This window comes from Dyella jiangningensis (genome assembly GCF_003264855.1).
In the GTDB taxonomy this organism is placed as follows: Bacteria; Pseudomonadota; Gammaproteobacteria; order Xanthomonadales; family Rhodanobacteraceae; genus Dyella; species Dyella jiangningensis_C.
The window spans coordinates 1,027,000-1,080,766 of sequence record NZ_NFZS01000004.1 but is presented as its reverse complement, the minus strand read 5'-3'; the positions used below and the strand labels follow the sequence as shown (position 1 = coordinate 1,080,766).

The following is a 53,767-nucleotide window of genomic DNA, read 5'->3' as shown; positions in this document are numbered from 1 at the left end:
CGTTGGCCGCCTTGATCATGATCTGCAGATCCTGGCGGACGTTCTCGTCCTTCTCGGTCGCCAGCATCTTCTCCAGCTTGCCCTTGGCCTCGACCAGGGCGGCGCGGGTACGCGCATCGACGTCGGGCTTGAGGTCCACCACCTTGTCGTCGTAGCCCGGTACGCCGATCTGCGAGGCGAACTCCGGGTTGAAGCGGGCGAGCACATCGAGCAGCACCTTGGCATCGGTGTTGCTGCGCTCGATCCAGGTGGGCGTCTTGGTCTCGGCGGCGTGTGCCGATCCGGCGGCCACCAGCGACACCGCCATGGCAAGGGCAAGGCGTTTGGACATGGGTCTTTCCCTGATGATGTGGTCGCACGAGCCTATAGGGGCCGGTGCGCCCAATGCCATGTGCCGAAGGTTGCGGTAGCGCGATGCCGGTCGCGCCTTCAACCGACCAGCCAGGCGAAGCCGAACAGGCCGATCATCATGAACGAGAGCACCAGCTTCACCAGCGTGCCGAGCAGCAGGCCGATCCAGGTGGCGGCGCCGACATGGGCCGAACGCAGCACGCTGGTGCCTGAGAGCAGCTCGCCCAGCAAGGCGCCTATGAACGGGCCGAGCAGCAGGCCTGCCAGCCCGAAGAACATGCCCACCACCGTGCCGAGGGCGGCGCCGCTGAGAGCGAGCTTGCTGGCACCCACCCGTTTGGCCCCCAAGGTGGCGGATACGAAATCCACGATGACGCCGAGAGCACCCACGGCGCCGATGATCACCAGCCACCACAGGCCCAGGTGCCGATAGTCATCCAGGGCCGCGGCCAGCCAGATGCCGCCGAAGATCATCGGGATGCCCGGCAGCGCCGGCAGGATGTTGCCCACCAGTCCACCCACGATCAGCAGCGCGGCAAGCACGTAGAGCGCGATCTCCAAACCGACCTCCTCGGTGATGGCGAGCTTGCAGCATATCGGCTGGAACGTGGCCTCCGATACCGCGACGCGTTGGGTTGAATCGGCGACAATCACGGTCACGGCGCAGCGGCGCGCCGTAGGCGGATACATAGTGGATACCTCGGGCGACACCCTGTTGAAGGCCGACGAGCTCGGCCGCATCGAAATGGTCGAACGCAACGGCGTGCGCGTGATCCGGCGCGACATCGCGGCGGCACGCTGGTGGGCGCGTGCATTCGCGCGTCGTGCGGCGGCGCGCGAGGCGCGGGCGCTCGCGAAGCTCGATGGCATCGATGGCGTCCCCGTCTTGCTGGGTTGGGACGGCCGCGAACTCCTGCGTGGCTATATCGCCGGCGCGCCGATGCAACAGGCGCAGCCGCGAGACCGCGCCTATTACCGCGACGCACTGCGCCTGCTGGCGGTGCTGCATCGCCGGGGCATCGTGCACAACGATCTGGCCAAGGAGCCGAACTGGCTGGTGCGCACGGATGGACGCCCCGCACTGGTGGACTTCCAGATCGCCTGGACCCGCGGCCGTCGCGGCGCGCTGTTCCGCTTGCTCGCGCGCGAGGATCTGCGTCACCTGCTCAAGCACAAACGCACCTACTGCCCCGAGGCGTTGAGTGCACGCCAGCGCACGATCCTCGATACGCCGGCGCCGCATTCGCGGCTGTGGCGTGCGACCGGCAAGCGTCTCTACAAGCTCATTGCGCGTCGCGTGTTCGGGTATTGGGACAATGAAGGGCAAGGCCGCGTACGCGACTGAAGGAACGAAGTTGTAGGAGCGCACCCAGTGCGCGACCGCAGACTCGCCGGATCACCTCGATCGAACGGTAGTCGCCCGATCGGCTCATCGTCTCATCGCGTGTTCGGTATTGGGACAACGAGGGCCAAGGTCGCGTGCGCGACTGAAGGCGCGACGCCTCCGCATTGTAGGAGTGCACCCAGTGCGCGACCGCAGAGCACCGGATCACCTCGATCGAACGGTTGTCGCCCGATCGGCGTCATCGTCTCATCGCTTCGTCGGCTTTTCGCGCACTGGGTGCGCTCCTACACAAAGCGCGACGAAGGCGTGATGTTACTTCTCGACAAACGCACGCTCGATCACGTAATCGCCCGGCTCACGCGTACGCGGCGACACCTGGAAACCACGCTCGTCGAGCAGCACGCAGGTGTCGTTCAACATCGACGGACTGCCACACAGCATCACGCGGTCGGTGGCCGGGTCGAGCGGCGGCAGGCCGATGGCGGTGCTCATCGAGCCGTTGACGATGTTGTCGGTGATGCGGCCGCGGTTGCGGAACGGCTCGCGCGTCACAGTCGGGTAGTAGATCAGCTTCTCGCGGACCAGCTCGCCCAGGTATTCTTGCTGCGGCAGCTCGTTTTCCAGGTAGTCCTGGTAGGCGAGGTCGTTGATGTTGCGCACCCCGTGCGCAATCACGATCTTCTCGAAACGCTCATAGGTTTCCGGATCGCGCACCAGGCTGAGGAACGGCGCGAGGCCCGTGCCCGTGCCCAGCAGGTACAGGTGCTTGCCCGGCTTGAGGTCGTTGAGCACCAGCGTGCCGGTGGGCTTGCGGCTGACGATGATCGGATCACCGGGCTTCAGGTGCTGCAGACGCGAGGTCAGCGGGCCGTTCGGCACCTTGATGCTGAAGAACTCCAGGTGCTCCTCGTAGTTCGCGCTGGCGATCGAGTAGGCGCGCATCAGCGGGCGGCCATCGACCTCCAGGCCGATCATCACGAACTGGCCGCTGTCGAAGCGGAAGCCAGGGTCGCGCGTCGTGCGGAAACTGAAGAGGCTGTCGTTCCAGTGGTGCACGTCGATCACGTGCTCCGTCGCCAATGCCACCATTGCCGGGTACCGTCGTAGAAATGAGAAAGCTGCGGACAGCAGCGCCAGCCAGAGGCCGGCGCCGGGACTCGTGTGGGGAGGGCGATAAGTCGCTGCGCCTGACGAGTGCTGCCTTGGTGCAGCGTATGGGCGTGCATTATGCCATCGGGCGCCGTGCCGTTCATGATCGGGTCCCGACCGCGTTCTGGTGTCGGCTTGGGGCCGGGATCCTGCGCTGGCGCGGCGTTGAGCGGCTTTGTGCATGAGCGAAAGGCCGGCCGCACTCGCGAGGGGAGAATCGCTGCGGCATCATGTCGCGAGAGGCGGCATGCTTGGGGAAGGGCGACAGCGTAGCGGCCCGCCGCCGACATCAGGGGAAAGGACATGACGCAGGGAACGGACGCGCCGGCCACACAGGGGCAGGCAGCGCAAAAGCATCTGGAGCGGCTGGTGATGTTGTCCGATGGCATCTTCGCCATCGCGATCACCCTTTCGGCGATCGAGATACGGCCCGAGGAGGGCGAAGGCCTGACGTTGTGGCAGGCATGGGCGCCGTCCCTGCTGGTGTATTTCCTCAGCTTCTTCCTGATCGGCGTGATCTGGATGGCCCATCGACTCATCGTGTCCCATCTGCGCGACATCGATGGGCCGGGGACCATCATCAACATGGTGCTGTTGAGCCTGGTGGCGCTGATGCCCGTGGTGGTGCGCTTTGCGTTGACCCATTCCTCGGAGCAGGGCTCGTATCTCGTCTACGCGCTGGCCTTCGCGGTCCTTTATGCCGGCCTGGCTGCGCTGTGGGGCTACGTCGCCTTCAAGGCCAGGTTGACCACGCATATTTCCGCCGCAGCCACGCGCGAACTGCTCTACAAGCTCTGCTTCGCGGTGGCCTTTTTCGCCACCGTGGCGGCCTACCAGCTCGGCTCGCTCGTCGGCACGGCGATCTGTGCGCTGGTGGCCGTGCCGCTGAGGTGGCTGGCCTGGCGCCAGGGGCAGCCGTCCGCGGCCTCCTGAGCCAGCCGGTACAATAGGGGTATGTCAGCCCCCGCCGAATCCCCCCGCCAGCCGCTGCAAAAGGACGACTGGCGCCTCACCGTCGCGCCCATGATGGACTGGACGGACCGCCACTGCCGGTATTTCCACCGGCTGCTGTCGCCTCATGCCCGCCTGTACACCGAGATGGTGACCAGCGCCGCACTGGTGCGCGGCAAGCAGTTGCGCCTGCTGGAACACAGCCAGCAGGAGCACCCGGTGGCGCTGCAGCTGGGCGGCAGCGAGCCGGAGGAGCTGGCCATTGCCGCCCGGTACGGTGCCGACGCCGGCTACGACGAAATCAACCTCAACGTGGGTTGCCCGTCCGACCGCGTGCAGTCGGGGCGCTTCGGCGCCTGCCTGATGCGCGAGCCAGCGCTGGTGGGTGATTGCGTGAAGGCCATGCGCGAGGCGGTCGCCATACCCGTCACCGTGAAGTGCCGCATTGGCGTGGACGATCAGGACGACTACGCCGATCTGCAGCAATTCACCGAAACCATGATCAGTGCCGGCGTCGAAGTGCTGGTGGTGCATGCGCGCAAAGCCTGGCTGCAGGGGCTCAGCCCCAAGGAAAACCGCGAGATTCCGCCGCTCAACTACGAGCGCGTATATCGCCTCAAGCGCGAGTTCCCGGACCTGGTCATCGTGATCAACGGCGGCATCACCACAGCGGACGAAGTGCAGGCGCATCTCGCCCAGGTCGACGGCGTGATGCTGGGTCGCGCGGCGTATCACGACCCCTACGTGCTCGCGAAGGTCGAGGCCGCGCTTTACGGCGAGCCCATGCCGACGCGCGAGGATGTGCTGCTGCGGCTGCGTCCCTACGTTGAGGCCGAGCTGGCCCGCGGCACCGCGCTCAAGCACATCAGTCGCCACATCCTGGGGCTTTACCAGGGCGAACCGGGGGCCCGCGGATTCCGCCGCCGGCTCAGCGAGGGCGCCCATTTGCCCGGTGCCGGCTGGTCATTGATTGAGCAAGCCATCGCGCAACCCCGGGTGGCGGCGTGACGCCGTCCGGTTATCCGGTCAATATTCAGCCCCGATTCCATAGTCTGAACGACGATGCGTTTCCGCCCCGCGGAATGATTTGGGTCTGTTTAACGAAATGAAAACAATTCTTCGCCCCCTGGTATTGCTGCTGTTGCTGTCGGCCGGTCCGGCCGTCTGGGCAGCGCAATCGGCCGAGCCGGCGCTGTCGCTGGAGCAGGCCGTGGTCCAGGTGCAGAAGGAGACGGGCGGCAAGGTGTTGTCGGCCAGTACCGTGCGGCGCGGACGCAGCTCCTTCGAACATCGTGTCAAGGTACTCACGCCGGAAGGGCACGTACGCGTGGTGACCGTAACGACGGAAGCGGCCAAGGCCGGTTCCGGTGATTCGACCAAGAACCCGTCCAGTGACGGCGAGAGCAACAAGGAGAAACACTGATGCGCATCCTTTTGGTTGAGGACGAGGCGCCGCTGCGCGAAACGCTCGCTGCCCGCCTGAAGCGCGATGGTTTTGCCGTCGATGCAGCTCAGGACGGTGAGGAAGGCATGTACCTCGGTCGCGAGGTGCCGTTCGACCTGGCGATCATCGACTTGGGGTTGCCCAAGATGTCGGGCATGGACCTGATCCGGTCGCTGCGCGAGGCCGGTCAGCGCTATCCCATCCTGATCCTCACCGCCCGCGGCGGCTGGCAGGACAAGGTGGAGGGCCTCAAGCATGGCGCCGACGATTACCTCGTCAAGCCGTTCCACGTCGAGGAGCTGCTGGCCCGCATCAATGCGCTGGTGCGCCGTGCGAGCGGCTGGTCCAAGCCGGTGCTGGCCTGCGGCCCGATCAAGCTGGACACCACCGCGCAGACGGTGACCGTGGAAGGCAAGCCGGTCGACCTCACCAGCTACGAGTACAAGGTGCTGGAATACCTGATGCTGCATGCGGGCGAGCTGGTCTCCAAGGCCGACCTCACCGAGCACATCTACCAGCAGGATTTCGATCGCGACTCCAACGTGCTGGAGGTCTTCATCGGCCGTCTGCGCAGGAAGCTCGATCCGGAAGGCAACCTCAAGCCCATCGAGACGGTACGTGGACGCGGATACCGCTTTGCCATCCCACGCAGCGAAAGCGACGACGAATGATCCGCCACCGCCGCGCCGCCCGTTTTCACTGGCGGCGCGCGCGGCTCTGGCCACGGGCTTTGTGCTGGCAGCCTTTCTTGGCGTGGTCGGCCTCACCCTCACGCGTACCGCAGCCGACAGCGCACTGAAGGGACTGCAGGACCGCCTGCAGAACTTCGTCGTGGCTTATCTCGCAGGCACCGAAGTCGGCCGTTCCGGCAAGGTGCTGCTGCCTGACACGCCACCTGATCCGAGCTTTTCGCGGCCGGGCTCGGGGCTTTATGCCGTCGCCATCGGCGACAACGGTTTCCGCTGGGAGTCGCCGTCGGCCATCGGTCGCGACTTCGGTTTCCTGCATCCGCTCGAGCCGGGGCAGGGGCAGTTCGTCGGCCCGGTCGAAACGCGCATGGGCCGCCTGTACTACTACGTCTACGGCGTCGCGCTCGACACCTCCGAGAAAAAATCGGTGCACCTCACCTTCATGGTGGCGCAGACCGAAGACCAGCTCGAAGGCCGCAACGCGGTGTTCCGGCGCAGCCTGATCTTCTGGCTGTCGTCGCTGGGCGTGATGTTGATCCTGCTGCAGATGCTGCTGCTGCGCTGGAGCCTTACCCCGCTGCGCAAGGTGGCCAACGAGATGTCACGCGTGGAGCGCGGCGATCGCGATCACCTGGGCGACCAGTATCCGGCCGAACTCATGGGACTCACCCAGCGCATCAACGCCTTCATCGACAGCGAACGCGAACAGCGCGTGCGCACGCGCAATACGCTGGCCGATCTTGCGCACAGCCTGAAGACGCCGCTCGCCGTGGTGCGTTCCAGCCTGGAAAGCGCCAGCGGAGAATCAGGCCTGCGCGACACCGTGCTCGAGCAGGTGCGCAAGATGGACGAGCTGGTGGCGTACCAGCTGGCGCGCGCGGCCACGTCCGGCCGACAGACGTTCGCCACCACCGCGATTCCCATCGCCGGTCACGCCGAAGACCTCGTGCAGAGTCTGGAAAAGGTGTACGCGGCCAAGAACGTGTTGTGCGAATTCGACATCGACGACAACGCCGCGTTCTACGGCGAGCAGGGCGACCTGCTCGAATTGATGGGCAACCTGCTGGAGAACGCCTTCAAGTGGGCGCGCCATCGCGTGCTGCTGGTGGTGAAGATGCGCCCGGTGGCGGGTCGTCCACGCCCCGGCCTGTGGCTGAGCGTGGAAGACGATGGCCCGGGCATTGACGACGACAAGATCGAGAGCGTGCTGCAGCGTGGCGTGCGTGGCGACGAACGCGTGCAGGGCCATGGCATTGGTCTCTCCATCGTGCAGGACGTCATCCGCGCCTATGGCGGCGAATTGCAGGTCGATCGTTCGCCGGAATTCAATGGCGCTCGTTTCAGCGTGAAGTTGCCGCCGGGCTGAGGCTTTCGCTTTTTTGTAGGAGCGCACCCAGTGCGCGATAAGCGTTACGGCGTTACTGCTCCGTAGGCTTTTCGCGCACTGGGTGCGCTCCTACAGGAAAAAAGCCTGGTTTCAACCCGGCGCTGGCGAGGGCCCGTAATACGCCGTCAGCAACGCCGCCACCGCCGCATCCGCCCTTCGCAGCACGCCCGGCTGCGACCAGTGCAACTCGCTCACCACGGCAAAGAATTCATCCGCGCTTTCCGCCGCATACGGATCGATCAGCGTGTCGCGGCCTCGCGCCACGTCGTTGGAAAGATGATCGAACGCGCGCTGGAACGCCACGATCCATTGGCGCCGCGGAATCTGCGGTGGCAGCGGCGGCACGCCGTCGGATGCGCCATCGAGCATGTCGAGCTTGTGCGCGATTTCGTGCACGACCACGTTGAAGCCATCCCACGGTTGTTCGAGATCCAACTGCACGTCGGCAAGCGACAACACCAGCGGGCCGCGCTCCCACGCTTCGCCGATCAGCACGTCATCGCTTTCGGTGACCACGCCGCTGTGATCGTCGTGGTGGCTGCGCCGCACCTTGAATTCGCCCGGATAGACCAGGATCTCACGCCATCCGCGAAGGGCATGCGGGCCGTGGCGCAACAAGGGCAGGCAGGCCTGCATGGCGATCAGCAACTGCAGCGACGGCGTCAGCTCCGCACCGGCCAACGCGTGGAAGCGCTTGCGCGCGAGAAATACCGCGGCAAGCTGGCGCAACTCATCCTGGCGCGCGCGATCCAGCCGCCGCGCCAACGGGCAGGCAGCCACGGCGTCACGCCACGAGGCTTCGGAGATCGGAGGAGGAGTCAGGTAGGCGCGGACGCGCCGCCACCAGGAGTCCGGCACGGGCCTGGGGCTTTACTGGATGGAACCGGGCAACAACGACTGCCAGCCGAGTGTGGCGCGGCGGTTGCTGCGCGCCGGCGAGACCGGATTCGGGCCTGGGCAGCTGTCGCTGCTCGAGGACGAGGAGGAGCCGGACGACACCGGGGCTTCACGCGACAGGCCCAGCGCATCGCCGCCGCTGCTGGCGCCCGCGCCTTCGTGGTTGCTGGAACTGTTGTCGAGCGAACGCTGCATCGTGGACAAATCCTGGCCGTCAGCGTCCATGGCCGACGCGACACCGAGGCCGCCGACGCATAGAGCGCATCCGATCAAGAACTTCCCGATAGCCACGGCGGCTCAACCCCTTGATCCGCAATCCAAGATCCCGATGCTGGCAGAAACGGGGGGCTGATGCCAGTGCCCTGAAACGGTACGAAAAATGCCGCGAATCCCAGAAGTCATGGGACGCAGGCGTGGCCATGGCCTGCGGCTCTGTCGCAGGGCAAGTTAGAATTCTCCGATGCGTCGTCTCTTCTTCTTGTCCCTTCTTGTCTGTCGTGCCGTGGCCCGTGGCGCGTCGGATATGGGCGCGCGGTAATGCAGGCGCAGGAGCTGCTCATGGCGCTGGCTGAAGGAAGCACAATTTCCGGTGCCCAGCTGGCCGAGCGCGCCGGCGTCACCCGCGCGGCGATCTGGAAGCAGGTGGAATCGCTGCGCGCTCGCGGCGTGCCGGTGCAATCGCAGGGTACGGCGGGCTATCGCCTGCCATGGCCGCTGCAACTGCTGGACGTGTCGGCGATCCGGGCGGCGCTGTCGCCATCCACGCGTGCGTCGCTGGGCGAGCTGGAATTGCACTGGGAGATCGACTCAACCTCCAGTGAGATCCAGCGCCGCGCGACCACGCTGCCTGACCTGAGCGTGATCCTCGCCGAGACGCAGAGCGCTGGCCGTGGGCGTCGCGGACGCAGCTGGTTGTCGCCGCCGGGCCTCAACATCTATCTGTCCTGCCTCAAGCGATTCGATGCGGGCTTCGCCTCGTTGTCGGGTCTGTCGCTGGCGGTGGGCGTCATCGTGATGCGTACGCTGGCGACGCTGGGCATTGAGGGCGCCGGTCTCAAATGGCCGAACGACGTGCTGAGCGATGCCGGCAAGCTGGCGGGCATCCTGGTGGAGCTGAGTGGCGAGTACCAGGGGCCGTGCGCCGCGATCATCGGTGTCGGCCTCAACGTGCGGCTCACGCCGGTGTTGCGTGAGCAGGCCGGCCAGCCGGTGAACGATCTGGTCGGTCTCGCCGGTGGCGTGGCGCCGGATCGCAACCGCGTCGCCGCTGCCTTGATCGGTGCGCTGGTGGAAGGGCTGGGGCAGTTTGAGCGCAAAGGCTTTGGCGCATTCGTCGACGAGTACGCCGCGCACGACCTGCTGCATGCCAAGGCGTTGCGCGTGCAGGGCGCCCAGGGTTCGATGGACGGCGTGGGCGCCGGCGTCGATGCGCGCGGCGCGTTGCTGCTGCAGACCGCCGAGGGCGTGCACAGCATCGACAGCGCCGACGTTTCGGTGCGTCGCACATGAGGCTGCTGCTGGATCTGGGCAATACGCGCCTGAAGTGGGCGCTGCGCGAAGGCGCCGGCTGGCATGCGCATGGCGCGGTGGCATGGAACGAAGACGTCGTGCTCTCACTGCACGAGGCCTGGCGCAGCCTGCCGGTACCTGGCGATGTGTTCGGCGCTTCCGTGGTCGATACGGGACGCGAGGCGCAAGTGGCGGCGGTCGTCGCCGCGTGTTTCGCGCGCGACATCGAATGGCTGCGCACGCCGGCCCAGGCGTGCGGCATTCGCAATGCCTACCCCGAGCCGGCGCGTCTTGGCGTGGATCGTTTCCTCGCGATGGTGGCGGCCCACGCCGACGAGCCCATCGCCTGCGTGCTTGCCGGTTTGGGCACGGCATTAACGCTCGACGCACTGACGGCCGATGGCCAGCATCTGGGTGGCTTGATCGCGCCGGGACCGCAGCTGATGCAGCAGTCCTTGCTCGGAGCCACCACGCGCGTGCAGGTGGAACGGCCGGGGCAGGTGCTGGACGTGGCGGACAACACGCCCGACGCGGTGGCCTCCGGATGCTGGCAGGCGACGGCCGCCTTGATCGAGCGCTTCGTTTCGCACATGGCCGCCTCGCTGGGCGGCTCGCCGGTGCTTATCCTCGGTGGTGGCGACGCGGAGGCCGTGCTGCCTCTGCTCGCCGTGCCCGCGCGGCTCAGCAACGACAGCGTATTGCGTGGTCTGGCTGTGTGGTCGGATGCACATTCCCCCGTGGCGCCGGCTCTCTAGAATGCCGGCTCTGGTCGTTTGCATGACGGATCCAAGATGTTCCTGCGCCTGCTGTTCGTTCTGCTGATCGCACTCAATATCGCGGTAGGCGCGTGGCTGTTGCTCGGCCAGGACGACGTGCACGGGCGCAGCGCCACCGATGCGGGCGTGCCCGAACTGCATCTGCTCAGCGAACGGCCGGCACCGCCCGCGTCTGCGGCTTCCGCCGTGCCCGGCGCGCCTGCTTCCGTGGCCGACGCGCCGGCAGCGTCCACGGCATCGACTCCACCGGCCCCGACGCCGACGCCAGTGACGCCGCCACGGCAGACGTCCTACACCTGCATGGCACTGGGCCCGTTCGCCACCCAGGTGGACATGCGCACTGCCCGCAGCGCTCTCAGCAACCAGGCGGCGCGCATGCGTTCGCGCCAGGAGCAGACCACGCAGACCACCGGCTGGTGGGTTTATCTGCCCGGCGGCGGCAGTCGCGAACGGGCCCTGGAACTGGGGCGCCGTCTCAGCGCCGCGAACGTGGGCGAATACTTCATCGTGAGCAGTGGCGATCAGTCCAACACGATCTCGCTCGGCCTGTTCAAGGATCCGGCCAATGCCCGCCGTCGCCGCGACCAGGTCGTGTCGGCCGGCTTTCCCGCCCAGATGAGCGAGCGCACGGAAAGCGTTCCCGAGTACTGGCTGGACGTGGTGATCGCCGACAACGGCCGTGCCGACTGGCGCAGCCGCGTGCACGGCGTGGGCTCGCACAGCACCGGCTGTTTTTGAGTCGCGGCGGCAGCCTGCTAGACTCCCCCTCCCATGCCGGTATAGCTCAGTTGGTAGAGCAACTGATTTGTAATCAGTAGGTCGCGGGTTCGACTCCTGCTGCCGGCACCAAAAGGTCATTCCGTGCGGTTCCATCAAATACCGCAAAAGCCCGAAAGCCCGCATAAGAGCGGGCTTTTTTGTGCCGATAGGTTCCATGTCATCCCGTTGAAGCCGGCGGTAAGTGACGGTAACTTTGGCGGTAGTTAGCTTTACCGTCATGGGTGTTACCGTCATGCCGCTTACCGATACGTCGATCCGGAAAACCAAGGCATCCGACAAGCCATTGAAACTCTCGGATGGTGCGGGCCTCTACCTGCTGCTCAACCCGAACGGGTCTCGCTGGTGGCGCTTCGACTATCGCAATGGCGGCAAGCGCAAGACGCTGAGCATGGGTACCTATCCGGATACCGGACTGGCTGACGCCCGAGAGAAGCGCAACGAGGCGCGGCGACTACTGGCGGCCGGCGTTGATCCTGGCGAACACCGGAAGGCCACTAAGGCGGCTGGCGCTGAGCGAGCCGCCAACAGCTTCGCGGTCATTGCCGAGGAGTGGCTGGCAAAGCAGGCCGGCCGGATGGCACCGGCTACGCTCGAGAAAGCCCGCTGGACCTTTGATGACCTGGTGTTCCCTTGGATGGGTGATCGGCCAATTGCCGATATCGACCCACCCGAGGTGTTGAGGTTGCTACGCCGGATCGAGGATCGGGGCGCCCACGAGACGGCTCACCGAACGAAGCAGCGTTGTGGCCAGGTCTTTCGCTATGCCATCGCAACCCATCGTGCCAGCCGTGACCCTACTGCGGACCTACGTGGCGCGCTGACGCCAGCCAAAACCACGCATCGCGCCGCGGTGACAGACCCTCTCAAGGTGGGCGAGCTGCTGCGTGCCATCGATGGTTACGCCGGTAGCTTTGTAGTGCGTTGCGCCTTGAAGCTGGCCCCGCTGGTTTTTGCGCGGCCTGGTGAACTGCGGCAAGCAGAGTGGTCGGAGGTCGACATGGAGGCGGCACTGTGGCGCATCCCTGCAGGAAAAATGAAGGTGCGCGAGGAGCACGCCATCCCACTATCGCCACAGGCCGTGGCCGTGCTGCGAGAGCTGAAACCACTGACGGGCAATGGCCGATTCGTGTTTCCCAGTGAGCGTAGCCGCCAGCGGCCGATGTCCGATGGGACCGTCAACGCAGCTCTGCGCAGAATGGGCTTCGACAAGGACACCATGACCGGCCATGGCTTCCGTGCAATGGCGTCAACCCGTCTCAACGAAATGGGATGGGCACCGGACGTGATCGAGCGCCAACTCGCACACGCCGAGCGAAACAAGGTGCGCGCCGCCTATAACCGCGCCCAATACATGGATGAACGCAAACGCATGATGCAGGCTTGGGCGGACTATCTAGACGGGCTCAGGGTAGCGGTCATCCCTGCGGTGCCGGCTGCGTCAAACCGTCTCCTGACGGCAGATACACTGCGCCGGTGAAGCTGGCGCAGTGTATCTGCTGTGGGTCGAATTCACGCAAGCTGCTGATATTTGGTCATTTTTATGAACAATGCGGGTGCTCGGCTGCATTATTCATCGGGGCATCATTTGGCTAAAGTTATTCTTGAACCGAGCGATGTATATACAGGTAAGCCTCTGGGCTATTGCGGAACATTCGGGTTTGTATATACATTGACGAGCATCACGTACAGGGACGTTCGAGATGGGCATCATCATCTCTGCAAAAGTGCAGCAGAAGCTGACTGACAAACACAGCGTCAGTCGGAAGGAGGTCGAAGAGGCCTTCGCGAATCGAACTGGCAAAATTCTTTATGACACTCGAGAAGAGCACCGCACGGATCCGCCGACCGTGTGGTTCGTTGCCTTCACCAATCATCGGCGCCTGCTGAAAGTTTGCTTCATCCCGAAGGAGGATGGGCTCCATATTCGTACCGCCTACAGCGCCAATGCTGAGGAGCTCGCGATCTACCGAGCTAAAGGGCAACCAAGTGACTTTTGAGGGAATGACCATGAACGCCAAGTCCAAAGCAGCCGAACAGCACGACCCGTGGGAATCGGGGGAGCTCGGTCGCAGCATGGACCACGCGGAAGTCATCAGCGATGACCTCTGTAGGGCTATCGACAGCTCGCTCAACCTGCATCCGGTATCCATTCGCCTGGAGCGTTCGCTCATTCAGAACTTGAAGTTCATAGCGGAATGTCGGGGCGTGGCCTATCAGCCGTTGATTCGCGACATGTTGAACCGTTTCGCTGTGAGCGAGATCAAGCAGATCATGAGTGAAAAGCTCGAGGAAGCAGAGCGTCGTGCGAAAGCGGCAGGCTCTGATCAAGGGCCTGTCGCCGAATATCTGGAAAGAGAGCGCAAGACGGCTTGAGTGCGCACTCACAGCCCCGCTTCGGCGGGGCTTTTTTTGTTTGCAACCTGCGGCTGGCGCAACAGCGAAAGGGCGCCGCGCTAGCCGGCGATCGCTGCCTTCATCGCTATCTCGGCGAGTGTCTTGATCGCGTCCAACGTCAAGCCGATGCCCTTTTCCTTGGCCTGCATTTTCACCTTTTCCCATGTGCTCTTCGGACGGATGCTGTCCAGGAATTCATGGCCAGCCCAGGTCATCCGAACAGCTTGACCAGAAATGGCTCCGCCGTGGTACTCGGTAATGTTTGCTTCGATCAATCCAGCGTCGTGCATCAGCTTGCAGTGGTAGCCGAAGACATTGGTATCTTGCCCGTCGTCGTGCACTACGACCCTATCGTGCCCAACTTCCTCCAGCTCAAGGAGGATTTGCCTCACCAGATCCCAATCACGTTTCATTCCGCATCCCATCTATCGGTTGTTCTTACATCGTGCAATCCAGCGAAAGATCCGTGCGCAAATACCTTACTGAGTGACGGCCTCAGACTGCACCGTACGCACTGGACGGCACTTCGTCGCATCGCAGTCAATGAGAAGGTCATACTGTCCGCAGGACGCGCGGAAGCCCTGGCCACTGGTGCGCGTGTTCGAACAGTTCTGATCCTTGGCAACTTGCTGGGCTCGCATCAGATCCAGCATGGCCACTTTGGTTTCCAAAGGGGCGTTTGCTGGCGCCGAAGGTCCACTAACACGCCCAGTATCGCCATTGCCTGCATGGTGTTCTTTCCATGCAGCTAGGGCACCTTCCATTACTCGGCCTGCTTCACCTGGGCCAACGTCATCACGCTCATTCTTTCCAAACGCGTTTTGATGCTCGATCCACGTATGGGCAGACACTTGGGCTCCGCCAGGCACATCGACAAAGCTCCATTGCAAATGAAAATCGGGATTGGATGCGCCGCGTTGTTCGACGGCCAGCGCCTTATACATCGTCTCCTTGAAGCTATCACCCATCGGGCGGGCACACTCCACCATGTAGGCAGAGCTGCTGATGATGCGTGCTCCACCGGTTCCGCAGAGGGCAGTGAAACGCGAGGCAAGATTTGATGCTTGCGCATTCGGGAATACAAGGGAGGCTGGCGGCGGTGGACCTTGTGGCGCTGTTGCGCAGCCGGCGACAACCACAGTGGCGACGATCAGCGCTGCGCACTTGATCAGTTGGATAGTCATAGTTCCTCCATGTGTCACTTCCATCGACCCATGCGAACCGTAATTCGCCCGGATCCCCCGGCGCGATTGTGCCAAAGATCCAGCGGATGACCGATCACCTAAATGGTATAGGCGCGAGACCGAGTCGGCGTCGAGGTACGCTGCCAGCCAATCGCAACTGCAACGCGTACGGGTGCGTTGCAGAACGTGCCTGGGAAACGTTGGTGCTGCTAGGCGCATGCTTCAGATTGATAACCGCAGTAGCATGGGCTCGCCACGGCTAGGCCGGCCAGCCGAAAGCGGGAAACCTTCACCCGTTGCCGTGGCTTCCTTCGAAGGGCGCAGCGAAGGTGCGCATATGGTTTCCGATACCGCAGATTTTCCACTTGATCCAGATGAGCTGCAGAAGCTCTGGGCTGATGTGCGGCCGTATATGAACATCGATGGCACGCAGGTGACTGCGAACGCGCTGTCGGGCGATGATCTGCCAGCGGCATCTTCGTACCTTTATTGGCTCCGTCGTCAACTGACGGCAAACGAGCCGATATCAGAGGAAGTGCGGGCGTTCACAGTGAGTGCTCTAGATAGACACGCTGCTGGCGGCGTCACGTTGGGCCAAGCGTTTGGCCTCGAACGAGCGAAGAGGGGTAACAAGCCTTCGAGAGCTGGTGGCGCGCAGGCCGTGATTGGCCTTATCGCTGCGCTTCACGAAAGATACGGGTACCCATTGGGTGAGTCGGCAGCAAAGCCGTCCGCCTTTGAGGTGGCTTCACAGCTGCTGCGCGTGCATTTTCGATTTGACCGAAGCGCATACACGCTGCGCGATCAATACTGGTCCAAACGATACAAGGGAGATTAGACCCAAACCCTCTGTTTTGCTCGGCCAATATCCTGGATAGTTTGCGCGTCACCACAACACACGGTGACGTGCAATGCAGCTTCACGACATTCCATCTACCGGCTACCTGCGCCAGGCGCAGCTCGTCGGTTCCATCCTACCCATCGGAGCGACCACGCTCTGGCGCTGGGTCAAGGAAGGCAAATTCCCCAAGCCCATCAAGCTTTCCGATCGCGTCACAGCCTGGCGTGCTGAGGATGTGCGCGCCTGGCTGGCAGAGCCGAAGGGTGATGCATGAGCCGGCTCGATCGTCGTCACTGCCTTGGCTGCGAAAAGCGGATCCGCAACCACCACGCCGCCATGACGGTCACCCACACGTCCGGCAGCTTGGTAACCGAGTACACCATCTGTGCGCCATGCGTCGCCCGCACCCTTCGCGATGAAGGGTTCGCCAGCGAGCTCAATGCCCGCGCCGAAAAAATGCCGGCGAGGGTCGCCGCATGACGACGCCGACCGAAATCAAATTGGTAGGCACGCTGGGCAAACGTTACGGACGCTCTCACCAGGTGCATCTGGATACGAAGTGCACGGCCGAGGCCATGCGATGGATCCTGGCCAACTTTCCCGGTGCCCGAGACTACTTCGCCACGGCGCACCAAAAGGGCCTGACGTTTGCTGTCTTCCGTGGTCGCGGCCAACACAAGGAAAACATCGGCCGCGATCAACTGAATGAGCCCGCAGGCGATTGCATCACCATTGCACCTGTGCTGATGGGTTCGAAGAGCGGTCTACTCCAAACGGTCCTGGGAGTTGCCTTGATCGTCGCTGGCGCAGCTATCTCGGCCTCCAGCTGGGGACTGGCGGCGCCGGTCGGAGGGGCAGTCACAAGCCTAGGCATCGGCATGGTCGCCGGCGGCATCGTTCAGATGCTTTCACCGCAGGCCAAGCTGCAGAAGAACGCCGACAGCGCCGACAACCAGGCCAGCTACGTCTTCAATGGGCCCGTGAACACCACGGCTCAGGGCAATCCGGTGCCAGTGGTCTATGGCCGCATGATCGTCGGCTCGGCCGTTATCTCCGCCGGCATGGAGGCCGATGACTACAGCCCGGCCACCAACGGCGTGGGCGCCGGCACCGCTGGTGGCAGTGGTCTCAAGACTCCGTACGACGAGGTGCCCTAACCATGCACCTCTTGACTGCCGACCAAGGCCGGGCGCATATTCCAGCCGTCGCCGCAAAATCGGCGACCGGGCGTGGAAACCCGAGTAACTCAAGGCGCAACGGCGCCGCAACGGCGCTTTTTTGTTGCGTCATGCCCAGCTTTTATGGCGGGCGTGTCGGGCAGGCTTCGGCCTGGCCGGGTTCCTTGAGTCCCGGTTTTCCACCCCGGCACGTCCGTCGCCTCTGTGTGGAAACGGCTGGCGGCGGATCCCAACACTCAAGGATCCCGTCATGACGAAGCACACCCAAGTCACGTCTATCGCGCACGCGCGCATCCGTGCCGCCACCAAGCGGCTATCCAAGGCCATTCCTGCCAGCACCGTCGATCGTTTGGTGGACGAGCTGGCCAAATTGTGGCCTGACGTCACCGCCTGCACCCCGCCGGCGCCTCCTGTTCGTGCGGGCGGTTCCTTGGTCAGCGAGGCCCGGGTGTGCCAGTTGCTTGCGCTCATGGCCGCGCAAGAGCCTGTGAAGACTCGGCCCAATCTCCGGCTCGTCGCTGCGCGCGGCAATTCACTGGAGATCTGCGCATGAACACCGTTGCTCAGGTTACCCCCATCGGAACGCAGGCCGTGCAACACCGGCTGCTCAAGATCAACGGCGAGTACAGCATCGGAGCGAGGACCACGAACGCCTCAATGGCGAGCGATGCGAACTGCCTCCTTGAGGCGGCTATTGGCACGGCGAACGTCATCGCCGAAGGCCTTTCGACTGAGGGAGGCGGAATTCGCGAATGTCCCGGGGACATTGCCGCTTGTCTCTGGGGACTTGTCTACCAGCTGCAGATGATCCAAGGGATCGTCAATGCGTTGGAGGTGAAGCCATGATGCGCGATAAAGGCCCCATCACCTTCGGTAGCGGCTTCTACGACATTCCCGCTGCAGACGGGAACGTGTTCGAAGTGAAAGAGAGCGTCCCCGCCGACTTGGTGGTTGCGCTGGCGCTTCGCACTCTTGAGTCACTCATCGGTATGGCGAGGGATGGTGCTCAGGACGGTATCGAGACCGACCGTGCATGCGGCATGGAAATGCTGCTGGAGATGGTGCGCGGCCTGGTCGGCAGCCTGGAGGGCCAGGTATGAGCAGTCACACCCGCCGATTCCTCATCCACGATTCCGAAGCGACGCAGGCGTCGAACACAGCCGGAAAGCGACTTGACCTGCTCGACGCCATCGACGATCGCATTCACAAGGCCATGGCGATCATCGACCTGATCGGCTCGGCAAAGACGTCGAACCTGGCGGAGGAGACGCTTCCAGCCGCCTGCTGGGCCGCCCGCTCCCTGATGAAAGAAGTGACCGAGCTGCTGGCGGAGGTCGGTGTATGACCAACGTACTCGCTTCGGTTATCGACGTGCTCCCTGCGAACGGCGTGGCGCCGGCAGACCCTTCGCGGATTCGGCCTGACGGCGTGCTATGCCGCTTCGACTCCGAAGACGACAAGAGGGGCAAGCGCAACGTCTGGTGCGTGGTCTTCTCCGATGGTCCGCGGCCGGTGGTCGCCTTTGGCCATTGGGCCCGAGACATCCGCGAAACGGTGGTGCTGGGCTCTAGCGATCCCATGACGCCGGCAGAGCGCGAGAAGCAGCGCATCGCGATCGAGCAGGCTAAGGCGGCCCGTGATGCACAGGTGCGACACCAGCAAGAGCTCGCGAAGCGTGAGGCCAATGCTCAATGGCAAGAGTCGCTGCCGGCGAACGAACATCACCCCTACCTCCAGAGAAAGGGCATCACACCCGCTGGCGCTCGTGAACGTTGCGGTTTCCTGCTGGTCCCGCTCCGCGACGACAAAGGGCGCATCTGCAATCTTCAGAGGATCCGCGCCGACGGTCAGAAGCGCTTCCTGCGTGGCGGACGCGTCCAGGGCCTCTACGCCTGCCTTGGCGGCCCTGTGGCCGATCACATCATCGTCTGCGAAGGGTGGGCCACCGGAAAGAGTCTGCATGACGCTACAGGCCTTCCGGTGGCCATCGCCTTCTCTGCTGGAAACCTGGTGGCGATCTCCCAAACGATGCGCGGCAAGTACCCGACGGCCCGCATCACGGTCGCCGCAGACAACGACCTGAAGCCCGATGGCAGTAACCCTGGCCTACGCGCCGCGACGGCCGCTGCGCGCGCCGTGGATGGCTACGTAGCCGTGCCGCCGATAGCGGGCGACTTCAACGACTACGCCGCACATGGCGGCGCTGACACATTTCGTGAGGCAAGCAACGCATGACGAATAACGCAAGCCAGGTGGTAAAGGCGATCGATGAAGCGCGCCGGGCAGTTGTTGGCGCCTCGATCATCCCGTTGGCTACGGTGAGTCCGCAGCCGATCGAATGGCTTTGGCGGCCACATTTCGCGCTGGGAAAGCTCAGCGTGCTTGCCGGCCACCCGGGCCTGGGCAAATCCCTCGTGACCATGGATATGGCCGCCCACGTATCTACCGGGCGGAAGTGGGTAGACGGCTCCCACTGCCCGAAGGGATCGGTGGTGCTGGTCTCGGGTGAGGATGACCCTGGCGACACATTGAGGCCGCGTTTGGACGCCGCTGGCGCGGACGTGAACAAGGTGTACTACCTCAAGGCGGTGTGCGACATGGAAGGCGAGCGTGGGTTCACCCTGGCCGATGTGCCGGCACTCACGAGCATGCTCGGGCGCTTGAAAGATTGCCGCCTGATCATCATCGACCCAGTGAGCGCCTACTTGGCCGGCACGGACAGCCACAATAATGCCGAGGTCCGCGCGCTGCTGGCGCCGCTCGCACAAATGGCCGGCGACCACAGAGTGTCGGTCATCTGCGTCAGCCATCTGAACAAGGCGCAGGGCGAAGCGATCGGGCGCGTAACTGGCTCACTGGCCTTTGTTGCTGCCGCACGTTCGGCTTACGTCGTCTCTCGATGCAAGGATGATCCGAAGCGACGGTTAATGACGCCCCTGAAGAACAACCTGGGCGCTGACCTTGCTGGCGCTTCCTATCGGATCGGTGAGACCATCATGGATGGCCTGGGTGGCGTTCCCTTTGTGACGTGGGATCTGGACCCGGTGAATATCTCCGCTGATGAAGCGCTGGCGCCTACGACTGGCCACGAGTCCACTGTGGCGGATGCCATCGAATTCCTACGCGACATTCTCCGCGATGGCCCGGTGAAGGTGAACGAGGTGAAGGCCGAGGCCAATGCTGCGGGTCTCTCTCCGCGCACTATCGAACGGGCAAAAGCGGAGCTGCCTGTCATCGCGCAGCGCTTCACCGAAGGCAACAATGGAAGGGGCTACTGGACATGGAAGCTAGGGGAAGCCAGTAAGGCCGCCACTAGTAAGGCCGCCAACCCTGCCATACAAACTGGCGGTCTTACGGAAGATGGCTCAACCATGCGGGTTCCTGAGGACACTGGTGGCGTAAGGCCGCCAACTTCTGGATTGGCGGACTTACCCGAAAAACAGGGTGCCAGAGAGACCTTCCGATTATGAGCGCCTGCCTGGTTCTTCTCATCCTGCAGAGCGTCGGAGCCACCGTCCGAAGGGATGGCTCCGGTCTGGCCATCGATGCTCCATCGGGGACCATCACGCCCGACATTCAGGCGGCGGTAGTCCATTGCCGTGACGAGCTGCTGGCAATCCTTCCGCCGGTTGGCGATGGCGAGGTGGCGGCATGACGACGCCCATGGAAACGAAGGCGTCGCTGCTGGCGGCGGAACTCACCGCTCAAGGAAGGGAGGTGACACCGGATCTGCGTGTGCAGCCCGATGTAGCAGCGACAATCATTGGAGTATCCGTTGGCACGCTGAGGAACTGGCGGAACGCTGAAATGGGGCCGGACTACTTCAAGGCGGGCCGGATCTGGTATTCGATCGTGGATCTGCTTCGATGGATTGAGTCCCGGCGGCAGAGCTGCGATAGCTAAAAGTCACGGAACGTCACGAACTGTCACGTGACAGCCACGCACTGTCACGCCGTGACATCGCCGCTGCATGCGGCTATTCCGAGAATGCACACACCATCCGAGCAGAGGAGGTTGTGTGAAGAACTACTTGAAATTACATCGGCTCGCGTTTCGCAAGCGTGCCGCCGGTGCGGCTGTGCGAGATGCCGCCGATACCGTTCGCGATCTACAGGGACAGATCCGCGATAAAGAGCGACATATGAAGTCGTTTATGGAAGCGCGGATTGACAAGCGCGAAGCGGAGAATGGGCGGCGAAGCCTCAAAATTCTCGAGGCCGAGCTAGAGCGCCTTATCGCAGTGCGCGATATCGCATCCGAAGAGCTGTCGCGGCTGAAAGCGGCATTCGACAGCGACGCCACAACTTTTCGTCGGCTTCACGACTACCTAGCTGAACACCGTGAACTCATCCCCGAGGGCATCCCCAATGGTCTATAAGTCCAGAATCGCAACGGAAGCCCAGGGCATTGCCTCAGGGGTAAGTGCCTCAATTGACACCTTGCGCGAAAAGATCGACGAGATCCGCGAACGCGTGTCCGGCCTCAAAAGCGAGCGTGTGCAGGTTGAGCAGAGCTCGATCAGCAAGGGGGAGGCCATGGCTCGCCTTGACGAGTGGCTGGCTGATCTCAGAGAACGTGGCCGAATCGCGACACAGTGCTTGATGTCCCGAGATCGATCGACTCCAGTGATCATCCACGATGCCAATATCTCGGAGGCCCGTCGCACAGTGGACATGCGAGATGCGAGCTCCGCTCTCGTCTTCCTGTTCCATGATTCCGTTCGGAAGACCTTGGCCGCCGAGGTCGAAACGTTGTACGCCGACGAAACGGATGCGGTCGAATCAAAGGCCTACGACAAGCGACTCTCCGATCTTGACCGCGACCTGCTGGCGCTGGAGATGGAGGAGGAGCGCCTAATCAGCTATGCCGAGAACGCCGGCGTAATCATCCATCGTAGGGCCGACGCTGACCCGCGCGTGCTGCTGGAGGACTGAGCAATGAAGAACCCTCTTATCGACCGCGTCGCGGCTTCCCTTGGAATCAAGAAGAAAGAGCCTGTAGTCCGAATGGCTGATGCTGCCGGTCTGCTCGTCCCGCCGAACCACCCCGTTCTCAAGACACTTCTGCCCGCGCTAGCCAGCTCCAAACTCTCCGTGCCGGTGCGTTGCGCGATCATGGCCGCGCCTCCGCTATCTATCCAGGGGGTGCCCGAACGACTCGCGCATGCGGCCAAGATTGAAGGCATGTGCTTCGCTGCGGCTAAGAGTAGCGGGCACGATTTGCTCAACCGCCTCGCTGTCGGATACGTCATGGCTGGCGCCACGCCGGACCATGTGAGGCGTGACCTGACCGACTTCCTGGTCGACATCGAAGGTGCCGCGATTAGCACTGCACACCCACAGAGTGCTGGCGCCGGAGTCCAATGGGCCAGCACTGTCGAGCGTTTCAAGGCAGCCCAGGCAGCAAAGCCGGAAGGCGAAGCCAAGGCCTAGTTAGTTGGTGCGCTATGGGGAAAGCTAGAGGACCAGCCGGCGGTGTCCACCAATAACACCGGCAGCCGCGCACACCTCGCCTCCTGGTGGGGCGCGGCATTTCTTCGCCGTTACTTACTGGGTCCATGGATGAATGAGCCGAGTGAGCGCGCCAGGGATTGATCTCTTTCGTCCACCTTGCGCTGAATCCATCCTTCTATTTCCGACTCTAGCCAGACCGAGGTGGCCCCGAGCTTGACTTGGGCTGGAAATGCGCCGTGCGCGATGCGCTTGTAGATGGCGGCACGGCTCAGGCTCGTCATCTGTTTAACCTGGTCGAGCTTGATGAATCGCTTGGTCATTGGTGTTCCTTGCTCTTGTGGTTCGGCCGTCGGACTATGACTCGTAGAAGAGAAGGGGAATCTCGCGCATGGACCTGCTCGCGGCGGCATTGCTGGTGCGCCCGTACCGCCCACGCCCGGAATGGATGGAGGATCTGAATCTATGGTGGGCCGCTGTAATGGCCGCCTTCCTACTGGTCTCCGCTGGCGCGGCCGCGTGGCGTGCATTGCAACGCAGAAAGCAGGAGAAGCATGCCGCCCTCGATCGCGTGCGCGCACGGCAGCGTAAGCGTTGACCTATCGCGGCTTCCCTGACCCGTTTGTCTCGCGGCGGCGCCCTCGGGTTTTGATTCAGGCAAGGCGCGGCCGGGTCTCATTTCGTCGGGGCCCCTGAGCAGTTTGATGGGTTGGGGGTAATTCGGACCCCGATCGCGCGCTATTTATGAAATTTTTTGGGAGGGGCGGTGGTTGTTTCGTTGTGGGCGGATTTGATCAGTACAGTAATTCGTCAAAGCTAGGCGCCAAGCCATCTAGCGAGCTTCGTAGGTCCTAAGGCGATCGGCCGGATACACCAACCTAGGCGTCCTTGCGACATGCATGCCCAATGCCCGGGGGGCTGCGCTCCCCGGGCTAAGCGTCGCGCTACTTTTTGGGCTTGCTAGGCGGCTTTGGGGCAGGTTTGTTGTGTTCTTTCTCGGTCGTCCCAGGGTGCTTCTTGGCATAGCCCTCGGTTACGAACTGACCTGTGCCGGCGTCGCGATAGTTGGGTGGTCCCTTCTTGCTGGTCATGGCGGTCCCCTCCTGAGCCCGAAATGGGCAGCGGGAAATATTTCCCGTGGGTACGCTGGAATCAATGTGCTGATGGTGAGAGGCCGGGTTGCATCGGCTTCGGTCAGCTAGTGCGCAGCCATGGCCTGGCGGAATAGGTCCGTCCAGTGACGGTAACTATGGCGGTAGGTCCCGAGGGCTTGGTCATGAAACCGCTTTCTAATAAGCAGCTTGCGTGACATTTTCTATGCCTGCTGCCGCACCATTCTCGCGACATCCCTGTCTATCCACCGGACCGCAGCACGCGGTCAGGGCGGCGTTGCCGGTCGCCGGACCGGCTCGCCTCCGGCCGTTCGCCCCGTACTTCACGAAGCCTGTACGCACGCCGGTATTCCCGGCGGGTGCCTCAGCCTGCCTTCACGATCGGCCCCGAACAATCCCATTCGTTCGCCCCGGCAGCGCTGGATCGTCGGGGCAGAGCACGGGTGCCGATTGCCGGCTGGATAGCTCAGTAGGGGGCTGACAACCGATCAACGGGATGGGTGCACGACCTCATGCCAGGCATATTTACCGTTTCGCTGGATCTTGAGCTCTATTGGGGCGTACGCGACAAGCGCAGTATCCAGGACTACGAAGACAACCTGCGCGGCGAGCGACAGGCCATACGCGAGATGCTCGCATCGTTCGATGCCCATGGGGTGCATGCCACCTGGGCGACCTTGGGTTTCATCTTCTTCGAGGATGTCGCTGCGCTGCGTTCGAAGCTGCCGCGCGATACGCCGGCCTACAACAACGCCCAGTTGTCGCCCTATCGCTACATCGACGAGCACCGCTGGGGCAGCGACGACGAATACCACTTCGCGCCGGAAGTGATCGAGCTGATCCGCAGGTATCCCGGCCAGGAAATCGGCACGCACACGTTTTCGCACTATTACTGCCTCGAGCCCGGCCAGACGGCCGAAGCCTTCAAGGCCGACCTGGTCGCCGCCATCGACGCAGCGAGGGAACGCGGTATCGACGTCCAGAGCCTCGTCTTTCCGCGCAACCAGGGAAACCCGGCTTATCTTCCGGTGCTGGAAGAACTGGGCATCCGGTGCTATCGCGGCAACGAGTACGCGGGTTTCTACACGCCCCGTAACCAGGAGCAGCAGAATCCGCTGGTGCGAGGCCTGCGGCTCGTCGATGCCTACCTCAACGTCACCGGCTACAACACCTACAGCTTCGAGGAGTGTGCGCAGAGTCGCCCGTTCAACATTCCTTCGAGCCGTTTCCTGCGGCCGTATTCGCCCTCGGTGGCGTGGCTCGATGGCTTGCGCCTGCACCGCATCAAGCGCGCGATGCGCCACGCGGCGATCAACAACCGCCTGTTCCACCTATGGTGGCATCCGCACAATTTCGGCGCGCATATCGAGGAGAACCAGCGCTTCCTGGAGCGCATCCTCGAGTACTACGGCGAGCTGAAACAGCGCTATGGCATGCAGTCGCTGAACATGGGCGAGATCTCCGCGGAACTGGAGCGCACGCATGCCGCCTAGACCGCGCATCGTCATGCTCGCAGGGCCGGGGTTGTCCACGGAGCTGATGTACAACGGTTTGCGCGAAAGCTGCGACATCGCCGCGGTGGTGCTGGAAAAAAAGCCTTCGTCCCGAAGCATGATCAAGTACCGGGCAAAGACGCTGGGCTGGCCCACGACCCTCGGGCAACTCGCCTTCATCATCTACAGCCGCTGGCTGGGCAGGAGTTCACGCAAGCGGGTGCAACAGCTGATCGAGCGTTACGAGATGGACGATTCGCCGATTCCTTCGCGGGTCATCACCAAGGTCGACAGCGCGAACAAGCGCGAGGTGATCCGCCTGTTGAAGGAACTCTCGCCCGATGCGGTGGTGGTCAACGGCACACGCATCCTCTCGAAGAAATTGCTTGGATCGATCAACGCCCCCTTCATCAACACGCACATGGGCATCACGCCCGCCTATCGCGGCGTGCATGGCGGTTACTGGGCGTTGGCGATGGACGATCGCCGACGCTGCGGGGTCACCGTGCACATGGTCGACGAAGGCGTGGACACCGGCGGCATCCTCTACCAATCCACCATCGATGTCGGGACCGCCGATAATTTCGTGACCTATCCCATCCACCAGATGGCCAAGGCCATCCCGATGATGCAGACCGCGCTGCGCGATGCCGTCGAAAACCGGCTCGCGCCTTACGCCAGCGAGGGCCCGTCAAAGCAGTGGTATCACCCCACCTTGCTGTTCTACCTCCGCCAGCGCTTCCAGAATCGCATTCGATGACCCGCGCTCGTCGCCTGCGATAGCCTGGCGTCAGGCATCCCGGGACTTCGGTCATTTCGCCGGCGGCTGGCGGCTATACTTCGAAGCTTGTCCCCTGGCCGGCCCGTAAAGGCCAGTCAGCGCCTTTCGACGGTGACGTCAGGCTTCGTATGCTTCCCAGCGTTTCGCCCATGAAAAAACGGTTCGAACGACACCTGCGGCGGGTCGCCGGGGTCGTTTTTTTCTGCCTCGTGGCGCAGGGCGTCGTCATGGCCGCGGAGACCCCGTTCACCGCCTCCCAACTGGTGGAGCGCCAGCAGGCGGGGCAGGCGCCGCTGCTGCTCGATGTGCGCCGCGCCGACGAATACCGGGATGGCCACATCGCCGGGGCGCTCAACATTCCCGTGGAACAGCTCGGTAGCCGCGCTGGCGCGCTGGGCGTCCCCCGCGACCGCGAGATCGTGGTGTACTGCGTCTCGGGACGGCGCGCGGCGCGTGCGCAGGAAACCCTGCAATCGCTGGGTTACCACCATGTGCGATTGCTCGATGGCAGCCTCAACGCCTGGCGACAGCAGCAACTGCCGCTGGTGCGCGAAGGCTCGCCCGATCCCGCTTCTTCACACTGACAGGTCTGCATGGTCAACAAGGCAATTTCCCTGATTGGCGTTCCCACCGACATCGGCGCGGGTCACCGCGGCGCCTCGATGGGTCCGGAAGCACTGCGCGTGGCCAACCTCGGCGCCAAGCTGTCCAAGCGCGGCCTGGACGTGGTCGATCGCGGCAACCTGCAGGGGCCGCTCAATCCGTGGCAGCCGCCGCACGACGGTTATCGCCACCTGCCCGAGGTACTGGCCTGGAATCGGGCGGTGCATGAAGCGATCTATGCCGAGCTCAAGGATGGCCGCCTGCCGATCATGCTGGGTGGCGATCATTGCCTCGCCATCGGATCGATCAGCGCCGTCGCCCGCCATTGCCGCGAACAGGGCAAGCAGTTGCGCGTGCTGTGGCTGGATGCGCATGCCGACTTCAACACCGCCGATGTCACGCCATCGGGCAACATCCACGGCATGCCCGTGGCCTGCCTGTGCGGCAAGGGTCCGCAGGAGCTGGTGGAAATCGGTGGCCATGTGCCCGCGACCACGCCCGACGTGTTCCGCCAGATCGGCATCCGCTCGGTGGACGAAGGCGAAAAGCGCCTGGTGCGCGAATCGAGGGTGAGCATCTTCGACATGCGCCACGTCGACGAAGTGGGCATGAAGCGCACGATGGAAGAAGCGCTGTCCGACGTCGACGACAACACGCACCTGCACATCAGCTTCGACGTGGATTTCCTCGACCCGACCATTGCGCCGGGCGTGGGCACCACCGTGCGCGGCGGACCGAACTACCGCGAGGCGCAGCTGTGCATGGAGATGATCGCCGACACCGGTCGCGTCGGTTCGCTCGACATCGTCGAACTCAATCCCGCCTTCGACAAGAAGAACCAGACCGCACGCCTCGCCGTGGACCTGGTCGAATCGCTGTTCGGCAAATCCACGCTGATCCGCTGATCAGCTTCCACCACGACACCAAGAACGAGAGCTCATGAAGACCCGCGTACTCACCGGCATCACCACCACTGGCACCCCGCACCTGGGTAACTACGTCGGCGCGATCCGCCCGGCGGTGGCGGCGAGCTGGCGTGACGACGTCGACGCGTTCTACTTCATGGCCGACTACCACGCGCTGATCAAGAGCGACGATCCGGCGCGCATCGAGCGTTCGCGCCTGGAGATCGCCGCGACGTGGCTGGCCGCTGGTCTGGACCCCAACAAGGTCACGTTCTATCGCCAGTCGGACATCCCGGAAATTCCGGAACTCACCTGGTTCCTCACCTGCGTCACCGCCAAGGGTCTGCTCAATCGCGCGCATGCCTACAAGGCCGCAGTGGACAAGAACACCGAAGCGGGCGAGGACGCCGATGCCGGCGTCACCGCCGGCCTGTACATGTATCCGGTGCTGATGGCCGCGGACATCCTCGCCTTCAACGCGAACAAGGTGCCGGTGGGCCGCGACCAGATCCAGCACATCGAAATGGCGCGCGACATCGCGCAGCGCTTCAACCACATCTATGGCCGCGAGTACTTCGTGCTGCCCGAGGTGGTGATCGAGGAGCAGGTCGCGACGTTGCCGGGCCTGGACGGCCGCAAGATGTCCAAGAGCTACGACAACACCATCCCGCTGTTCTCGGGCGGCCAGAAGCATCTGCGCGATTCGATCATGCGCATCGTCACCGACTCGCGCCTGCCGGGCGAAGCGAAAGATCCGGACAGCTCCTCGCTGTTCACCATCTTCCGCGCGTTCGCCAGCGAAGCCGAATCGGAGGCGTTCCGCGAAGCACTGGTCAACGGCATCGGCTGGGGCGAGGCGAAGCAGGTATTGTTCGAGCGCATCGAAGTCGATGTCGCGCCTATGCGCGAGAGCTACGACGCCTTGATCGCGCGCCCCGCCATGATCGAGGAGATCCTGCAGGAGGGCGCCAAGAAGGCCCGCGCGATCGCGGCACCCAAGATTGCCGAGCTGCGCGATGCGATCGGCCTGCGTTCCGGCGTGGCCGTCGCGCCGCAGGCGGCTGCCGCGAAGCCCGCGCCGAAGGCCGGCAAGGCGCCGCGCTTCGCCAGCTTCCGCGACGGCGATGGCAGCTTCCGCTTCCGTCTCTTCTCCGGCGATGGCGAGGAACTGTTGCTGTCCCGCTCGTTTGCCGATCCCAAGGCGGCTGGCGCACTGCAGAAGCGCATCAAGGAACTGGGCGCCGCGAGCGCCGTGATGCAGGTGCAGCCCCATTCGCTCGTACTGGAGTTGGACGGTGAACAGGTGGCCACCACGCCCGAGTACGACGGCGAGCAGTCGCGCGACGAAGCGCTGAACCGTCTGCGCAGTGCGCTGGACGAGTTGGCGGCGCAGGAATGAGCGCCACCGACGGCAACATCCAAGGAGTGCATTGAGGCATGCGTTATCTGGCCATCTTGTTGCTGGCGCCCTGGCTGCTGATTCTCGGCTGGGCGTACTGGGCCTATCCCAAGAGCCTGCCGCGCACGAGTGCGCGCCGCAGCTTCGACCTGGCCGCCCTGTTGCTCGCCGCGTTCGCGGCGGTGGAGTGCGCCAGCACCGCGTTCGATACCGCCAGCATGCCTACCGTCGGGCAGTACGGCCCGGCAAGCGGAGCGATCTGGCAGCAGGTGCTGCCGGCGCTCTACGGCTATGGCGCCTGCGTGCTGGTGCTGGTGCTCGCCATGATCGTGCGCCACCTGTTGTGGCGCGTCCGCGCGAACTGATCGAGGTCTTACCCATGCAAGACGCCGCGCTTCAGCAATACCTCCTGCGTCTCTTCCAGCGTCACGGCGTCGAACTCGAGCCTGATGAAGACTGGCTGATGACCGATGGCGATTTTCCCGCCGTGCGCGCCATCTGGTCCGAAGGCTCCGGCGGCCAGCCTGGCCGTCTGGACGTCGATATCGTGATCAGCGAAGAGCGCCACATCGAGGAGAGCTTCGCCGGTGCGGGCAGCGGTGAAGCCGCATGCCGCGATGCGCTGGATGCCTTCGAACGAGGCGTATTCCACGTGCTGCTGGCCGCCTGCTGGTACGTGACCGACGAACGCCGCCTGCAGACCTACGGCTGGGAACTTAGCCTTCGCACCTGGGACGTATTCGTCGCTCCCTGGCTATCGAGTCGCGACGATATTGCCGTGCCGCAGGACATCCTGCCCGCCTTGCGCGAGGCCTTGCAGCGCGAAGTGCTTGGCACGGAACCACACTGGGTGCGCCTGTTCCATCGCCGTGGGGATGACGGTCAGGTAAGCGCGGAAGTGCTGCTGGACAACGCGCCATGGGCCGCCGGCGATCGCGCGTTGGCCTCCCTGGCGTGGCCCGAAGGCAGCGGCTACAGCGTGCGTGGCTTCATCATGCTGGACATCCGCGACTACTGAGCAACGCCGCGCCGCTTAGCTTTTTTTGTAGGAGCGCACCCAGTGCGCGATCGGGACATCCGATGCTCAGTGCATTCAGGCTCCGATCGCGCACTGGGTGCGCTCCTACATAGAGCCAGCTTACGGCAACAATTTTCCGGGATTGAGAATCCCATCCGGATCAAATGCCGCCTTGACGCTGCGCATCAAGTGCAACGTCGTCGGTTGCAGCGCCAGCGGCATGAACTCGCGCTTCACCAGCCCGATGCCGTGCTCGCCCGACAAGGTGCCATTCAACGCGATCACCAGCGCGAAAACGTCCGCCAGGCAGGCATGTGCACGTTCGCGCTCGGCCTCGTCGCGCGGCAACAGGTTCACGTGCAGGTTGCCGTTGCCCGCGTGGCCGAAACTCACGATCAACACGTCGTGCTTCTTCGACAGCCGCTTGATCCCATCGACCAGCTCGGGCAGGCGGCTGACCGGCACCACCACGTCTTCGTTGATCTTGTTCGGCGAGATGGTGCGCTGTGCGGGTGACAAGGCCTTGCGGGCCGACCATAGCGCCTGGGTTTCCTCGGCGGTTTCCGCCACGCGCAGTTCTTCCAGGCCGTCGCCGCGCGCCGCGCGCGAAACGGCTTCCACGGCGCTTGGCAAGGTGTCGGGTTCACCGTCCACCTCGATCATCAGCATCGCGCCTGCAACGGGCACGCTGTCGCCGCCATGGTCGCGCGCGAGCTTCAAGGCGACATCGTCGATGAACTCCAGCGCGCACGGCGTCACCGGCTGCGCCATGATCCGCGCGACAGCGCGCGCCGCCGCACTCACATCGCTGTAAGTGGCGCGCATGGTGCGCAGGCCGGAGGGCTTGGGCGTGAGCTTGAGCGTCGCTTCGGTGATCAGCGCCAACGTGCCTTCCGAGCCGATCAACAGGCGCGTCAGGTCGTAGCCGGTCGCTCCCTTGCTGGTGTACGTGCCGCACCGGAAACCCTGGCCGGTTCCGGCCACCGCACGCAGGCCCAGCGTGTTCTCGCGTGGGCTGCCGTACTTCACCGTGCGTGGTCCCGCCGAATTGCAGGCGAGATTGCCGCCGATGCTGCACCAGGGCGAAGAGGTCGGGTCCGGCGGCCAGAAAAAGCCGTGGGGCTTGAGCGCCTGCTGCAAGTCGCCATTGAGCACGCCGGGCTCCACCACGGCGAGGCGATTGTCCGGATCGATGCGCACGATGCGATTCATCCGCTCGAAACTCACCACCACGCCGCCATCCACCGGCACCGTGGCGCCGGTGGTATTGGTGCCACGTCCGCGACCGATCACCGGCACGCGGTGCTCGCGACAGAGCTGCACCAGCGCTTCCACCTGCTCATGGGTGGTGGGAAAGGCCACGGCATCGGGCAGCGCATTGCGGCGCGAGTTGTCGTAGGCGTAGGAAAGCCGCTCTCCCATCTCGGTGGTCAGCGACTCCGAAGGAAAGTGCGGGCGAAGGGCGGAGAGCAGGGCGTCAGGCAGCTTCATGGCTCCAGTATCCCACTGCCGGGCGGCAGGTGCCCGCGTGACATGCAACGACGGTGCGCTAGGGTCTCGCAGGCGCGGCATTCGCCGCGTGGGCAGCAGGCGGAATCACCGACTCGATGCGCTCGCGCACATAGGGATAGAACGGGTTGGAGCTGATGCGCAGCACGGCATCGAGGTTCAGTACAAGCGCGCCGCGCTCCCCGCGTGGCGCCGCCGTGCCCAGCCGCACACCGAAATTTTCGGACATGTCGGGCTCCGTGCCGTAGAGCGGGTCATTGGTCGGGAAGGGAAGGGCGATGTGCGACATCGAAAAGATGTTGTCGGGATAGTTGATGGAAAGCGGCGTCACCGTGGACTTGCCGCCGTCCGCCTCGGTCGTCCGGGCGACCGTATGGCTATCGTTCTCCGCCGCGTTGGCAATCACGGTGATGCGAAAAGGGTGCGTTCCCGGCGACACCAAGTGCTGCAGCGCTTGCAGCGAACTTGCCCGCAACAACGAGTCGAAACGATGGTTGCGATTCACGTCGAACAACACGACCTCGCTGCCGTTGTCGGGCAGCTGTGCATAAAGCGTCCGCAGCACGGCAGGCGCACTCACGGTGTCATCGACCACGGACTGGAACGTGAGGATCGGCGGCAATCGGGACAGCTTTTGCACGCGGGCGAGCTGTTGCATCTGCGCACGGATCACGTCCGTCAGCAGATAGGTTTGCCGAGCGGCGTTCACCGGGAAGGAGTTGTACTTGAACGGGTTGTACTCGGGGATCAGATCCAGCCACGCCGCCTTGGCGAAAGCGGGCAGGATCGCGGGCAGCCCCGCCAGGCCGGCAAATCGCGCAAAGCTAGTAACGCCGATCATGGGTGACAGCAGCACAAGCCGGGACGGCATCGTCAGCTCCTCGTGCTCGCAGGCATCCAGCGTGTACTTGAGAGCCAGCGCCCCGCCGTTGGAATAACCCACCATGTGGATGGGCGCCTGCGGCCCAGCACGTCGCCGCGCCTCGCGCATGGCCAGGCGCGTGGCCGCCAGCCAGTCAGGCCACTGCGCCTCGGTCAAGGCCGCCGGCACCGTGCCATGCCCCGGCACGCGCAAGCCGATGGCGACGAAGCCGCGATCGCGATAGAGCTCCGCGATATCGCGCAGGCTGTAGAGCGAATCGGTAAGGCCATGTATCAGCACGACGGCGCCCACGGGCGGCCCCGAAGGCTCAAGCACGTACGAGCGATTCCAGTCGATCTTGAAGTGCTCCGGGTACATCGGCGCTCCTTCGAAGTAGCGATTGGTAACCACCCGATCCGACGCATCCAGCTTGTCGCTGACCTGCGTCTTCACCTCATCGAACACGCGTTGCTCGGCCGCGAGATAACCGGCCCAATCGGTGGCGTCGATTTCCGAAGCCGTCAGCTCATGCGGCACATAGGTTTGCCACAGCGCCAACGGATCGCCGCGCTGCGAATCCCAGGCGCGAATGCCGAGCAGTGAGAGAAAGAACACTAGTACGACGACAGCTATCCATTTGCCAAGCTTGATCAGCACCCGAGCCATGATGTCCCCACAGGCAACGCCGCCATCGCCGGCTGGCAGCCGCAGTTTGCCCGAGAAAGCATGGGGAAACCGTAGAGGCGTGCCGATGCCGGCAGCGCGGCTTCGGTCTGTGTACGGGTCAGATCGCCAGCCTGGGGATCTCGACCTTGGGCAGCAGGCGCGCGGTGAAATGCTGATCGTTGTAGTAGCGGATCTTGTCGCACATCACCGGATGGGGGATGCCTTCATAGAAGAACACCTCGCGGTCCGGGCCCATCGCCTTCAGCTCCTGCGGCAGCATCAGGGCACGACGCTCTTCCGTATAGCTGCGCGAGGTATCGTTCTTGCCCCTGGTGACGTTCTGCTTGCGCACCGTAGTGTAGCCGAGCATGTCGGAGTAGTCGTTGGCGTCCTGTTGTTCGCGCGGCGCGTACACGATCTGCAGTGCGTGGTTGGTGATAAGCGAGCGGGAGACGTCCTTGCCGTAGGTTGCGTCCAACTGAGCCATGCTCTGGATGATTGGCAACAGTCGGATGTTGTAGCCGGCCATGTACGCCACAGCGGTGGCGATGATGTCCACCTTACCGATGGCGGTGAACTCATCCATCAACAACAAGCACTGGTGCTTGAGCTCGGGATTGTTCTGTGGCAATTCCTTCGTGTTGAGATTGATCAGCTGGCTGAAGAAAAGGTTCACGATCAGCCGGCTTTCGGCGAGCTTGTTTGGCTGGATGCCGATGTAGATCGTCATCTTCTTCTTGCGCACGTCGGTGAGCAGGAAGTCGTCCGCGCTGGTGGCTTCGTCCAGCACTGGGTTGATCCACGCGTTCAGCGGCTCCTTGAACGTACCGAGAATCGAGGCAAAGGTTTCGTTGGCCTGCGAGAGCAGGTTGGCAAACGCCGACTGCGCGTTGCCGCTCAGGAAGCCTTGCTGCGATAGATGCGTATACAACTGGCGCAAATCGGTGCCGTCGCCCGAGGAAAGGCGATACACATTGCCCAGGGTCGGTTTGACCTGAAGCGACTGCGGCAGCCCCTCGCGCTCATCGGCCTCGCACTTCTCGAACAGATAAAGCGTGAACGCCATGAACGCGTTGCGCGCCTGGCTCACCCAGAACTTCTGGTCGTCAGAGCCATCGGGATAGAGCATGGTCGCGATGCTCATCAAGTCGGACACGCGGAAGGCCGGATCCTTCGAGACATAGCTCAGCGGGTTCCAACGATGCGAGCGGCGATCCTCTGCGAATGGGTTGAACAGGTAGATCTCCTGGCCCTGGCTGGCGCGCCAGCCACTGGTGAGCTCGAAGTTCTCCTGCTTGATATCCAGCACCACGACGGATTCTTGATACTCGAGCAGGTTGGGAATCACCACGCCCACACCCTTGCCCGAGCGCGTGGGCGCCGCGAGTATCACGAACTGCTGCCCGCTCAGGCGAACCAGATTGCCCTTGTACTTGCCAACCAGGATGCCGTTGTCGCATTCCTTGAACATGCCCCGCCTGCGCAGGTCGCTACTGTGGGCGAACCGGGCATCGCCATGCATCGAAGGCTTCTTGCGTTGCGACAGCGGATACAGCAAAACCAGCCACAGCAGCATTGGTAGGCCGAAGCCGATGTAGCCTGCCCAGCGGAGCCGGTTGGCATAGGGTTGCACCTGCGGTAGGTCAAGTGCGTGCACATAGTTGAGGTAGGTGTTACAGGCAAGCGGCTCGGAGCCCAGCCCCAAGAGCTTCAGCGCGAGAAAGCCCGACAGGTACTCGCCAGCCACAAAGGCCAGTAACGCCAGTCCGATGGCGACACACACTTTGGTCTTGCTCATGCAATCTTCCTGATGCGTTCCCTGGCGTTTCCTTGCAGGGCTTTGGGGTTTGAGCGAACGTTGCCGGGAGCATTTCTGGGCTTGCCGCGGCGTTACGGCCCCGGGTGCAGTGGTTTGTGTTGCAGTGGCTGTGTGGGAGGTGTTCTCGCCAACGCCTGGTTGGTCTGCCATTGCGTCTGTTGATGCTCCCAGGTGGTGCTGCTCTTCTCGATGGGCGTCGCCATGGCCTGTGCCGTGTCCACTTGCGCAATCTGCTTGAACGGCGATTTGAGATCGCCCTGAACAGCATAGGCACGCGTGGCGTCGTCGTTAAGTACGACATGGTTCACCTGGCTCATGCCGTTCTGACGGGCGGCTACGGTCAGCGCCGCCGCAAGATTGTCGCTGCGCTGGTCCGGAGCACGCTGGTGGGACGTATCGAGCTGATGGACGGCCGAGCGTGTCTGCCGGAACAGCGCATGATCGGGATGCGCCTCGTTGTCAAGCCTCGATTTCTGTGTGGCGGGCTTGCTGTCGAGCCACGAGCCTGGGTGACTGAGCGTGTCGAACAACTTCGATGCCTTCTCGCTCACGGCCTCGCCAGCGGAATGAAAGGCCTTGCCCGCGGCATCGATGTCGCGGGTGATTTCCTTTCGCGCGTTGTCAAAGGCATGCTCGGCCCTGGTAGCTGCCGCCTTGGCGGCGTTTCCGACGACATGCGCGCCGCGAATGGCTCCCTCCTTGACGGTCTCGCCAGCCTTTTCGACTACTCGTTCCGTGGCGTGAGCCGCCGACTTCACCGCTTGTTTTACCGCATGCGCGTCGTGCACGACCTCTTTCTTTACTGCTTTGGCGGCACTACCGATGGCTTCGGATGCCTCATGCACCACATGTTCCGCGGCATGCCAGCCTTCGACCGCCTTGTCCGCCACGAGCTTTCCACCCGCGATGCCGGCATCGCCGATAGCTTTGGGGGTTTCCCAGCCTGCCGAAATCCCGGTGCGAAGGTCGAGCACGTCGTGGCGGTATCGGTCGATCATCTGCTTGTGATCGCGGTATAGCGCCTGTGATTGAGGGTTGATGATCGATTGGCCCAGCAACGGACTGTCGGGTACGAAATTGTCCATAGCATGGGCTTTGGATTCGATCGCCTTGAACGGGTTGCGTGGGCTGAGCAATGTGCTGTCGTCCCGATACCCCGCCCTGGTCAGGGTGTCGATATCCTGTTGAACGGCATAGATGCGGACCTCGCCGAAATGCGGGCTGGCGGAGCTGACAAGGTCGGTAGCGCGCACGTGGTCGATGACTTGATGGCCGCCTTCGGGCACGCCCTGCAGCAGGCCGGCTGCGCCATAGGCATTGAATGTCTCGCCCTTCAGGCCGTACCGCGATGCAGCGATTTCGGCGAGCGTGCCACCCAGCGAATGGCCGGTGACGGTAACGGGAATGGAGTGTCCGTTGCGTTGCTCCAGTGCGTTGACCTGATCCATGACGCGTTGCGTGAACGCCAGCGCGTCAAGCGTCTGCGCATTGATGCCTGTGAGCACCATGCCAGCGTCAACACCACCGTCGCGAATCGGCTGCCGGTCGAATTCGGTGCCGCGGAACGCGATGATGACTTCGCTCGTATCCATGCGCTGGTAAGCCCTTGCCTGGAAGCCGGTCAACGGGTCGTCCGAATAGTCGATGGCCTGATAGTGGACGCCATTCAGCGTGATGTCTTTATCAATCTCCCGCGCCTGATAGCAGTCCTTGGCGAGAACGGCGTAGTCTTCCGTGCCCATCGTCATGGCGTCTGCCTCTCAGCGGTGAGCGTCGTCGAGAATGTATCGGCCGCATGAGTCTTGAAGTCCTCTCGGTTCGCGTTACCGATGTCTACTAGGTGGCCGCCCTTGTATTCGCGGTAGGATCGACTCGAGAAATATCGATGAGCAGCCTGGCCGGACTTGATCTCCTCCGCGTAAATCACCGGGCTGAAGTCCTGACTGCCCGCGGTCAACTTGGCGCCAACGGCAACTAGCTCCCAATGGCAAACGCCAAGGCCGTAGTAGTCCTCGTCCATGAACTGATCGGCGATTACCGTGCCTTGGTAGACGCCATCCTTCACCTTTGTGAGTGCCAACGGCAGTGTTTCCTGCGGCTCCACGCGCACACCGGTGACAGGCGTCATGGGCACGCAGGCCTCATTGATGACCCGATAGTTGGCGAACGCGCGGATGGCTTCGAACGGCCCTGGCGCGTCGTCAATCCTGAGTGTGATCTCATAATGCTGCTTCGGGTTCGGGTTCTGCTTGATGTCGGGAGTCTTCATGGGGCAACCACAGGCAGAAGAGGTCAGGGCGAGGAAGAGGGGTAATGTCATTCCAATGAATGGAACGCGTTTGGTTCTCGGTCGAGGTGCGCTCATCGACATAGTCGATGCCTCCTTGGTGCGCAAAGGGTATTGCCGGTCTGAGCCGTAAATGCAGGGCTTCGGACGATCATTTCGCGGGCTCCGAGGCCGTCAGCGTCGTAGGGAAGATGTTGGGGGCCAGGGTCTTGATGTCTTCCCGGTGCGCATTGCCGATATCGACCAGATGCGCACCTCTGTATTCGCGATAGGCCTGGCTGGAAAAATAGCGGTCGACACCTTTGCCGGACCTAATTTCCGCTGCGTAGATCGCCGGGCTGAAGTCCTGGTCGCCCGCGGTTAGCTTGACACCGGCCGCAACCAGGTCCCAATCGCAGATGCCCAGGCCGTAGTAGTCCTCGTCCATGAGCTGGTCCGCGCAGACCGTGCCCCGATAGACGCGATCTCGCAACTTGGTGAGCGTCATCGGCAGCGTTTCCTGAGGTTCGATGCGAATGCCGGTGACGGGCGTCAGCGGAATGCAGTCCTCATTGGTGACGCGATAGTTGGCGCAGGCATGGATCGCGTCGAACGGACCAGGCGCATCATAGATATTGAGCGTGACCTCGTAGCGCTGCTTCGGGGTCGGGTTCTGCCTGATGTCGGGTGTTTTAATGGGGCTATCCAAGGCGGAGGAGGTCAGGGTGAGAAGCACAGGCAGGGCTTTGCTGCCAGTGATAGCAAAGCTTCGGTCGGGCTGGGATGTCGTCGACATGTTTGGAATCTCGTGGGCGGCGCACCGCCAAGGAGAGCTGCGCGTGTTGTCCTGGTCATAGCGCCTGCTGTGGGGCCTGGTCCCGGGATGGCTGCGTCGATGCAGTCACGGACAGAGGCGTGGCCTGGTTCCACGCGCCGCTGCTGTGCGCGATGGATGTGGCGATGGCTTCTGACGTGGAAACCTCGGCCATGCGCTTGAACGGCGAGTTCAGGTCGCCCTGCACAGCATAGGCACGCTGCCCTTCGTCGCTGAGTACGACATGATCAATGTGGGAAAGGCCGCGCTGTCTTGCGGATGCGGCCAGTGCCGCAGCCAGATTGCTGCTGCGTTCGTCGGATGCCCGCTGGTGTTGCCTGTCCAGCAAGGTCACTGCGTCGAAGGCCTCGCCATACATGGCGTGACCGGAGTGACCAGGTTGGTCGAGCCGTGGCGCCTCGTGCCTGGCCTGCTGTACGACAGTCTCTAGGCGCTCCAACGTCAGCCGCCCGGCGATGCCGTCGGCCTTCAGTTGCTGTTCGCGCTGGAAGGCTTGGACGGCGTGCCGCGTTTGCGGGCCCATGTCGCCGTCGACCTTCAAGGGTTTGCCATGCGAATCTTGGTAGCCCTGCTCATTGAGCAGCAGTTGCAGATACCGGGTGTTTTCGGTGTGGTGTCCACGAACCGATGCGTTCGGGGCGCCGGGCTCGTAGCCGTGTGAGAGCTTGTTTTCCCAAGCGGTGGCGGCTTGCTTGCGTTCGTACAGGCCTTTCTCTCCGCCGTTGATGTCGTGACAGGCGCCAGTAACATCCTTCTGATTGCCATGCGGTACGACGCGGGATTCCCAGTAATGGATCGCGATCCTGGCCGCGATATCGCGGTCTTCGGCCAGCTCCGGATGGTTGATCAGGTCGAGCCCTAGTTCTTTGCCGACCCGTGCATAATTGTCGCGGCCCGTGAGCTGCACGTAACCGCGGCCGCGATACTTCCAGCCATCGCTCGGCTCGGTATTACCTAGATTTCGCCTGCCCCAGTGACCGCCGTAGATGGCTTCGGCGACAGCCTCCGGGCCAGCCACGGCGATATGGTTGGCCATGTCAATGTCGTGCAAGCCGTTGCGCCCGGGAAATACGTCGAGCAGGCGCTGGCCGGAGTAGCCCAGGTTCTCACTCACGCGGGTGTAGCCACCGGATTCCACCTGCATCTGGCCCATGAAGTTGGCCAGTTCCTTCGGATTCTTGATGCCGGCCCGCGTGGCTTTTTCCATCAAGAAGTCTGCGTTTGCCTTGGATGACATGCTCGTATCCTTCTCCCAGCTTTCCCTGTTGCCGCTGCGCACTCAGCGCTCAGCGCGTCGGCAAGCCATTGGACTCGATGGTGCTGTCGCTCTTCCACTTGAGCGTGGCATCGATGATCGGATCGCTTTCCGTCTCTGCGATCTTTCCCGCCTGACATGACATCTTCGCCACGATCTTGCTGTCGGAAGCGCGCTGCACAATCACGCCGCCGCTCTGTAGGCTGCGTTCGCCAGAAATGGAATAGATGGTGTACTTGAAACCCTGGTTGCTGAAGCCGTACGCGTAGCCGCCGGTGTTGCCGGCAAAGCCGAGGTGAGTGCGCGTGAACGCGCCGTCCGGCGACTCGCCAGAGGCCGGGTAGACCAGCTCCGGCGAGCCTTCGTGGCCGTAGGAGTAGTAGAAACGTCCTGTACCCCCGGCAACGTTGCCGGAGGCACACATCGATACCGTCTTCTTGCTTTTATCCAACGGGCATGAGAAGACGATCTCATCCGCTTTGGCGCACATCGTTCCGCCGGGTTGTGGCCAAGGCACTGCGCCTCCCCGTGACGGTTTGTCTATGCGCATCTCCGAACCCAGTTCCACCGCATGCAGGGGGACTTGGACGGAAAGTATCAGCATTCCGTGAGCGAATAGGCTGCAGTTGATCTTCACTGAACCATCCTCCTTGTGTTTCCTTGCCATTCGTTAGGTTGTTGCACGGTTTTCTGGGGAGAACGCAGCCCCGGCCAGATGCTCAGGCTTGCCCCGCAGGGCTTCCTCGGGGCTTGTTCCTGTTCGACCGGCCCGTGCCGCGACGCTGCCCTTGCCGGATCTGTTCATTTCCACCGGTATACCGGAATCATCATCCAGCCGATTTAGCCCGAGGGACTCATACGCTGTCTGTGCCATGAAATTCGCCAGCTCGCGCGGCGAAGTGACGCCTGCTGCTGCTCCAGCGTTCAGTACTTGTGTTTCCCGATCGATAGCCATGAATAAAGCTCCTGTCTGGCTTGTTCAAGTCGACGGCATTCCTTGCCGTGTCTGGAACGCACCTCTTTCAGAGTCGTATGGTTCAGGGAGATCCATGCAGGGCCGTGATCGGCCATGTGGACGTAGCGCTAAACGTCCAACTGATTTTCTTCATGCACTCACATTTCAAGATGACGCTTCGCACGGAGATTGTTGAAGGCCGGTTGCGCAGCTGCAGTTGGACTACTGGATTTGACAATCGATTTCGCCAACTGATTTGCAGCATTGCATGGGGTGTCCCTACTGCTGCGAAGGTTTGTCCGATGCATCCGGATTGCTGTTGGGGTACATGCGTCCCGAGCAGCGCACCTGTGCATCACAGGCGCCGTACTTGCTGGCGCATTGGGCCAGGGCGCGCGCCTTTGCGGCAGCGGGGTCCGTATCCTCAGTTGTTTCAAGAAGGAGGTCAGGCTTCTTGCCCTTCGGCCACGCCATTCCCGCGCAGGTATTCTTGAACACCTGCGTCACCTTGCAGTCGTTTCCAGAACAGCCTTTGAGCGCAGCGGTTTCGGCACTGCGTCGATCGGGTTGGTTATATGCACCGAAAATGGTTTCGCCATCAATCGCTGTGGCTGCCCAGTAGGTGCGAGTATCCATATAGGCAGACAGGTCGTTGAGGTCCTTGCCCAATCGGAGGGCTTCGTGCCAATCCATTTTCGCGTGCTTGTCCGGGCCATAGAGCAAATCTAGGACATCGAAGGCGCCCAGCGTGTCGGGTGACTGGAGCATGCCGTTGATGGTCGGCGGAGCGAGAAGGGTGCAGCCACCGTTGCGGCTTTTCTTATTGCAGCTTGAAAAAGCGTCACGTATGGCCTGTTTTGCCATGTGGTCGCTAGTGGCAACGAAGAATTCGCCGTCACGATCGGCGACGATAGAGGCGTGCCCGCCAAATGCGACCAATACCCGGCAGGACTTTCCCCCATTCTCTACGCACTTGTGCAAGACGAACTTCTTCGCGGCTTTGAAGTCGTCTTGTCCTGAAACATAGTTATACGTGCGGGCGTCGTCGTCGACAGCGATAGCACCGTACACGCCGATCATGGGGCCGTACACTGGCGGGGAGGGGGCCGTGGCAGCCGCTTGACTTGCTCGCCGGCAAAGAGGAATGGAAGCCACGCCATTGCCAGCCGGCTGCTCACCAACCATGACCTCGCCGGGATTTCCTGAGCAGGGAAAGACCTGCGCGTGTACAGGATACTGGATGACCAGCAGGCCAATCAGGCCGAAGATAATCGCGATAGCTTTCATGCTTTAACGCTCCTTGATTCCATGTGACGCTGCATATTCTTGCTAGCCAAATTACTGGACTGGCTATCACCGCTGCGCCCTGGCGGATGCTACAGTCTGGGAGATGAGGTTAAGTGGCGTACTTTTACGGCAAGCTGCAATTCGTGTAGCGAGCATGCCAGTTCTTGCCCCGCGCGCTGCATACGTCTTTGGCTCTGCGGATCGCCTCATCTATGTCCCCGTTTGGCAAAGCGGCGACGCCATTGGCAGGGTCGGTTCGACCTGCGATCGCTTCTGCCGGCCTTGGTGCCGTAGATAGACCTGTGCCCTGACCAGCGGAGTAGCCGAAACTCGCGCGAATGAAAGAAGGGTCAGGTTAAGTTCTTTCATTACCGCAGGTTCCCTTCAGAAGGTCTGGGCTTCATTGCGTCCGCATTGGTAATGCTGCCGCCTGGATATGCCGCACTTGATTGGCGACTTGAGCTGATTTGGGCTGCGTAGGCTGGGCCTGCCTCACTTCGCAGGGAAGCTGGCGGCGTATACACGCCAACACTAAGGCCACCATAACTCCCAGGAGGTTGGCCTTGAGGCCCTGGGTGGCTATCACGGCCACCGGCACCTCCGTTTACTGTGGCGTAAGGCGAGAAGCTGCCCATGGTGCCGTTGAACAGCATGGCTGCCATCGGCGGCGTGGAAATAATCAAAACCGTCATCAGCAAGCCGATGCCGCCCTGTTGCAGCGCCATCGTGTTGAAGCCCTGCGAGTTGAGGCCAGTCATGCGGGTAAGGATGTCGGTGGTCCAGGTGGCCTCGGCAATGGCCGCAGTGAGTCCGAGCACCCAAGAGATAACTAGGTTGAGCATGGCCAGGGAGAACAAGGTGCTCAGCAGATACATGAGCCATCGTCGGAACAGGTCCTTCGAGGCGTCGAAGATCAGGCACAGGATGAAGAACGGAGCCAGGCCAGTGAGCAACGCCATGGCGATCTGGTACATCAGCAGCAGGGCGCCGGCAGTCATGGCAGGCGCAGCGATGCTAATGGTTGCCAACCACGATGTGCGCGCCTTTTCCTCCGCCAGGGCGGGGTCATTGGTCGGGATCTGCACCATGTCGATCAGGCTGGTGGCGGCTGAGATCTTGAGCAGGTTCTGATCGATCTGACTGACCGGATCGTTGGTCGAGCCAGCGATGGCGTAATTGATTTCCTGCGGCAAGGTGGTGTTGAGGAAGCGGTAGACCTCCGAGCCGGTGAGGGAGGCCGTCTTGGCGGCGAACACGATCAGAGATACCTTGATCATGTGCGACACCAGCACCATGGGCGGCTCGCGCGAGGCGCCGGTGACCAAACGGTAGCCGCGAATCATCACCCAGATAGTGACCAGAATCAGGCACAGGCTGGTGATTTGGTTAGTGAGGCGCGCAGCCGCGCCCAGCGCAAAATCGTTGATGTGCCGGGTAAGCCAGTGATAGGTGAGCGCGAATAAATAGGAGTCCATCATCCGGTCCTTGGCGTTAGACGCGTCGTTTCCATTGACAGCAACGGGCGTTCGTGGGGGCTTGGACTGCTACGCCTATAGGTTCAATTGGCGGAGAACGCGGAGGCGAAGATGACCCCTTGCATTGCGTTGCCGATCATGGAGCTACTGCCTCTCAAGGCAACCTTGGCCAACTGCGACTGCCTAGTCTGCAGTGCGGCGATGGTTGCGTCGTCGGCTTTCATCATCTGCTCGGCGTTGTTCATGTCCATGGTCATCGCGGACAGCGTTTCGTTGGTGTGGTACGTCAATGCCTGGCGGTCGCCGGAGGCGAAGTTGGTGATTTTGGCGAAGGAGTCGGAGATCTTGCCGAGCGTGCTTGAGTATCCGTTCATGTGCGTGAGCATATCGACCGCCGTGTTGTACTTATGGGTCTGGGCTTCGATGATCTGCTGGCACACTTTGCGCTGCTGGGTTCGCACGTCGGTGTTCATATCGAACCCGGCAAAACTCATGACGGCGCCCACTGGGTCAAGTCCGCCACATTCCTGTTGAATTTGTGCCTGCATGTCTGCGGTGCTGATTTTCTTCAACTGGTTGTCGATCTGAAGCAGATTGAGACCCATGCTGCCGATCGTGCTTTCTATGGTGCTGTAGGTTTTCTGCAACGTCTCGACCGTGGTCATCAACTGTGAGAGCTGGCTTGCCAGGGTCAGGTTAGACTTTGCTGATTCGATGGCCTGCCTCAGGTTCTGAACGAAATTGGTGGGGTCGAATACGGTTATGGCCATCGCGCCGCTGGGTACAGCGGCCGCCGTGACGAGTACGAGCGAAGCCAGCGCGACACGATAAGGCTGGATGACGTGACGAATGAGCTTGGCGGTCATGGCGGTTACCTCTGTCGAGTGGGAGTCGAGTTTCACGAGGCCGCTCTCTGGCGTGCTGCGGACGCAGCAGGTCCTGGTCCGCCTTTGCCGCTGCCTTTGCGCTGGTCATAGAAGTGCTGCAACCATTGTTCCGGGCGCAGCTGGTCGACGGTGATGCCGTTGGCCCTTGCGCTTTCTTCCAGCACGCGATGCATGACGTCGATGTTGTCCGTGGAGGCGGAGATCACGGCAAGCGAATCGTCCATGCCGCGTAGGTTCAGCTGGCACACGGCCGAAGCGTGGCCCTGCTTGACCAGGAAGCAGCGCGAACGCTCGTCCAGGCTGACGACCACGTTGTATTCGGCCTCGGTGAGCTTGAGGCCTTCCACGTAGTCCTCGCGGCTCGCGTTGGGGTTGGGCAGCAGCACCATGGTCGCGGTCTGCTCGATGAGCGAGGCGGCGATGTCGCTGGCCAATGCGTCTTCCGGGCTTTGCGTGGCGAAGATGCCAAGACCGTTCTGCTTGCGGATGGTCTTCTGCTTGTTCTTGGCGAATTCCTTCAGGCCGCCCTGGCCGTCGAGGATCTTCCAGAACTCGTCCATCACATAGATCAGCCGGCGGCCGTCGATGAGTTCTTCCAGGCGGTGCAGCAGGTAGTTGATTACCGGCACGCGCACTTCGGGGTTGTCGATCACATCGGTGTAGTCGAAACCGATGATCGGCGCCTTCTGGAAATCGATGGTGTCCAACGGGTTGTCGAACACCCAGCCCAGCGAATGGCCTGCAGTCCACTTGCGCATGCGGATGAACAAGCCGTCGTCACCTATGTTGGGCAGACTCTTCTGGAAGTTGGCCATGGTGCGCAAGCGCATCGGCGTGTCGAGGATGGTCTCCACCGCGCGGTGAATGTCTTCCTCTTCACGCGAGCTGTAGATTGACTTCCCCGCGATGACCTTGACCAGGCCCACCAGGAAGTGGAGGTTGGTTTCGGTGTGTTCGCACTGGAACGGATTGAAACCGGTGGGCTGGCCGTTCTCCAGCGCAAGGTAATTGCCGCCGCAGGCGCGCACGAAAATCTCCGCGCCACGGTCCTTGTCGAAGAAGAAGATGGTGGGCGTGGGCTTCAGCTTCTGGACCTGGCTGAGCAGGAAGTTGATCAGCGCCGTTTTTCCGGTACCCGACTTGCCGATCACCATGGTATTGGCGATGGCTTTCTCGCCCAGCGAGTTCTCGTTCGGGTGGGTGGCATGGAAATTGAAGTAGTACGGCTGGCCGTTCGTCGTTTGCAAGGTGGTGACGCAGTCGCCCCAGGGGTTGTTGACCTTCTTGCCGGTGGCGAAATTGTGCAGCGGTGAAAGGCCCAGGAAGTTCAGCGAGCTGATGTTGGCCAACCGCGTCCGGTACTTCCAGTTGCCCGGGAACTGCGCGTAGAACGCGGAGGTGACGGCCAGGTCTTCCTTCACGGAGACAAAGCCAGCGTTGGACAACTCCGCGCGCGTCACGGCCAGTTGCTGCGACAGAGCCTCCTGGCTGGCGGCGTAGACGGCGATCGAGAAGTGATATTCGCCCAGTACGAAGTTACCCGAGGCAAGCTGGTCCATGGCGTGGTCGAGCTCGATGATTTGGCTGACTGCCTTATCGCCCGACGAAATCATCATGCCTTTGGTGCGGTCCAGCGCTTTGAGCGCGTCATGGCGGCCCATCGGGCTGAAGGAGTGCGTGATGATGTATTCGAAATCCAGGTACTTCAGACCGTTCAGTACGCCGGGGTAGGTCCCGTCCGGGTATTCCTTGACGTTCAGGATGGCGCCGAAGTGACTCACGCCACTAGGCGTCGTGATTGCAAAGTCGCCGCTCTTGGCGGAAAAGCGCAGCCGGCTGACAGCCAGGTAGGCCGGTATCGGCGCGGACAGCACTGGCACGGGCTCGTCCATGCGGTTGAGCAGGTAGCCGAACAGTTCCAGTGTTTCGGAGAACACCATGCCGTTGGCCGCCTCGTACATGCCAAGGCGATAGGGCGCATAGACCTTCAGTACAGCCTCTACATTGCCGGCCAGTTCGTTGACCGTGGCGACGGCATGGGTCTGCTCGGACTCGAGTTGCGCGATGTCCGCCGATTTGTCCCTGAAACGCTTGCCGCTGACCGTTGGCCGATAGATCAGCGTGAGATACAACTCGTTTTGCATCAGCTTCTGGCCCGACAGCGCGGTGTAATACTGGTCGGACATCTGTCGGTTGAATGCCTGGTCGAACTTGCTGCTATCGCGCAGGTGGCGACGTCGACGTACGTCGTGCATCCAGAATGCCACGTTGACGAAATCGGGCGCGCGCAAGGTCTGCAGCATGCGGTTGAACGTGTTGTGGCGGTGCTCCAGTTCCCACTCGTCGCGTCCGACGAAAGGCAGGCCTTCCAGCCGCCACGTCATCATGTAGTCACCCTCGGAGGTTTTGATCACCGTCGGCGATACATGGGTGGACAGCGGGATGAACGTGCTGATGGGGGCGTCGGGCGTGAACATGGGCAATTGCCGGTGTCGGATGGATAGGGCGGTGGGTCGGGCGTACATGAACACTGGCCAGGGACACGCGCAGCGAAAGCATCCGTAGCGTGCGCCCCCTGGCCGTTACTTCTTTCGTTCGCGCGGGTCGCGGTAGTTGTTGGGAGTGAAAGCCCACATGCCGTCGTGCAGCGGGAGGTTTCTCACGCGGATGCGGAACTGGAAACGCAGGCCGAGCAGGCGGAAGATCATTTCGTCACGCTTGGCCATCTGGCGCATCACGAAGATCACCACCGGCGTGAGCAACAGGAACAGCAGGTTGAAGTACATCGCCATCAACAGGCACCCTCCCGCCCCTATGAAGAAGGGCACGTAAGGCACGCCCATGAACATGGGTGGGCGGGTGCAGCCACGAAACAGCACGTCTTTACGCATAGTGCTGGATGAACTGGATCGCCGAGTGCATGTGGTCCATCAGCATCGTGGTGTTGAGTGACTGGGCCGCGCACTGGGTCGAAGAGCCTGAACCACCGATCACCATCTTGGCGATCTGGGCGGCCGCACCGATCAGCACGCCGCCGATCAGCGCGGGCGCCACGTCACCGATGCGCTTGTGCGCGAAGGCGATCTGGTAGCCGGAAAAAATGATGGCGATGGTCACGATGACCACCGAACCGTAGTTCAACAGGTTGTTGACCGTGGTCAAGACGTTGCAGAGGTTGGACTCGGCGGTGGCATCGGCAAACGCCATGTTCGGAAGCATGATGGCGGCAGCAATAGACAGGACTACGACGCGGTCGAGCATGCGCTTGCGCCGGGCGTCGTTGATGAGTGGTTTGATTGCCATGGGTGTCTTTCCTTAGTCGATCGATCGAGAGGGTGGTTGGAAGTGGTCACCTCGACGCACCGCGCTGTACGTCCGTAGCATTGGCCCTGCCGAGGTGCTGCAGTGATTCCGCCGTAGCGGAGCCATTTGCGCCTGGTCTCCGGTGAAAGCTGCGGCGTCATGCGAGCCATGACGTCGCCGGTCTTCCACCGGCAAAAATCGGTTCTTCAGAACACGAAGGCGTCGTCTTGCCCTCCCAATCGAAGGTCCGCGCGATCTGGGCCGGGCTTGGATGCAGCCGTTTCGTGCTCCGGGGGCGTCACGGGATCGTTGGGTCCGCGAACTTGCGGCTCGAATACCTCGTTGTTCGGCGGCGAAATGGCCGCCGGACCGTTGGCGGGCAGATGCGTGACGACCATCGCCGCTGCCTGGACGTTCAGGGTGGAAGGCTGCGCTTCTGCGGACGCCCGCTGCGTACCCGTGGCATTCGTCGGCAAATGGGGTCCCTCCACGGCGGCCGTCTGGATGTCCAGGGCCGAAGGTGACGTATCTATCGATGTCTGCCGGGAAGAAGCGGCTTGCGGGTCCGGCATCATGCCTTGGACGATCTTGGTTATGGCCTCCGTACCGACATGGTCGATGGCCGAGCTGCGCAGGCGTACCAAGTACTCCCCAGCGGCCATGGGGTGCGCGCGATCCGTCTGTGCGAGCTGGACGGGAATGGCCCTGGCCGGTGAGACGGGGGGCAGCGAGGACTGCCCCATCGAGCTGAAGATCTTCTGCACGTAGCCGTCTTCGTAACCCTTGGCGAAATTGCCGGAGTAGTAGCAGCTGAACGCCTTGCCCCAGTCACCGTCCGCCTGCGCGTAGCACTGGGCAAGGATCTGGGTGCCCGCCACGAGATTGGGACACAGCTCAAAGGCTTTCTCGTACGAGTCCAGACCGAACTTCGCGAAGTTGGAGCGATTGACCTGGGCGATGCCGAGCGAATAGTTGTAGCCCTGGCTTTCCAGCATGCGCGCGGTGGCGACGGCTTCATCCAGGTTGTGCGGTTGTCGCTGGAGATGCGCGCCGACCACCCCGATGGCGAAGGGGTTGTTGCCGGATTCCACATTGACCACGTGCTGTATGACCTCGGCCGGAACGGCAAGGTCGTGGCAACTGGAGATGTTGGCGATGGGCGTCACTCGCGGCTCCCTTATGCTCGGCTGCTGTCGACCTGTCGGCTCGAGCCGAAGTCGATGCCGGTGATGTAGCGGCAACCGGCGTGGGCCTTGATATGCACCACGATGTCGATGGTCATCATCAGCAGGCGCTTGATGGTGGAGAACTCAAGACCGGAGCCCTCGTGGGAAGCTTTCACCATCAGCGCCAGCTGGTCCCAGGTCTGTTCGGTGCTGCCGGCGTGGCAACTAGTGATGGAGCCGGGGTGGCCCGATGCGCAGTTGCGGATGAAGTAGAACGATTCATCGCCACGCAGCTCCGCGAGGATGATGCGGTCGGGCTTCATGCGAAGGCAGGCTTCCATACAGCTCTTGGCGGTGACGTTGCTCGAGCTCTGGCCACCCTTGGAATACAGCAGGTGGACCACGTTGGGCTGGTCGATGAACAGCTCACGGGCGTCCTCGATGGTGACGAGGCGTTCGTTGGTCGGAATATGGTGCACCAGCGACTTCATGAAGGTCGTCTTGCCGCTGCCGGTGGCGCCGGATACGACGATGTTCTTCTTGTTGAGCACGGCCTGGCGGAAGAAATCCGCATAGCGGCGCTGCGAACGCAGCTGCAGCAGCTCGCGGTCCTGCTCGCTGATGCCGTGGGCGTCTTCCAGGATCTCGTTGAAGAAACCGTCCTCCTGGTATTGCGCCAGCGTCTTGGTCTTCCTGGAAGGAAGGCGAATCGTGATGGAGATGCTGTCTGCCTCCACCGCCGGGGGAATGACGAACTGCGCACGCTGCCCGGTCGGGAAGGTCAGCGACACCACCGGATCAACATCGGTGATGCGCTGGCCGGTATTGCTCTCATTGACCACGGCGGTGCAGAACTGCCGGGCACGCTCGAAGGTGAGCGAGGGCATCTCCACCCTCTGCCAGCGTCCGCCGGCTTCCAGGTACAGCTCGCCCGGGCGATTGACGCAGATTTCCGTGACCTCGGCCGAGGCCATGAACTCCCGGATGCCCAGCACGGAGTACTGGTAGTCTAGGAATTCGTTCGGAATATCGACGAGGATTTCTTCAGCCATGGTCGTTTTGGGGGCGGATCAGTAGCGCGCGAGCACGGCGGTGAAGTCCACGTCCTTGGCGACGTAGATGGTCACGACAGTGCCCTGGTTGATGGTGACGGTTGCCGGGCGGTTGGCCGCGCGCCGCACGGCCTGGTTGGCCAAGTCCTGCACGGTCTGCGCCGTGTTGCTCTCGAACGGCTCCTGCACCACGGTGCCGTTGGCTCCGATCGTGTTGGTGGTCGGACCATGCTTGGCGGCCTCGTATTTGAAGGCGTCGCTAAGCATGCTGATCAGCAGTGCTGCGCTGATGCGGCTGCCCCAATGGGCGTTGTAGTAGCCCGGGTGGCCAGCGCCGCCGAGGTTGTCCACGCCAGGGCTTGCCATGCTGACGTCGATGCCGGTTGGAGTCACAATGCGATCCCAGATCACCGCCACGCGTGGGCCGTTTGGTTCCTGGCTATAGCTGCCGAGTACTTTTGCCCCCTTAGGTAGCAGCAGATGCTTGCCATTGAACGAGTACACGGGCTCGGTGACGATGCAAGACGTGAAACCCGGAATGTCGGTGACTATGTGTGTTTCCAGCACGCAACGGATGTAGGTGCCGCGCAGCATGAGGCTGTCCGGATGGGTTAGCGGCTGGGCATCCGAGACATTCGGTAGCGCCTTGTTGGTGCCATACGCTGAGTTGGCTGGCATCCGGAACTGGTTGGTGCCATCGTTGGGGTTCTCCAAGCCGGAGGTCATCATGCCCGGAGGTAAGCCCATGCCGTCGCTGGCAGCGGGCGCGGTCTGTCCAACGTTATCTCCCACGTTGATGCCAGCCGAGCCACGCTCCGCCGCGGCAATGCGACGCTCGAGCAGCGTGAGCTCGCGGGAGGCGGCCTGCGTCGGGGCGGCATTGCGGTTGTTTTGAGGCAGCGGCGGCGCGAGGGGAATGGCTTGCTGCAACACTTGCTGCGCCGGCGGCTGGGCAGGCGGTAAGGGTGGCGCCTTGGGCGCTTCCGGCACGCGAACGGTTTCTTCCCTTTGCGCTTGCGGCTTTGCATCTTTCTGCGAGTTACCGGAGAAGAGCATCCAGCCACCACCGACCACCAGCATTCCAGCCAGCGCGGCCAGCATGCCCATCGCATTACGGTTCATTCGGCGCAGGTCGTTGGACTTGAGCTGAGGTGCACTCGCATCGAGGTCGGGCGTCACCTGCTGCTGGTGTTGAGTGGCGTACGGATTGGTGTTGTCGCCTCGGTCATATAGCGGCATGCCATGGCCGCCGCTCTGCTGTTCTTCTTCGTGATGGCTCATTTGGCGGTGTTCCTGCGCAGACCGACGACGTTGTCGCCGTGGCGGACGACCAAGAAGGGATACGTGCCGTGGATGATGATGGTGTTGCCCTCCACGGTCGTGTTGACGACGGAATCCTCGCCATGGGCCGTCTGGCGCATGTAGACGGATGGGAAGTTCCCAGTGGGGAACTGCTTCATATCGTTCATCTTGATGTAGGTGAACTGGCCGTCGTCGTACACGTTGACGGGTACCAGCCATGGCGCCTTCTTCGAGCGCGTCGCGTAGTCGTAGTTGAAGTTGTAATCGCGACCCTTGACCAGGGACGTATTCAGCTCTGGCGCCTGCGCGGCCTTGCTGGCTTCCTTGGCGAAGGAGGTGTCGCCTGGATAGTTGAAGATGATCTTGTACTGCACGCCCTTAGTGCGCGCCTGCTCCAGCGTGCGCCAGTCGGTGGCAACCACCTTGAGTTCGAAGATGTACGAGTGGGTGGCCGTGCGTATCATCAGATTGGTGTCTACATCGACATTCTTCGGCTTGATGTAGAACACGTTGTCGCGACGACTGAGCTCCCAGCCGCTGCTGAAGCCGGTGCTGTAGTCGAGGATCTTCTCGTTGGGGCTGAGTTCGATCTGCGTGGTGATGCCCAGGCCGGTACGCACTTGGTAAACATGGTCGCCCTGGTAATCGTATTGCTGCACGGCCTGCGCATGAGCGGCACGTGGCGTCGCAACCGTGGCAAGGCAAAGTACGGCAGCCAGAGCGAGTGGATTGAGTCGATTCATCACTCGCGTGCTCCGTTAGGGCTGCTCCAAGGTGTAGCGGCGGGTGTCTGCTGCGGCATCGCCCGGCCCTGATGGTTCTCAGGCATGGCGGGTGGTGGCGGGACCGCGCCGCGCTGCAGAGCCTCACCCGGGCCGGAGCCGGAGGCCGGCATGCTGTTGCCCTGTTGATTCATGCCTGCATCATCGCGGACTGCGGGAACTTCTTCCGGGGGCGTGGTCGCGTAGTCGCTGTCCACGCGGTACTCCGTGACTTGGAACCCGAGCGGATTCTCGATGCGGTATTGCTCGTCCATCCTGAGGTTGGTCTTGTAGGCGAACGAAAGCGTCGCGATCTTGCTGTCCATGGGCATAGTGGCGCCGGTCTGCTTGTCGTACAGGCTGCGCTGGAAGCGCACGGTGGCGCCCTTGGGCGGCGAGTTGGGGCCGCCGCCGAGAAGCACGATGCTTAGGATCTTCACGCGGATGGCGCGGGTGCGGCCGTAGACCTTGTACGGGCTGGCGTCGTTGCGCGGGGCATACAGGCTCGTGTACGCCGACGCCACGCCGGTGGATGACATGGTGAGCACCGTGGTCCAGTCACGCAGGTTGATCATCGCCGAGTCATATGACTCGCGTGCGAGCACGAAGTGGGCGACGTTGCTGCGATTGATCGCCTCGCTGGTGGTGATGCGCTTGTTGAGGAAGTCGTCGTTAAGGCGCGCGACCGTGCTCGTGCCGGTGTAGGCGTCGGCCATCACCACGAACGGCACCTTTTCCTTCAATGGCAGCATGTAGAAATAGCCGCCCGCCAGGATCAGCGACATGCCGATCGCGGAAAAAGCAACCCACCATGCCCGTCGCTCGCTGCGCCTGGCCAGGTCCGCCACGGTGATCTCGAAATTGACCGACTTGGCGACGGCCTCGTCGACCTTGGCGGCTGTCTTCTTCTTGAGCATCAGCGAAAACTCTGCGCGGCCATTTCAACGGTTTCCTGTTCCACGTCATTTCGCCTGTACGGATGTGGCGTTCTGCGGAGTGGCGGTGCCTTGCGATATCTCGCCCGCGGGCATCTCTGCGGTTCCGCCACCCGACATCGGGGCGGAGCTGACGCGGATCTCATGGCCGTCGGTGGTCACCGATACGCCTTGCGCGGCGTAGATCAATGTGAGCTCGGACGTCGCCGAATAGACGTCCGTCGTGTGGATCTGCGTGACCGCCTTGTACAGCGTGTAGTCCGACTGCAACTGATAGGAGAACTGCAGGCCGGCATCCTTGGTCCAGCGTCGCAGCATGGTGCGAAGTGTTTCGTCCATCGGCGACGCGTAGTAGGTGTAGGCCCGGTTGAGCGGGATTTCAGACGGAGCGTCCTGGAAGTGGTTCACGGGCTTCCACGAGCCGCCGAAGTCCTTGGCCAATGGCGTGCCGCATGCGGCAAGGCTCGCCGCGGCCAGAAGCACACAACACGAAAGGACGCGCTTGGGGAGATCCTTCTTCACTAGGTACTCGCAGGCTAAGGGGTTGTGCTTTGCGCTTGACGCATCGGAGCACGACATGGCGCGCAGACGTGTGCCGGTCACGGGACGACCGGTGGTGACGTCGACGATGGTCGAAACGTTGCAAGTGCCGGCAAGCGCTCCATTGACATCGACGGAGGCGATGAGCCTGACGCGACAGCCGACAGCATGTCGGCCCGCAAGAGGTTGAAGGCAGATTCCATTCCTAGTTTCCTGTTTCCTTGGCCAGCGGCGCCGAAGCGCGCTGGTTTGGCTGGCCAATACACGCGTCGAACGCGGCGGCTAACCGGGGCCTTATAAGTAGACCGCACGCATTTCCCTCATGCCTACCGCTGAACACTGAAAAACGTGAAGGAGTCCGCTCACTTTTGCCATGCCACTGGTGCTGCTGAGCCCATGCATCGAGGCAGTGTCGACGCTCGGTTGCACCCTTGGACGTGAACACATTCGGCTGACCACTCGCCTGAATTCCCCGAAAAAACGGGGGCATGGGACGATTCATTTATCGGTTCTGCGGGAAGTCCGGGAGCTTGCGTCCGTCCGTGCTGCGATGTCGCCGGTGAGGAATGAGGCTGCACATGTAAGGTGGCGACGGTGCTGTGTTGCAGGCGATTGCGCTGGAACTATCAAAATGCGTCAGCAGCAAATGACTTGCGTGTAGGGTTTTGGTTATACCTGGTAACGGAATTTGTCGTCTCTGGTTCGAGCTGAGCCGACTTGAGATCTCACTGTGTCAGGGCCAGGCAAGCACGGCCTTGCTGGTCCGAGTAGGCATTCAGCAAGACTCGAAGGCATTGGGCCAGCGGGTCATGCGCACGTCAGAGCCGGGGCCGTCATAGCTGACCACGTCGAAACGACATGGATATTTTGCGTGCTTAGGGTGAGCCGCAAGCCACAGCTCTGCGGCGGCAATGAGGCGGGCCTGCTTGCGGATGGTGACGGAGGCCGCGGCGCCTCCGTGAAGGCGGTGACGCACTTCGACGAACACGACCGTGTCATGCTCAAGCATCACCAGATCGATTTCGCCGTAGCGGGTGGTGTAGTTGCGGTCCAGCAGCTTGAGGCCTGCGCGTTGCAATTCCGCGCAGGCTCGTTGTTCGAAGATGGCGCCGGCGGCGCGCATCAGTTGTGATCGATGGGCTGGACGTTGTTCGGCGGCGGATTGTTGTTGTCGGTCGGCGGCGCGAGGGCCGGCGCGCTGTCCATCTGCAGGCTGCCGTTGAGCGGGCGGGCGAGGCCGTCCTGGAACTTGGCCC

At 62.4% G+C, this 53,767-nt stretch carries 66 protein-coding genes and 1 tRNA gene (2 of these 67 running past the window's edge); 35 read left to right on the top strand and 32 right to left on the bottom strand.

The genetic code is table 11. From position 1 onward, the window contains the following. Together CA260_RS17485 and CA260_RS17480 are read right to left on the bottom strand one after the other, a co-directional pair. Positions 1 to 331 carry the start of a DUF885 domain-containing protein gene (locus CA260_RS17485; protein ID WP_111984274.1) on the bottom strand. Its footprint begins 1,439 nt before the window's first position, so only the first 331 of its 1,770 coding nucleotides appear in the window; it begins with the start codon at positions 329 to 331; the stop codon falls past the left edge of the window. Between the two features lie 98 nt (positions 332 to 429). Next, positions 430 to 912, bottom strand: a complete 483-nt coding sequence (locus CA260_RS17480; RefSeq protein ID WP_111984457.1) for a DUF456 domain-containing protein — start codon at positions 910 to 912, stop codon at positions 430 to 432. Between the two features lie 184 nt (positions 913 to 1,096). On the opposite strand from CA260_RS17480, the gene CA260_RS17475 reads away from it, so the two are divergent. Next, a complete protein-coding gene (locus tag CA260_RS17475) occupies positions 1,097 to 1,696 on the top strand; it encodes an RIO1 family regulatory kinase/ATPase (protein ID WP_111984456.1) in 600 nt (199 codons plus the stop codon). A gap of 312 nt (positions 1,697 to 2,008) precedes the next feature. On the opposite strand, the gene CA260_RS17470 is transcribed toward CA260_RS17475, so the two are convergent. Then, a complete protein-coding gene (locus CA260_RS17470; protein WP_111984273.1) occupies positions 2,009 to 2,785 on the bottom strand; it encodes a ferredoxin--NADP reductase in 777 nt (258 codons plus the stop codon). Between the two features lie 363 nt (positions 2,786 to 3,148). On the opposite strand from CA260_RS17470, the gene CA260_RS17465 reads away from it, so the two are divergent. From CA260_RS17465 to CA260_RS17445, 5 genes are all read left to right on the top strand, one after another. Then, positions 3,149 to 3,778, top strand: a complete 630-nt coding sequence (locus CA260_RS17465) for a TMEM175 family protein (protein WP_111984272.1) — start codon at positions 3,149 to 3,151, stop codon at positions 3,776 to 3,778. A gap of 21 nt (positions 3,779 to 3,799) precedes the next feature. Beyond that, entirely contained in the window at positions 3,800 to 4,804 is a 1,005-nt protein-coding gene (gene dusA, locus CA260_RS17460) for a tRNA dihydrouridine(20/20a) synthase DusA (RefSeq protein WP_111984271.1), read from the top strand. 97 nt (positions 4,805 to 4,901) lie between these two features. After that, positions 4,902 to 5,219: a PepSY domain-containing protein gene (locus tag CA260_RS17455; RefSeq protein ID WP_111984270.1), complete on the top strand. Its 318-nt coding sequence runs from the start codon at positions 4,902 to 4,904 to the stop codon at positions 5,217 to 5,219. Then, on the top strand, positions 5,219 to 5,911 hold the full coding sequence (locus CA260_RS17450; protein ID WP_038621324.1) for a response regulator transcription factor: 693 nt from the start codon (positions 5,219 to 5,221) through the stop codon (positions 5,909 to 5,911). The genes CA260_RS17455 and CA260_RS17450 overlap by 1 nt, the downstream gene beginning before the upstream one ends. Beyond that, complete coding sequence (locus CA260_RS17445) at positions 5,877 to 7,295, top strand: ATP-binding protein (protein WP_111984455.1); 1,419 nt, start codon at positions 5,877 to 5,879, stop codon at positions 7,293 to 7,295. The genes CA260_RS17450 and CA260_RS17445 overlap by 35 nt, the downstream gene beginning before the upstream one ends. A gap of 111 nt (positions 7,296 to 7,406) precedes the next feature. On the opposite strand, the gene CA260_RS17440 is transcribed toward CA260_RS17445, so the two are convergent. Both CA260_RS17440 and CA260_RS17435 read right to left on the bottom strand, forming a co-directional pair. Then, the gene (locus tag CA260_RS17440; protein WP_111984269.1) at positions 7,407 to 8,174 is read right to left on the bottom strand and encodes a zinc-dependent peptidase; all 768 of its coding nucleotides are present in this window, start codon (positions 8,172 to 8,174) and stop codon (positions 7,407 to 7,409) included. Positions 8,175 to 8,186: 12 nt separating this feature from the next. After that, complete coding sequence (locus tag CA260_RS17435) at positions 8,187 to 8,408, bottom strand: hypothetical protein (protein ID WP_238149805.1); 222 nt, start codon at positions 8,406 to 8,408, stop codon at positions 8,187 to 8,189. Positions 8,409 to 8,750: 342 nt separating this feature from the next. On the opposite strand from CA260_RS17435, the gene CA260_RS17430 reads away from it, so the two are divergent. From CA260_RS17430 to CA260_RS17400, 7 genes are all read left to right on the top strand, one after another. Then, positions 8,751 to 9,722 (top strand): biotin--[acetyl-CoA-carboxylase] ligase, encoded by a 972-nt coding sequence (locus tag CA260_RS17430; RefSeq protein WP_111984267.1) that lies wholly within the window; start codon positions 8,751 to 8,753, stop codon positions 9,720 to 9,722. Next, entirely contained in the window at positions 9,719 to 10,477 is a 759-nt protein-coding gene (locus CA260_RS17425; RefSeq protein ID WP_111984266.1) for a type III pantothenate kinase, read from the top strand. The genes CA260_RS17430 and CA260_RS17425 overlap by 4 nt, the downstream gene beginning before the upstream one ends. A 36-nt stretch (positions 10,478 to 10,513) precedes the next feature. Beyond that, a complete protein-coding gene (locus CA260_RS17420) occupies positions 10,514 to 11,236 on the top strand; it encodes an SPOR domain-containing protein (protein ID WP_111984265.1) in 723 nt (240 codons plus the stop codon). A 35-nt stretch (positions 11,237 to 11,271) separates the two neighbouring features. After that, a tRNA-Thr gene (locus tag CA260_RS17415) sits at positions 11,272 to 11,347 on the top strand. Between the two features lie 163 nt (positions 11,348 to 11,510). After that, complete coding sequence (locus CA260_RS17410) at positions 11,511 to 12,755, top strand: tyrosine-type recombinase/integrase (protein ID WP_172461884.1); 1,245 nt, start codon at positions 11,511 to 11,513, stop codon at positions 12,753 to 12,755. A gap of 223 nt (positions 12,756 to 12,978) precedes the next feature. Further along, positions 12,979 to 13,275: an ADP-ribosyl-(dinitrogen reductase) hydrolase gene (locus CA260_RS17405; RefSeq protein ID WP_111984264.1), complete on the top strand. Its 297-nt coding sequence runs from the start codon at positions 12,979 to 12,981 to the stop codon at positions 13,273 to 13,275. 10 nt (positions 13,276 to 13,285) lie between these two features. Continuing rightward, positions 13,286 to 13,651: a hypothetical protein gene (locus tag CA260_RS17400; RefSeq protein ID WP_191983778.1), complete on the top strand. Its 366-nt coding sequence runs from the start codon at positions 13,286 to 13,288 to the stop codon at positions 13,649 to 13,651. 80 nt (positions 13,652 to 13,731) lie between these two features. Here CA260_RS17400 and CA260_RS17395 read toward each other — a convergent pair whose 3' ends face one another. Beyond that, on the bottom strand, positions 13,732 to 14,085 hold the full coding sequence (locus tag CA260_RS17395) for a DUF2513 domain-containing protein (protein ID WP_172461883.1): 354 nt from the start codon (positions 14,083 to 14,085) through the stop codon (positions 13,732 to 13,734). Between the two features lie 66 nt (positions 14,086 to 14,151). Continuing rightward, the gene (locus CA260_RS20985) at positions 14,152 to 14,856 is read right to left on the bottom strand and encodes a hypothetical protein (protein ID WP_146745371.1); all 705 of its coding nucleotides are present in this window, start codon (positions 14,854 to 14,856) and stop codon (positions 14,152 to 14,154) included. Positions 14,857 to 15,193: 337 nt separating this feature from the next. Between CA260_RS20985 and CA260_RS20980 the strand changes: the two genes are divergently transcribed. From CA260_RS20980 to CA260_RS17330, 14 genes are all read left to right on the top strand, one after another. Then, entirely contained in the window at positions 15,194 to 15,694 is a 501-nt protein-coding gene (locus CA260_RS20980; RefSeq protein WP_146745370.1) for a hypothetical protein, read from the top strand. Positions 15,695 to 15,767: 73 nt separating this feature from the next. Further along, positions 15,768 to 15,971, top strand: coding sequence for a helix-turn-helix transcriptional regulator (locus tag CA260_RS17390; protein WP_111984262.1), 204 nt, complete (start codon positions 15,768 to 15,770; stop codon positions 15,969 to 15,971). After that, entirely contained in the window at positions 15,968 to 16,177 is a 210-nt protein-coding gene (locus CA260_RS20975) for a hypothetical protein (RefSeq protein ID WP_146745369.1), read from the top strand. Before CA260_RS17390 ends, CA260_RS20975 begins: the two co-directional genes overlap by 4 nt. After that, a complete protein-coding gene (locus tag CA260_RS17385; protein ID WP_191983777.1) occupies positions 16,174 to 16,854 on the top strand; it encodes a tail assembly protein in 681 nt (226 codons plus the stop codon). Before CA260_RS20975 ends, CA260_RS17385 begins: the two co-directional genes overlap by 4 nt. A gap of 271 nt (positions 16,855 to 17,125) precedes the next feature. Further along, on the top strand, positions 17,126 to 17,428 hold the full coding sequence (locus CA260_RS17380) for a hypothetical protein (protein ID WP_111984261.1): 303 nt from the start codon (positions 17,126 to 17,128) through the stop codon (positions 17,426 to 17,428). Next, on the top strand, positions 17,425 to 17,721 hold the full coding sequence (locus CA260_RS17375) for a hypothetical protein (RefSeq protein WP_111984260.1): 297 nt from the start codon (positions 17,425 to 17,427) through the stop codon (positions 17,719 to 17,721). The genes CA260_RS17380 and CA260_RS17375 overlap by 4 nt, the downstream gene beginning before the upstream one ends. Further along, positions 17,718 to 17,975, top strand: coding sequence for a hypothetical protein (locus tag CA260_RS17370; RefSeq protein ID WP_111984259.1), 258 nt, complete (start codon positions 17,718 to 17,720; stop codon positions 17,973 to 17,975). The genes CA260_RS17375 and CA260_RS17370 overlap by 4 nt, the downstream gene beginning before the upstream one ends. Beyond that, the gene (locus CA260_RS17365; protein WP_111984258.1) at positions 17,972 to 18,220 is read left to right on the top strand and encodes a hypothetical protein; all 249 of its coding nucleotides are present in this window, start codon (positions 17,972 to 17,974) and stop codon (positions 18,218 to 18,220) included. Before CA260_RS17370 ends, CA260_RS17365 begins: the two co-directional genes overlap by 4 nt. Beyond that, entirely contained in the window at positions 18,217 to 19,110 is an 894-nt protein-coding gene (locus CA260_RS17360) for a toprim domain-containing protein (protein ID WP_111984257.1), read from the top strand. Before CA260_RS17365 ends, CA260_RS17360 begins: the two co-directional genes overlap by 4 nt. Beyond that, a complete protein-coding gene (locus tag CA260_RS17355) occupies positions 19,107 to 20,345 on the top strand; it encodes an AAA family ATPase (RefSeq protein WP_111984256.1) in 1,239 nt (412 codons plus the stop codon). The genes CA260_RS17360 and CA260_RS17355 overlap by 4 nt, the downstream gene beginning before the upstream one ends. A 181-nt stretch (positions 20,346 to 20,526) precedes the next feature. Beyond that, positions 20,527 to 20,778: a helix-turn-helix domain-containing protein gene (locus CA260_RS17345; protein ID WP_111984254.1), complete on the top strand. Its 252-nt coding sequence runs from the start codon at positions 20,527 to 20,529 to the stop codon at positions 20,776 to 20,778. 115 nt (positions 20,779 to 20,893) lie between these two features. Further along, positions 20,894 to 21,253 carry a hypothetical protein gene (locus tag CA260_RS17340; protein ID WP_111984253.1) on the top strand — a complete coding sequence of 120 codons (360 nt, stop codon included), beginning with the start codon at positions 20,894 to 20,896 and terminating at the stop codon, positions 21,251 to 21,253. Then, positions 21,243 to 21,809 carry a hypothetical protein gene (locus CA260_RS17335; RefSeq protein ID WP_111984252.1) on the top strand — a complete coding sequence of 189 codons (567 nt, stop codon included), beginning with the start codon at positions 21,243 to 21,245 and terminating at the stop codon, positions 21,807 to 21,809. Before CA260_RS17340 ends, CA260_RS17335 begins: the two co-directional genes overlap by 11 nt. Before the next feature lie 3 nt (positions 21,810 to 21,812). Then, complete coding sequence (locus CA260_RS17330) at positions 21,813 to 22,307, top strand: hypothetical protein (protein ID WP_111984251.1); 495 nt, start codon at positions 21,813 to 21,815, stop codon at positions 22,305 to 22,307. 110 nt (positions 22,308 to 22,417) lie between these two features. Here the strand turns inward: CA260_RS17330 and CA260_RS17325 are convergent, their stop codons facing one another. Then, a complete protein-coding gene (locus CA260_RS17325; protein ID WP_111984250.1) occupies positions 22,418 to 22,648 on the bottom strand; it encodes a helix-turn-helix transcriptional regulator in 231 nt (76 codons plus the stop codon). Positions 22,649 to 22,716: 68 nt separating this feature from the next. On the opposite strand from CA260_RS17325, the gene CA260_RS17320 reads away from it, so the two are divergent. Continuing rightward, positions 22,717 to 22,923 (top strand): hypothetical protein, encoded by a 207-nt coding sequence (locus CA260_RS17320; protein ID WP_111984249.1) that lies wholly within the window; start codon positions 22,717 to 22,719, stop codon positions 22,921 to 22,923. A gap of 346 nt (positions 22,924 to 23,269) precedes the next feature. On the opposite strand, the gene CA260_RS17315 is transcribed toward CA260_RS17320, so the two are convergent. Next, complete coding sequence (locus CA260_RS17315; protein ID WP_111984248.1) at positions 23,270 to 23,416, bottom strand: multidrug transporter; 147 nt, start codon at positions 23,414 to 23,416, stop codon at positions 23,270 to 23,272. A gap of 533 nt (positions 23,417 to 23,949) precedes the next feature. On the opposite strand from CA260_RS17315, the gene CA260_RS17310 reads away from it, so the two are divergent. The 7 genes from CA260_RS17310 to CA260_RS17280 all read left to right on the top strand — a co-directional run bounded on the left by CA260_RS17310 (position 23,950) and on the right by CA260_RS17280 (position 29,636). After that, positions 23,950 to 24,930: a polysaccharide deacetylase family protein gene (locus CA260_RS17310; protein ID WP_111984247.1), complete on the top strand. Its 981-nt coding sequence runs from the start codon at positions 23,950 to 23,952 to the stop codon at positions 24,928 to 24,930. Then, entirely contained in the window at positions 24,920 to 25,690 is a 771-nt protein-coding gene (locus CA260_RS17305; RefSeq protein WP_111984246.1) for a formyl transferase, read from the top strand. Before CA260_RS17310 ends, CA260_RS17305 begins: the two co-directional genes overlap by 11 nt. A 248-nt stretch (positions 25,691 to 25,938) precedes the next feature. Beyond that, positions 25,939 to 26,295, top strand: coding sequence for a rhodanese-like domain-containing protein (locus tag CA260_RS17300; RefSeq protein ID WP_172461882.1), 357 nt, complete (start codon positions 25,939 to 25,941; stop codon positions 26,293 to 26,295). Positions 26,296 to 26,304: 9 nt separating this feature from the next. Continuing rightward, complete coding sequence (gene rocF, locus CA260_RS17295) at positions 26,305 to 27,219, top strand: arginase (protein ID WP_111984244.1); 915 nt, start codon at positions 26,305 to 26,307, stop codon at positions 27,217 to 27,219. Between the two features lie 34 nt (positions 27,220 to 27,253). Further along, complete coding sequence (locus tag CA260_RS17290) at positions 27,254 to 28,618, top strand: tryptophan--tRNA ligase (RefSeq protein ID WP_111984243.1); 1,365 nt, start codon at positions 27,254 to 27,256, stop codon at positions 28,616 to 28,618. 38 nt (positions 28,619 to 28,656) lie between these two features. Next, entirely contained in the window at positions 28,657 to 28,983 is a 327-nt protein-coding gene (locus CA260_RS17285; RefSeq protein WP_111984242.1) for a hypothetical protein, read from the top strand. 14 nt (positions 28,984 to 28,997) lie between these two features. Beyond that, on the top strand, positions 28,998 to 29,636 hold the full coding sequence (locus CA260_RS17280) for a DUF6348 family protein (RefSeq protein ID WP_111984453.1): 639 nt from the start codon (positions 28,998 to 29,000) through the stop codon (positions 29,634 to 29,636). Between the two features lie 120 nt (positions 29,637 to 29,756). Here CA260_RS17280 and CA260_RS17275 read toward each other — a convergent pair whose 3' ends face one another. The 23 genes from CA260_RS17275 to CA260_RS17170 form a co-directional block, all read right to left on the bottom strand. Further along, the gene (locus CA260_RS17275; RefSeq protein ID WP_111984241.1) at positions 29,757 to 31,127 is read right to left on the bottom strand and encodes an FAD-binding oxidoreductase; all 1,371 of its coding nucleotides are present in this window, start codon (positions 31,125 to 31,127) and stop codon (positions 29,757 to 29,759) included. A gap of 58 nt (positions 31,128 to 31,185) precedes the next feature. Then, entirely contained in the window at positions 31,186 to 32,673 is a 1,488-nt protein-coding gene (locus CA260_RS17270; protein ID WP_238149804.1) for an alpha/beta hydrolase, read from the bottom strand. Positions 32,674 to 32,791: 118 nt separating this feature from the next. Beyond that, complete coding sequence (locus CA260_RS17265; RefSeq protein ID WP_111984239.1) at positions 32,792 to 34,471, bottom strand: type IV secretory system conjugative DNA transfer family protein; 1,680 nt, start codon at positions 34,469 to 34,471, stop codon at positions 32,792 to 32,794. A gap of 92 nt (positions 34,472 to 34,563) precedes the next feature. Further along, positions 34,564 to 36,240, bottom strand: coding sequence for an XVIPCD domain-containing protein (locus CA260_RS17260; RefSeq protein ID WP_111984238.1), 1,677 nt, complete (start codon positions 36,238 to 36,240; stop codon positions 34,564 to 34,566). Continuing rightward, complete coding sequence (locus tag CA260_RS17255) at positions 36,237 to 36,761, bottom strand: hypothetical protein (RefSeq protein WP_111984237.1); 525 nt, start codon at positions 36,759 to 36,761, stop codon at positions 36,237 to 36,239. Before CA260_RS17255 ends, CA260_RS17260 begins: the two co-directional genes overlap by 4 nt. A 169-nt stretch (positions 36,762 to 36,930) precedes the next feature. After that, entirely contained in the window at positions 36,931 to 37,554 is a 624-nt protein-coding gene (locus tag CA260_RS17250) for a hypothetical protein (protein ID WP_111984236.1), read from the bottom strand. Between the two features lie 55 nt (positions 37,555 to 37,609). Further along, positions 37,610 to 38,830 carry an XVIPCD domain-containing protein gene (locus CA260_RS17245; protein WP_111984235.1) on the bottom strand — a complete coding sequence of 407 codons (1,221 nt, stop codon included), beginning with the start codon at positions 38,828 to 38,830 and terminating at the stop codon, positions 37,610 to 37,612. A 49-nt stretch (positions 38,831 to 38,879) separates the two neighbouring features. Then, the gene (locus CA260_RS17240) at positions 38,880 to 39,485 is read right to left on the bottom strand and encodes a hypothetical protein (RefSeq protein WP_146745368.1); all 606 of its coding nucleotides are present in this window, start codon (positions 39,483 to 39,485) and stop codon (positions 38,880 to 38,882) included. Between the two features lie 33 nt (positions 39,486 to 39,518). Further along, positions 39,519 to 39,803, bottom strand: a complete 285-nt coding sequence (locus tag CA260_RS20970; protein ID WP_146745367.1) for a hypothetical protein — start codon at positions 39,801 to 39,803, stop codon at positions 39,519 to 39,521. A gap of 279 nt (positions 39,804 to 40,082) precedes the next feature. Then, positions 40,083 to 41,090: a DUF4189 domain-containing protein gene (locus CA260_RS17235; protein WP_111984233.1), complete on the bottom strand. Its 1,008-nt coding sequence runs from the start codon at positions 41,088 to 41,090 to the stop codon at positions 40,083 to 40,085. Positions 41,091 to 41,458: 368 nt separating this feature from the next. Next, positions 41,459 to 42,565 carry a type IV secretion system protein gene (locus tag CA260_RS17230; protein ID WP_172461881.1) on the bottom strand — a complete coding sequence of 369 codons (1,107 nt, stop codon included), beginning with the start codon at positions 42,563 to 42,565 and terminating at the stop codon, positions 41,459 to 41,461. Positions 42,566 to 42,648: 83 nt separating this feature from the next. Further along, a complete protein-coding gene (locus CA260_RS17225) occupies positions 42,649 to 43,431 on the bottom strand; it encodes a hypothetical protein (RefSeq protein WP_146745366.1) in 783 nt (260 codons plus the stop codon). Positions 43,432 to 43,463: 32 nt separating this feature from the next. After that, positions 43,464 to 45,929 (bottom strand): VirB4 family type IV secretion/conjugal transfer ATPase, encoded by a 2,466-nt coding sequence (locus CA260_RS17220; RefSeq protein ID WP_111984230.1) that lies wholly within the window; start codon positions 45,927 to 45,929, stop codon positions 43,464 to 43,466. Between the two features lie 105 nt (positions 45,930 to 46,034). Next, entirely contained in the window at positions 46,035 to 46,343 is a 309-nt protein-coding gene (locus CA260_RS17215; RefSeq protein WP_111984229.1) for a type IV secretion system protein VirB3, read from the bottom strand. Continuing rightward, positions 46,336 to 46,755, bottom strand: a complete 420-nt coding sequence (locus tag CA260_RS17210) for a TrbC/VirB2 family protein (RefSeq protein ID WP_111984228.1) — start codon at positions 46,753 to 46,755, stop codon at positions 46,336 to 46,338. Before CA260_RS17210 ends, CA260_RS17215 begins: the two co-directional genes overlap by 8 nt. 206 nt (positions 46,756 to 46,961) lie before the next feature. Continuing rightward, positions 46,962 to 47,921: a lytic transglycosylase domain-containing protein gene (locus CA260_RS21475; RefSeq protein WP_111984227.1), complete on the bottom strand. Its 960-nt coding sequence runs from the start codon at positions 47,919 to 47,921 to the stop codon at positions 46,962 to 46,964. 11 nt (positions 47,922 to 47,932) lie between these two features. Continuing rightward, positions 47,933 to 48,973: a P-type DNA transfer ATPase VirB11 gene (gene virB11, locus CA260_RS17200; protein WP_111984226.1), complete on the bottom strand. Its 1,041-nt coding sequence runs from the start codon at positions 48,971 to 48,973 to the stop codon at positions 47,933 to 47,935. A gap of 18 nt (positions 48,974 to 48,991) precedes the next feature. Next, positions 48,992 to 50,254, bottom strand: coding sequence for a TrbI/VirB10 family protein (locus tag CA260_RS17195; RefSeq protein WP_111984225.1), 1,263 nt, complete (start codon positions 50,252 to 50,254; stop codon positions 48,992 to 48,994). Beyond that, positions 50,251 to 51,018 (bottom strand): TrbG/VirB9 family P-type conjugative transfer protein, encoded by a 768-nt coding sequence (locus tag CA260_RS17190; protein WP_111984224.1) that lies wholly within the window; start codon positions 51,016 to 51,018, stop codon positions 50,251 to 50,253. Before CA260_RS17190 ends, CA260_RS17195 begins: the two co-directional genes overlap by 4 nt. Further along, positions 51,018 to 51,953, bottom strand: coding sequence for a virB8 family protein (locus tag CA260_RS17185; RefSeq protein WP_111984223.1), 936 nt, complete (start codon positions 51,951 to 51,953; stop codon positions 51,018 to 51,020). Before CA260_RS17185 ends, CA260_RS17190 begins: the two co-directional genes overlap by 1 nt. Before the next feature lie 45 nt (positions 51,954 to 51,998). After that, positions 51,999 to 52,454: a toxin co-regulated pilus biosynthesis Q family protein gene (locus CA260_RS17180; RefSeq protein WP_238149823.1), complete on the bottom strand. Its 456-nt coding sequence runs from the start codon at positions 52,452 to 52,454 to the stop codon at positions 51,999 to 52,001. Between the two features lie 832 nt (positions 52,455 to 53,286). Next, on the bottom strand, positions 53,287 to 53,634 hold the full coding sequence (locus tag CA260_RS17175; RefSeq protein WP_111984222.1) for a YraN family protein: 348 nt from the start codon (positions 53,632 to 53,634) through the stop codon (positions 53,287 to 53,289). Then, a protein-coding gene (locus tag CA260_RS17170; RefSeq protein ID WP_111984221.1) for a penicillin-binding protein activator crosses the window boundary here: on the bottom strand, positions 53,634 to 53,767 show its final stretch. 1,723 nt of this gene lie beyond the right edge of the window; only the last 134 of its 1,857 coding nucleotides appear in the window; its start codon lies off the right edge, out of view; the stop codon is at positions 53,634 to 53,636. The genes CA260_RS17175 and CA260_RS17170 overlap by 1 nt, the downstream gene beginning before the upstream one ends.

Bases quoted from the DNA above. Each gene is read 5' to 3' on its own strand.
- CA260_RS17475 (WP_111984456.1), top strand. From the start codon at position 1,097: ATGGTCGAACGCAACGGCGTGCGCGTGATCCGGCGCGACATCGCGGCG.
- CA260_RS17470 (WP_111984273.1), bottom strand. From the start codon at position 2,785: ATGGTGGCATTGGCGACGGAGCACGTGATCGACGTGCACCACTGGAAC.
- CA260_RS17465 (WP_111984272.1), top strand. From the start codon at position 3,149: ATGACGCAGGGAACGGACGCGCCGGCCACACAGGGGCAGGCAGCGCAA.
- dusA (WP_111984271.1), top strand. From the start codon at position 3,800: ATGTCAGCCCCCGCCGAATCCCCCCGCCAGCCGCTGCAAAAGGACGAC.
- CA260_RS17455 (WP_111984270.1), top strand. From the start codon at position 4,902: ATGAAAACAATTCTTCGCCCCCTGGTATTGCTGCTGTTGCTGTCGGCC.
- CA260_RS17450 (WP_038621324.1), top strand. From the start codon at position 5,219: ATGCGCATCCTTTTGGTTGAGGACGAGGCGCCGCTGCGCGAAACGCTC.
- CA260_RS17435 (WP_238149805.1), bottom strand. From the start codon at position 8,408: ATGCAGCGTTCGCTCGACAACAGTTCCAGCAACCACGAAGGCGCGGGC.
- CA260_RS17430 (WP_111984267.1), top strand. From the start codon at position 8,751: ATGCAGGCGCAGGAGCTGCTCATGGCGCTGGCTGAAGGAAGCACAATT.
- CA260_RS17425 (WP_111984266.1), top strand. From the start codon at position 9,719: ATGAGGCTGCTGCTGGATCTGGGCAATACGCGCCTGAAGTGGGCGCTG.
- CA260_RS17420 (WP_111984265.1), top strand. From the start codon at position 10,514: ATGTTCCTGCGCCTGCTGTTCGTTCTGCTGATCGCACTCAATATCGCG.
- CA260_RS17410 (WP_172461884.1), top strand. From the start codon at position 11,511: ATGCCGCTTACCGATACGTCGATCCGGAAAACCAAGGCATCCGACAAG.
- CA260_RS17405 (WP_111984264.1), top strand. From the start codon at position 12,979: ATGGGCATCATCATCTCTGCAAAAGTGCAGCAGAAGCTGACTGACAAA.
- CA260_RS17400 (WP_191983778.1), top strand. From the start codon at position 13,286: ATGAACGCCAAGTCCAAAGCAGCCGAACAGCACGACCCGTGGGAATCG.
- CA260_RS17395 (WP_172461883.1), bottom strand. From the start codon at position 14,085: ATGAAACGTGATTGGGATCTGGTGAGGCAAATCCTCCTTGAGCTGGAG.
- CA260_RS20985 (WP_146745371.1), bottom strand. From the start codon at position 14,856: ATGACTATCCAACTGATCAAGTGCGCAGCGCTGATCGTCGCCACTGTG.
- CA260_RS20980 (WP_146745370.1), top strand. From the start codon at position 15,194: ATGGTTTCCGATACCGCAGATTTTCCACTTGATCCAGATGAGCTGCAG.
- CA260_RS17390 (WP_111984262.1), top strand. From the start codon at position 15,768: ATGCAGCTTCACGACATTCCATCTACCGGCTACCTGCGCCAGGCGCAG.
- CA260_RS20975 (WP_146745369.1), top strand. From the start codon at position 15,968: ATGAGCCGGCTCGATCGTCGTCACTGCCTTGGCTGCGAAAAGCGGATC.
- CA260_RS17385 (WP_191983777.1), top strand. From the start codon at position 16,174: ATGACGACGCCGACCGAAATCAAATTGGTAGGCACGCTGGGCAAACGT.
- CA260_RS17380 (WP_111984261.1), top strand. From the start codon at position 17,126: ATGACGAAGCACACCCAAGTCACGTCTATCGCGCACGCGCGCATCCGT.
- CA260_RS17375 (WP_111984260.1), top strand. From the start codon at position 17,425: ATGAACACCGTTGCTCAGGTTACCCCCATCGGAACGCAGGCCGTGCAA.
- CA260_RS17370 (WP_111984259.1), top strand. From the start codon at position 17,718: ATGATGCGCGATAAAGGCCCCATCACCTTCGGTAGCGGCTTCTACGAC.
- CA260_RS17365 (WP_111984258.1), top strand. From the start codon at position 17,972: ATGAGCAGTCACACCCGCCGATTCCTCATCCACGATTCCGAAGCGACG.
- CA260_RS17360 (WP_111984257.1), top strand. From the start codon at position 18,217: ATGACCAACGTACTCGCTTCGGTTATCGACGTGCTCCCTGCGAACGGC.
- CA260_RS17355 (WP_111984256.1), top strand. From the start codon at position 19,107: ATGACGAATAACGCAAGCCAGGTGGTAAAGGCGATCGATGAAGCGCGC.
- CA260_RS17345 (WP_111984254.1), top strand. From the start codon at position 20,527: ATGACGACGCCCATGGAAACGAAGGCGTCGCTGCTGGCGGCGGAACTC.
- CA260_RS17335 (WP_111984252.1), top strand. From the start codon at position 21,243: ATGGTCTATAAGTCCAGAATCGCAACGGAAGCCCAGGGCATTGCCTCA.
- CA260_RS17330 (WP_111984251.1), top strand. From the start codon at position 21,813: ATGAAGAACCCTCTTATCGACCGCGTCGCGGCTTCCCTTGGAATCAAG.
- CA260_RS17325 (WP_111984250.1), bottom strand. From the start codon at position 22,648: ATGACCAAGCGATTCATCAAGCTCGACCAGGTTAAACAGATGACGAGC.
- CA260_RS17320 (WP_111984249.1), top strand. From the start codon at position 22,717: ATGGACCTGCTCGCGGCGGCATTGCTGGTGCGCCCGTACCGCCCACGC.
- CA260_RS17315 (WP_111984248.1), bottom strand. From the start codon at position 23,416: ATGACCAGCAAGAAGGGACCACCCAACTATCGCGACGCCGGCACAGGT.
- CA260_RS17310 (WP_111984247.1), top strand. From the start codon at position 23,950: ATGCCAGGCATATTTACCGTTTCGCTGGATCTTGAGCTCTATTGGGGC.
- CA260_RS17305 (WP_111984246.1), top strand. From the start codon at position 24,920: ATGCCGCCTAGACCGCGCATCGTCATGCTCGCAGGGCCGGGGTTGTCC.
- CA260_RS17300 (WP_172461882.1), top strand. From the start codon at position 25,939: ATGGCCGCGGAGACCCCGTTCACCGCCTCCCAACTGGTGGAGCGCCAG.
- rocF (WP_111984244.1), top strand. From the start codon at position 26,305: ATGGTCAACAAGGCAATTTCCCTGATTGGCGTTCCCACCGACATCGGC.
- CA260_RS17290 (WP_111984243.1), top strand. From the start codon at position 27,254: ATGAAGACCCGCGTACTCACCGGCATCACCACCACTGGCACCCCGCAC.
- CA260_RS17285 (WP_111984242.1), top strand. From the start codon at position 28,657: ATGCGTTATCTGGCCATCTTGTTGCTGGCGCCCTGGCTGCTGATTCTC.
- CA260_RS17280 (WP_111984453.1), top strand. From the start codon at position 28,998: ATGCAAGACGCCGCGCTTCAGCAATACCTCCTGCGTCTCTTCCAGCGT.
- CA260_RS17275 (WP_111984241.1), bottom strand. From the start codon at position 31,127: ATGAAGCTGCCTGACGCCCTGCTCTCCGCCCTTCGCCCGCACTTTCCT.
- CA260_RS17270 (WP_238149804.1), bottom strand. From the start codon at position 32,673: ATGGCTCGGGTGCTGATCAAGCTTGGCAAATGGATAGCTGTCGTCGTA.
- CA260_RS17265 (WP_111984239.1), bottom strand. From the start codon at position 34,471: ATGAGCAAGACCAAAGTGTGTGTCGCCATCGGACTGGCGTTACTGGCC.
- CA260_RS17260 (WP_111984238.1), bottom strand. From the start codon at position 36,240: ATGACGATGGGCACGGAAGACTACGCCGTTCTCGCCAAGGACTGCTAT.
- CA260_RS17255 (WP_111984237.1), bottom strand. From the start codon at position 36,761: ATGAAGACTCCCGACATCAAGCAGAACCCGAACCCGAAGCAGCATTAT.
- CA260_RS17250 (WP_111984236.1), bottom strand. From the start codon at position 37,554: ATGTCGACGACATCCCAGCCCGACCGAAGCTTTGCTATCACTGGCAGC.
- CA260_RS17245 (WP_111984235.1), bottom strand. From the start codon at position 38,830: ATGTCATCCAAGGCAAACGCAGACTTCTTGATGGAAAAAGCCACGCGG.
- CA260_RS20970 (WP_146745367.1), bottom strand. From the start codon at position 39,803: ATGGCTATCGATCGGGAAACACAAGTACTGAACGCTGGAGCAGCAGCA.
- CA260_RS17235 (WP_111984233.1), bottom strand. From the start codon at position 41,090: ATGAAAGCTATCGCGATTATCTTCGGCCTGATTGGCCTGCTGGTCATC.
- CA260_RS17230 (WP_172461881.1), bottom strand. From the start codon at position 42,565: ATGGACTCCTATTTATTCGCGCTCACCTATCACTGGCTTACCCGGCAC.
- CA260_RS17225 (WP_146745366.1), bottom strand. From the start codon at position 43,431: ATGACCGCCAAGCTCATTCGTCACGTCATCCAGCCTTATCGTGTCGCG.
- CA260_RS17220 (WP_111984230.1), bottom strand. From the start codon at position 45,929: ATGTTCACGCCCGACGCCCCCATCAGCACGTTCATCCCGCTGTCCACC.
- CA260_RS17215 (WP_111984229.1), bottom strand. From the start codon at position 46,343: ATGCGTAAAGACGTGCTGTTTCGTGGCTGCACCCGCCCACCCATGTTC.
- CA260_RS17210 (WP_111984228.1), bottom strand. From the start codon at position 46,755: ATGGCAATCAAACCACTCATCAACGACGCCCGGCGCAAGCGCATGCTC.
- virB11 (WP_111984226.1), bottom strand. From the start codon at position 48,973: ATGGCTGAAGAAATCCTCGTCGATATTCCGAACGAATTCCTAGACTAC.
- CA260_RS17195 (WP_111984225.1), bottom strand. From the start codon at position 50,254: ATGAGCCATCACGAAGAAGAACAGCAGAGCGGCGGCCATGGCATGCCG.
- CA260_RS17190 (WP_111984224.1), bottom strand. From the start codon at position 51,018: ATGAATCGACTCAATCCACTCGCTCTGGCTGCCGTACTTTGCCTTGCC.
- CA260_RS17185 (WP_111984223.1), bottom strand. From the start codon at position 51,953: ATGCTCAAGAAGAAGACAGCCGCCAAGGTCGACGAGGCCGTCGCCAAG.
- CA260_RS17175 (WP_111984222.1), bottom strand. From the start codon at position 53,634: ATGCGCGCCGCCGGCGCCATCTTCGAACAACGAGCCTGCGCGGAATTG.